The sequence below is a fragment of the Limosilactobacillus reuteri genome, from assembly GCF_034259105.1.
GTDB lineage: Bacteria > Bacillota > Bacilli > Lactobacillales > Lactobacillaceae > Limosilactobacillus > Limosilactobacillus reuteri_G.
This window is the reverse complement of the sequence record NZ_CP139478.1, coordinates 720,001-777,671: the sequence shown is the minus strand read 5'-3', so window position 1 is coordinate 777,671 and position 57,671 is coordinate 720,001. Positions and strand designations below refer to the sequence as shown.

Below are 57,671 nucleotides of genomic sequence, written 5' to 3'. Positions count from 1 at the left end.
GTGCAACGCTATTTTCAGCTGAGGTAGAAGTAGCCTGAACAGTATTAGCTGTAGTAGTTTGAGCAGCATTTGTTGCAGTTACTACGCTATTAGCAACTGAGGAGCCAGTTGCAACCGTAGCTGTGTTATTTGCAAGAGTTGCGTTGCTATTGGCAGCACTTTGACTAGGAACAGTTCCTGCTAGTTGGCTACTAGCCACATCTTGTTGAGGCACAGAAGCAGAGGCAACTGCTGAAGTTTGAACCTGAACTGATGAAGTTGCATCTGTCGATTGAGCAACTGGTTGCTGAGTTGATACGCTCGCATCAGAAACAGGAGCACTTACAACAGGTGCGTTTACAGCAATTGAGATCGCAGGACCCGTTACACTGAGTTGTTGTCCAATGTATAATGAGTCATTAGCGCTTAGGTTATTCCATGCCATTAATTGACTAACCGTTACATTATAACGATCAGCAATAGAGCTAAGTGTGTCGCCAGGCTTAACAGTATAACTACCATCAGCATTCAAATCGGCGCTAGCATCATGTTGAGCAGTAGGCAACGTTAATTGTTGACCAACCGTAATTAAGTCGATGCTATCGTTTATCTTCTTAACCGAAGGATTTGCTTGTTCTAATGCACTAACAGAAAGTCCATGTTGTTTTGCAAGCCCCCAAATAGTGTCACCAGACTTAACAGTAAGCTGTTCAGCATTAACTGCTTGTGTTGTTACTGCTAATAAACTCAAGGCACTAACTGCTCCTGCAAAAACGCCACGAGATCGATGGTTATTTGAATGATGTGTTCTTTTTTTACTCATATAAATAAAACACCCTCCCAATAAGTTCCTAAAAACTAAACAAATAATAATAAATTAGTGAAATACACAATTCTAACTTTACCATTAATTTTTAAATGCGTATAGCAATTATTAGATAGTTCTTAAAAAACGTTACTCTTTCTTAAAATATTAACTATTATAATAATATTTAATCTATCATTTCTTTTTTTACACGATCCATGCGAGTTACTAATAACAATTCAATAATTGTAATAATACTCATTAATAGAACTGAGTAACGACTAGTCGTCATGAAAACAATAATTGCTAAGATACACAAGATCCAATTCAAACGTTTCTCTTGACGAATTACTCGGATAAAATCCTTCGTAACTTTATCTGGTCGTTGACTTGCCAAAAATCCAAGTTGACTATGCAAACGATTTTCCCAAATCACTAATCCTAAAAAGGCAATTGAAATAATAAACGTTATTAGGCTATTCATCATTATCCTCGCTATCATCGGCATGCACCGTCTTATTATTTGCTTGTGATTCATTGTATCGAGCGGATAAAATCTGCTGATACTTTTCCATGATTACTTTATTGATCGGTGTACCATTTAGGATTGGATATTTTTCTTTTATTTTTTCCAAAACATCATCTGAAAAGTCATAAACGGTCTTAACTTCCTTTTCACCATTAAGAAATGCCAACGTCTCATCATAATCCAGAGTTATTAAATCGCGCTGTGTACGGTCAGCATCTGGCTGGTGAAGCACATCCGGATCATCTTTTAGATCTTCCCGAAAACCGTTTTCATCATATTGATATTTATTATCTTCCATTTTTTAAATTCTCCTTGATTATCTTCCAATTCATTATACGGTCTTTATAAGACTAAGCCAAGCCAGTAATTTGCTGTAAAATGTGCGTATCTCGACAAGGCGGTTGGCTAAGCTAAGGCGGAGGCACGGGCTGATTGTCGCTCGGACGCGAACCTTGTGACGACGCGAAGCAGTTCCACATTATCTTACAATTGTTCATGAAAATAGCAGAGGGTGAGAAAAAAGCAAAGTTTTTTCCACCCTCTTTTAATTTCTAATTATTAACACGACTCACTTTAATTAAACGCGCAACGTTTTCTGCTGTTTGAGCAATATCAATAAGTGCATCTGCTAATGCTGTTTTTAATGGTTTAGCCCCTTCAGGAGTTGCAAAAATTGCATCAATGGCCGTGGATGAATATAAATCATTCACACCTTTACCAATATTTCCAGCCAACACAATTACCGGAGCAGTTGGAGCCACCTCTTTAGTTGCCTTAGCGACTCCATATGGCGTTTTACCAAATTTAGTCTGGAAATCAATTCCTCCTTCACCAGTAAAAACATAATCCGCGCCAACTGCCTTTTTTCGTAGTTGAGTTGCTTCAATCACTAATTCTACTCCTCGCTTCATTGTTGCACTGGTAAAAGCTATTAATCCGGCTCCTAAACCACCGGCTGCCCCTGCACCTGCTGTTTGTTCAACGTCAGGCCCACCAGCTGCAACTATTTTTCGTGCATAATGATGAAGATTTTTGTCCAAGATATTCACCATTTCTTCATCAGCACCCTTTTGTGGACCAAATACTGGGGCTGCCCCATTTTTTCCTGTTAATGGGTTGGTAACGTCTGATGCAATTTGAATATCTACATTTTTTAAACGGGGATCTAAACCTCGAAAATCGACTTGATTTAAACTTGCTAACGCACCACCGCCTAAACCAATTTCATGATTATCAACATCCAATAAACGTGCTCCAAGTGCTTGGGCCATTCCTGCACCACCATCAACGGTTGCACTTCCCCCAATTCCAATAATTATTTTTTTAATGTTATGGTCAAGAGCATCCTTAATTAACTCGCCGGTACCATATGTAGTTGTAATAAGCGGGTTCGCAGTCTCCTTATTAACAAATTGAAGCCCACTTGCTGCCGCCATCTCAATCACTGCTGTTTCCCCATCACCTAATATCCCATACTCAGCATTAACTAATTTATTTAATGGATTGTGGACTTTAGCAATCATTTTTTGACCATTAGTCGCATCAACTAAGGATTGAACAGTCCCTTCTCCTCCACCAGCCATTGGAACTAAAGCATACTCGGCATTCGGAAACACTCTTTTGATTCCTTCTGCCATCACATTTGCTGCTTCTTTTGCTGTTAGTCCGCCTTTAAATGAATCTGGAGCAATTACAAATTTCATCACTGATCATCCTTTCATTTATATCATACAAAAAATACTCCCTATATTCAGAGAGTATTTTTTATATGATTCGCCGTTTGTAAAATTAAGTTAGAAAAATAGAAAAGCCATTTGTGGTAGACTTTTAAATACCCCTAAACAAAAGAAAGGAAACCACAAATGACTTACACCCATCTTACCACAAACGAGCTGACAATCATCGCCCATTCTTTCGTGCAAAAGCTTAAAGCGTACCGAGTGGCCCAAATGATCAAACGTTGCGCCGAAACCGTTTATCGCGTTTATCGTTACCTGGAAACCGGTGCCTCAATTGCTGATTATCAAGATCACTATATGCGCAATAAGCAACGTTGTGGCCGAAAACGTACTCAGTTGTCACTGGCTGAACTCACTTATATCAACGACAAAATTGCCCAGGGGTGGACGCCTGATACCATTATTGGGCGCGCTGAGCGCCCAATTAGTTGTAACCGGCGAACTCTTTACCGGATGTTTGAACGTGGCCAGTTCGGCTTCGATGTCCGTTCCTTGCCGATGCGAGGTAAGCGGCACCCGAATGGCTATGTCGAGCGCCGTGGGAAGGCTGGCCAATTGGGGCGAAGTATTCACGAGCGTGCCAAGGACTTTCCGCACTATGCCACTGAATTTGGGCACCTTGAAGCTGATACCGTCCAAGGCAAAAAGCACCAAGGGGCGGTAATGACCCTGACCGAACGCCAATCGAAGGTCGAAATTGTACTCAATGTGCACGAAAAGACGGCTGATGCGATTAACCAACACTTAAGTCAGTGGCTTCGGAAATTCCCGCGGCACTTCTTCAAATCGATTACCTTTGACAACGGAAAAGAATTCGCCGGCTGGCGCGAGATTGCCAATCAATTTGACCTTCACACTTACTTTGCCGAGGTTGGTGCTCCCAATCAACGAGGGCTGAACGAAAACAACAACGGTCTTTTACGCCGGGATGGCTTAACGAAACAGCTAGATTTCCGCAATCTTCCTGATGAATTGGTAACCCAACTGATGAGTAAGCGAAATAACCTGCCCCGTAAATCACTAGGCTATCGAACTCCATATGAAGTATTCATGTCTTACGTCACTGATGAGCAACTATTTTCTTTCTAACTTAAATTGACATTTCGGGATTATAAAATTTTAAACTAACCCATTTGCGACTAAACGTTCTGCATTTTCAACGGTATTCCAAGCAGCCCCTTTAAGGAGATTATCAGCAACAACCCACATATTAAAGGAACCAGGATTTTCTTCATCTGCACGGAGACGACCAACAAAAGTGTCACGCTTGCCAACAGCATTAATTGGTTGAGGATAAACCTGGTGCGCAGGATCATCCTGCAGAACTACCCCGGGAGCGTCCTTTAATACTGCCCGCAATTGGTCAACAGTTACCGTTGGATCGTCAACAGTAAAGTAAATTGATTCTCCATGAGCAATTGGGACAGGTACACGAACACAAGTGGCAGTAACCTTAATATCCTTAGCGTCCATATCGTTTAACATGATCTTCTTTGTTTCGTGGATCATCTTCCATTCTTCATGGGAGTAACCATCATCTTCAAAGACATCGATCTGCGGTAATAAATTAAAAGCTAATGGATAATGCTTCTTGTCACCCTTTGTTGGCAAAATCTTGGCATCCGCTTGCATGTCTTTACCATCAAGGTAGTCTTGAGTTTCTTGTCGCAATTCATTTAAAGCTGATTGACCTGCTCCTGAAGCCGCCTGGTAAGTTGAAACAATAATTTGATTCAATCCAAATGCTTGGCGGATTGGTTCCAATGCTACCACCATTTGAATTGTCGAACAGTTGGGATTAGCAATAATTCCATGATGATTTTTTAATGCCTCTTCATTTACTTCTGGAACTACTAGCGGTACATCAGGTTCCATCCGAAAAGCACTCGTATTATCAACACAAACTGCTCCCCGTTTTACTGCCTCTGGAAGGAACTTTTTTGATACTGATCCACCAGCAGATGAAAGCACAATATCAATCCCATCAAAAGAATCAGGTGTAGTCTCTTCAACAGTAATCGGTTGGCCCTTAAATGATAATTGCTTACCAGCTGACTTAGCAGATGCCAGTAATTTCACATTCTTTACTGGAATTGTTGACTGTTCTAATTGCTGAATCATCCGTGTACCAACTGCACCAGTAGCACCCAAAATTGCGACATTATATTCTTTACTCATCTTAGTTCCTTCTTTCAACCTATCCTAAATTATTCATAAAATTTTGTAACCGTTCAATCGCCGTATCAATAACAGAATCTGCCGCTGCATATGATAAACGAATGTATCCTTCTCCACCAGGACCAAATGCATTCCCGGGAATTACGCCAACTTTAGCTTCGTGGGCTAATTTACGAGCAAAAGTGAGATCATCCTTCCCAAATTGAGCAGGAATTTTAGCAAAAATATAAAATGCGCCATCTGGCAATGCAATTTCAAAGCCCATCTTTCGCATTGCACTCGCAAGTTTATCTCTCCGTTGACGATAGGCCCGCTTAAATACTTGCGGATCATCATCCCCCTTTTCTAACGCTTCAATCGCGGCCGCTTGAGCAGTATCATTTGGGCACGTTACCATAAATGAATGCATCTTTGACATCGTTGAAATAAATTCTCCCGGGCCAGCCACATATCCTAAACGATAACCCGTCATTGCATGTGATTTTGATAAGCCACTAATCAGGATTGTCTGCTCAGGCAAAAGCGTCGCAAGTGAATGGAATGGTTGATCGTACATCAATGAACTATAAATCTCATCAACAATCGCATAAATGTGATGATCTTCAATTACTTTAGCCAGTGCTTTTAGCTCTTCTTCAGTGTATGAACGGCCAGTTGGATTGTTAGGATAATTTAAGAGAACGGCCTTTACCGCAGGACCCTCTTTCGCTAATACCCCTTCTAGTCTTTCAGCAGATAGCAAAAAGCCATCATCAGCAGTGTTAACTTTGATCGGTTCAGCACCAGTTAGGGAAACACTCGGGAAATATAGCGAAAATGCTGGAGTGGGAATAATTACTTTATCTCCCAGATTTAACATTGCAAAAGTTGTCGCGGTTACCGCTTCTGTTGCCCCAATCGTGACTACTATTTCGGTTTCAGGGTCATAGTAAACATGACGACTCTGCTCAAGATATTTACTAATCGCTTTGCGTAATTCAATCTTACCCTTGCTTGGTGAATAGTGAGAATCATCATTTTGAATACTTTCAATTGCCGCTTTTTTGACGTGATCTGGCACAGCAAAGTCCGGTTCACCAAGTGTTAATTTTACTAGTCCAGGAACGGCAGAAATTTCTTCATCAAATGCGCGAATCTGTGCTGGCGGAACAGCTGCCAAATGACTATTTACGGTAGTTGCTAATTCAGCATGAAGTCTTGGCATTTTTTCACCTTCTTATAAAATATTTTCTAAGCCAATTACCAATTTTGATAATCCATCAATTTTCTCCAGAGCAACTTTAACCCCATTCATAAAGGATTGACGGTCAAATGAGTCTTGACGGATAGTCAGGGCCTCGCCATCCCCACCAAAGAGAACTTGTTCGTGAGCAATGTACCCCGGCAGCCGAACAGCATGAATCTTAATTCCATGGTAGTCGCCACCCCGCGCACCGGTTAAACTCTCTGTTTCATCAGGATTTGTCTCATGCGCAGGACGCACTTGATCGATCAACTTTGCGGTACTCAAGGCCGTTCCTGATGGGGCATCTTTTTTATCACCATGATGCATTTCAATAATTTCAACGTCCGGGAAATACTTGGCTGCTTCCTGAGCAAATTTCATAAGAAGAACTGCCGACATCCCAAAATTAGCAGCGATCAATCCACCTACCTGTTTTTCTTCACTGAGGCGCACTAAGTCTGTTTGTTGTTCATCGGTTAAGCCGGTCGTTCCAACAATCGGCCTCATGTCGTGTTCAAGTACAAACTTAACATTCTGATAAACGGCACTTGGCAAGGTAAAATCAATCCAAATATCAGCAACACCATCTTCAATTTCATCCAAAGTTTGATAAGGATGAACAGATGATGCAAGGTGAAAATCAGTCATATTTTCTTTTGTTAAGGTTGGTGCAAGCGCAGCAGTAATTTCAAACCCATCGAGTGAGTTTACTAGGTCAACAGCCTTTTGCCCCATTGCTCCAGTCGCACCAGCAATTAAAACTTTTTTCATGCTTTATTCCCCCAAATTTAATGGTAAGTTCTTAGTAGTCAGTGAATTGGCAGGTAAGGATAAAGCAGCCTCTAATTCGCGCTTTTCTTCTTCATTTAATGGAAGAATTGGTAAGCGACAACCACCAACGTTAAAATCTTGCGCATTCAAAACTGCTTTAACTGGTGATGGTGATGGGAACATAAACAAGGCGGCCATCCGGGGAGTTAACCATCGTTGCAACTTACCAGCAGTTTGATAATCGCCTCGGTATAGTGAGTCATACATTTGGCGCATTTGATCGACATAGGTATGGGAAGCAACCGAGATAACCCCATTTGCTCCTAAAACCCGGGCAGTTAGTGCCTGTGCATCTTCACCCGTGAAAACTGCAAAATCAGGGTCGCGGTGTTCAACAATGTATTCAAGTTCTTCCAAAGATGCGCATTGTTTTACAGCGGCGATATTTTGATGGTGAGACAATTCTACTACGGTTTCCTGAGCCATCTTTACCCCTGTACGACCAGGAATGTTGTAAATGATGATTGGGAGGTCAACATTATCCGCAACTGCTGTGAAATGAGCCACCATTCCCCGTTGGTTAGGTTTGTTATAAGGAGGAACAACAACAAGGGCATAATCGATACCGTTAATTTGTGCAACTTCATTAGTAAACGCAATTGTCTCTTTGGTATTATTGCTTCCAGTTCCAGCAATAACCGGAGCCCGTCCGTTTACAATTTCACCGAAATGTTGGTATAGCTCAATTTTTTCATCATGAGTGAGTTCTGGAGTTTCCCCAGTAGTCCCTCCAATAACAAAACCGTTGCTCCCATGTTCAATTAAGTAATTTGTCAAATACTCTAAACGACCATAATCAATATTTCCCTCATCATCAAAGGGGGTTACAATTGCCGTCATTAAGTCTGCATTTTGTAATAATGTCATATTCTTTCCTCCATTATTTATTCCCTGCTAATTTTGCATTCGATATTCAAGAAAACCAGTAATCGCATCTACTCCCCGTTTAATTGCTTTTTCATTGGGGGTAAGGGTGGCCGAATGTAATTGTGAATCATCTTCAACCCCAAGCCAAAACATGGTTCCCGGAAATTTAGCCAGTAAGTAGCCAAAATCTTCCCCAGTCATTGCTGGTTCTGTTTCGATAAAGTTTACAGTTGGTGTTTCTTCCATATAATGGATAAACCGTTTTGTTAATTCTGGATTATTCTCTACTGGCCAATAGCCACCCTGATTTAATTCAAGGGAAACATCCATGTTAAAACTACGCCCGATTCCTTCACATACATCCTTCAAGCGGTCATCAATAGTTTCAATCATCGTTTGCGTTAGTCCCCGAATCGTTCCTTCAATCCGCGTATGTCCAGCAATAACATTTCGAATCGTCCCGCCGTCAATCTTTCCTAAGGTAATTACACCACTTTGAATAGGATCGATACTCCGCGAAATTACAGTCTGCACTTGAAGAATCAATGATGCTGCCGCAACGACTGTATCATTAGCATTTTGAGGATACGCCGCGTGACCGCCCTTACCATTGAGGTCAATATTAACTTCCGTGGTTCCCGCAAACAAGGTCCCCATCCGACAACCAATTGCTCCTGCTGGCAAATCAGGATTATCATGCAAACCGTAAAACTCATCTGGTTTCCACTTTCCACTAAACAAGCCCAATTCATATGCCCGCTTTCCACCATTTTCGCTTTCTTCGGCTGGTTGGAAGAAAAACAGGATATTATCTTGCGGCTGGTGTTCACTAAAATAATTCAATACACCTAATGCAACCGTCATATGAATGTCATGACCACAGGCGTGCATTATTCCCGGATGAGTTGATGAATATGGCAAGCCTGTTTGTTCCTCAACTGGTAAGGCATCGATGTCTGTTCGGTACCCAATTGTTCGTTGTGGATTCTGCCCATGAACTAACACCATGAGAGCAGTTGGTAATTCCTTAAAAGTACGAACTTCTAAAAATGCTTGGTTAAAACCAGCAACCGTCTCAACTAAGTATTGGTGAGTGTCAAATTCCTGGAGAGCCAGTTCCGGAATTTGGTGGAGATGACGACGAATTTGAATTAATTCTTCTTCTGTTAACATCTTCATCCTCCTATAGCTTCCGTAAATCGTCCTCTAATTCAGTCTTACCAGCAGTTTGGTCATCAACATTCTTAATAAGCTTAGCAGGAACTCCCGCAACCATCGTATGAGGAGCAACATCATGAGTAACAATTGCTCCAGCAGCAATGACAGCTCCTTCTCCTACATGAACCCCTTCAATTACCACCGCATTGGCGCCAATCATTACATTATCATCGATGCGGACTGGTTCAGCTGAAGCCGGTTCAACAACTCCAGCTAATACAGTACCAGCACCAATATGACAGTGGCGCCCAACAATTGCACGGCCACCAAGAACTGCCCCCATATCAATCATCGAATCAGCACCAATTTCAGCACCAATATTAATTGTTGCGCCCATCATAATGACAGCATTGTCACCAATAAGAACTTTATCGCGAATAATTGCTCCTGGCTCAATGCGGGCATTAATATTCTTCAAATCGAGCAAAGGAACCGCTGAATTACGCGCATCATTTTCCACGTGGTAAGATTCAATTGCTGAACTGTATTTCTTTAATAACGGTTCGATAACTGTCCAATCACCGAAAATAACTCCCGTATGCGGTTCAAGAAAGGTTTCTACTTCTGCGGGAAATTCTAAATCACCTAGATTTCCTTTAAGGTAGACCTTTACCGGTGTCTTCTTGGGTGCGTTACTAATGTAGTTAATGATTGTTTGTGCATCTAATTCAGCCATAATTATTACCTCTTTCTTCCTTTATATATGTCAAATTATTGTTGGTATGGTTCATCCAAATGAACTAAATCATCATAGGTTTCTCGTTTAATTACAACCTGGGCTGTGCCTTTTTCTGCAAAGACAACTGCTGGTCGAGGATTCCGATTATAATTTGAAGCCATGGAGTAGCCATAAGCACCAGTATCAAGCATCGCTAAGACATCTCCTGGTTTTGTAGCCGGTAATACCTGATTCTGACTGAGGATATCACCAGACTCGCAATACTTTCCTGCTACCCGAACATGTTCAACCAACTCTGCACGAGGATTATTTGCTAAGACCGTTTCATATTGTGCTTCATAAAGTGCTGGACGAATGTTATCACCCATCCCCCCATCAACTGTTACATATGGCTTCAACCCTGGTACATCTTTACGTGATCCAACAGTATAAAGATTATAACCAGCGGGCCCCGCGATTGAACGTCCGGGTTCTATCCAGATCGCTGGCATAGCAAGATTTGTTTCTTTAATTTCAGCTTTAATTGCCTTAATAATTGCTGCCACAAATTCTTCTGGAGCAAGTGGTGTATCATCTTTTACATAACGAATTCCAAAACCGCCCCCAACATTGATCACAGCAGCTTGATAGTTAAATTTTTCTTGCCAGTGGGCAGCAACTTCAACCAACTTCTTAGCTACCCCTTCAAATCCCGCAAGCTCAAAAATCTGTGAACCAATATGGGCATGCAACCCTTTCATTTGCATCCGGGGATTCTCGAGGACTTTTGCTAACGCCTCATCTGCCTGTCCTGATTGAAGGTCAAACCCAAACTTACTGTCAACCTGACCAGTTTGAATGTACTTATTTGTATGAGCAGAAATTCCAGGAGTAATTCGCAACATTACATCAACATGTGCATCAAGCTTCTCCAAAACGTCTGCTAGCAATTCAATCTCATGGAAGTTATCAATCATGATTGTTCCCACGTGATGGTCAATTGCCATTTCCAATTCTTCCCGTGATTTATTGTTTCCGTGAAAACTAACATCAGCCATTGGAAAGCCGGCTTTGATTGCCGTATATAATTCACCACCAGAAACAACATCAACATGCGCACCTTCTGCAGCAACTACTTGATACATTGCGATTGCTGAAAAAGCTTTACTAGCATAGCTAACCGCATAATCAACATTATTTTCTTCAAAAACCCGCTTAAATGCTCGAATCTGTTGGCGAATCTGTTGAACATCATAAACAACTAACGGGGTACCAAACTGATGAGCTAAGTCAACCGCATCACATCCCCCAATCGTTAGATGACCAGCGGCATTTAATTGTTGATCAGTAATCTGTTCGTTCATTTGTAATTCCTCCATGAGATTTGTAGTAAAGAGGCTATAAAAAATCCACTGTCTGCGCAAACAAACAGTGGAATTCACTTATCCATTCTGATTTGTCGATAGCGCAACGCAGGCTCTTATTGTCCTGCGACAGTCCGTAGCTTATTCAACTACGACCCAGCTACTTAATGTGCCAAACTAAGCGCTTCGGCAACTTCCCTGTTCAACTAACCTCAATGTCTTGGCGGACTAAATTAGTTTACTAGTGTCGGTTGCGCCTCTTCGATTTATACATAGCTTATAAGTCTTTTATGAGAATGTCAATAAAAATAATTAAATTTAAAAAAGTTTTTTAATCCATTAAAAGTTTATTTTACTTACCTTATACAACTTAAAGGCTTGCATGTCTCCGTTAATGTGTTAGAATTCGATTAAATTATTTTAGAGATAAATTAACAACCCTAATTTTCTCAAAGGAGTATTTAAGTATGAAAGTTGTAAAGTTTGGTGGAAGTTCTCTGGCTAATGGAGAAGCCTTTCAAAATGCAATTAATATTATTACCTCTGACCCCCAACGCCGGGTAATTGTCACTTCTGCGCCGGGCAAACGTTTTGCCGATGACATTAAGGTTACTGACTTACTGATTAAATATGCCCAAACAGTAATTGCAGGCCAAAATCCCCAAGAAATCGTTGAACAAATTTTAAATCGATATCAAGAGATTGCTGCTTATTTTGGCTTACCAGCAGATAAATTGATTCCGCTAACCGAACGACTGGAAGGCCTTCCTAACCATACGTATCCAAATGATAACTATCTCTTGGCTGCTTTCAAAGCTCATGGTGAACGCTTAAATGCCCAACTAATGGCCATCCTTTTGCAGCATTTAGGTTATGAAGCACGTTTTGTGACACCAAGTGAAGCTGGTATTATCGTTACTGGAACTCCCAATAATGCTAACGTTATCCCAGAAACATATGCAAACTTGAGTCATTTTACGTTTAATGAGAACGAATTATTAATATTCCCCGGTTTCTATGGTCTCACCCTTGCCGGACACATTGCTACTTTTTCCCGTGGCGGTTCTGATATCACCGGTGCGATTCTTGCGCGCGGTCTTCACGCCTCCACTTATGAAAATTTCACCGATGTTGATGCTATTTACTCAGCCAATCCACAAATTGTCGATCATCCGCAACCAATTACTACCATGACTTACCGGGAAATGCGGGAACTATCTTACGCTGGTTTTTCCGTCTTTCACGATGAAGCACTGATTCCTGCCATTCAAGGAAATATTCCAATTAATGTTCGTAATACTAATGATCCTGAAAAGCCGGGAACAATGATTGCCCCTGATAAAGATTTTCAACCAAGCGACATTGTAACGGGGGTCGTGAGCGGAAAACACTTTGCAGCCCTCTATCTGCACAAATATCTCCTTAACAAGCAAGCAGGTTTTACTCTTCGGATTCTTGAAATTCTCGCAAAGCACAACGTCTCGTACGAACATATGCCTTCCGGAATCGATGATATAACAATTATCCTTGATCGAAATGCAATTAATGACCAATTAATCGATACCATCTGCAATGAAATTCAAGAAGAGATTAATCCTGACCGTTTAGAATGGATTGATAATTATGCAATTACCATGGTTGTTGGTGAAGGTATGCGTAATCGCACGGGGGTAATCGATGATATTTTAATGCCCCTAGCTGAAAAACACATTGCGGTTCCCATGATTAATCAAGGAGCTTCACGAATTGCAATTATGATTGGGACATACAATGAAGATGCAGATGAAGCTGTTCGAGCTATCTACCATCGCTTTTTTGCAAATTAGGAGGAACTATTTATGGTGCAATTATTAAAAGTACACGGATCACAAAATGCCTTTTTTATCCTTGACCAAACACAACTGACCAATCCCCTTACTGATGAAGAATTAGTTTCATTTACCCAGCAAATAACTGATGCACAAAATGGCGTTCTCGGTGGTGCTGATGGCGTTTTAGTTGTTAACCATCCAACTAGACCAGAATCAGCAGCACAAATGCGGGTAATTAATGCAGATGGCAGTGAGGCCTCAATGTGCGGCAATGGTCTAAGAACGGTTGCTCGTTATGTAGCAGAACGTGATAATTTAACCGATTTTAAAGTCGATACAATGAATGCTAGTCTTCGTGTTCGTCAGCATGAAGACCTTGCACCCGGAGTTCCCGCTTTTGCCGTTGAAATTTCACCAGTAAAGTTTGACCGCACTGCTTTGCCATTTGATAATCTTGGTCATGAGCGCCTGTTAGACACCCTTGTTCCTGAATTATATCCTAGTCTCCGTTTTTCAGCCCTTGCTGTTCCTAACCCCCACTTAATTAGTTTTGTTAGTATGGAAGAGCTAAATGGTCCAGCACTTAAAGAATTAGGTACACGGTTAAATAGTGATAATCCTTACTTTAGTGATGGGGTAAATGTTAATTTTGGCCATATTCTCGGTCATAACAAACTCTTTGTAAAAACGTTTGAACGAGGAGTTGGCTTTACAAATGCTTGTGGGACAGGTATGTCTGCCACTAGTCTCGCTTTAGCCCTCACTCATCCAGACGCAGCATCATTTAATGAACCAATTAGTGTTTATAATCCTGGCGGCATGGTCAAGACAATTCTTCACCGTGATGACTACAACTACTGGGTCGAACTAATCGGTAATGCTACGTTTACTCATATTATTACTGTAGATGAATCATCTTTACACGCAGTCGATCTAGCTGACCTTCGTAAAAACGTTGTCGAAAGCAATGAAAATCAAGCTTACCAGACATTCGTTGACTCATTATCATTTTAATTTAATCATTTAATCGAAAAAACCGAGGTTAAGAAGTTTCTTAGCCTCGGCTTTTTATAATTATTCGATGTGACAAACAATAAGTTAATTATTCTTTACGACGCTTTTTACCAAATACCAATAAGCCTGCAACTCCTAAAGCAAGTAAACCTAAGATTCCTTCGTGCTTTAATTGTTCATTGCCAGTTTGCGGTAATTGAGCAGCTTGTTTTTGTGCTACTGGTGTGGTGGCATTAGCGTTTTTTACATCGCTTGTGGTAACTGAACTGCCTGCTGGAGAAGTAGTTTGTCCATTAGTAGGAATATTACTATTTCCAGCTGGTGTTGTAGTTGGCGTCATTGGTTTTGCTGGTGTCTCTGGCTGTGGTGTAGTTGGATTGCCAGTATTACCATTTGGAGTGCCATTTTCACTAGGGGTGGTTGGTCCAACTGGTTTTTCGTTTGGCGTGTAAACTACTGGAGTATTTTCACCCGGATTCTCAGGAGTTACCGTTGAAACATTTGGTGTATATCCTGGAATTTCCGGTACTGGTTCATTCGGCGTCACTTCAGTTGGATTATTCGGGTTCGTTGGGTATTGCGGTTGTGGAACATTTGGCAATGGCTTCCCATCCGGACCGACTGGAATAATATGACCATTTGGCGTATACGTTACCGTAACCGTCTTATTCAAGTCATCAGGGGTAATGGTAGTCCCACCGGCAACTGCCTTATCTGCGTGATAGCCAGAAACAACTGGCGTATCGATATTGCCGAAGGTATGGCTAGCGACGTTCCGTTCCAGCCAGTTTCACTAACAATCTTACCGGTTACCTTATCAACCACGGCACTCTTAGTAAAGGTAAAGTGCTGAACATTGTTAGCCGGCGTCTGGTCACCAGCCCCAACGTAGTGAATGGTCTGGGTTCCAGTTGCCTCCAAGTCATCCTTAGCGGTCCCATCTGGCCACTTTGGACCGTTTGGATCGTTCGGATTGATTGGCTGACCTGGTTGTCCTGGATTTTCTGGTGTTACAGGCACAAGCTGGTGTTCAACATTAATCACAATGTTTTGCGCACCCTTACTGATCGTTGTCGGGATGACAACATCAGGATTAAGGACCTTGTAACCCTTATTTTCTAATTCTTGGATTACCGTGTTCTTATCGTAAGTAAAGGTCGTCCCAACATTTTCTTCACCACTGCTCTTACCGTATTGCGGCAAGTCAACATTATCGGTAGTATCACGCACAGTAACAGTGATTGACCCTTGTTCAACTGGCGTATCTGGGACATACTTCACTGGTACGTTTTCACCTGGTTGACCTGGCACTGGATCGACTGGGTCACCTGGTTTACCAGTTTCTGGGTGATAACCTGGTACATCTGGAACTTGGCCTGGTATCGTTTCACTTGGGTTGTCCGGATTGGTTGGGAACTGTGGTTGGTCGGCACCTGGAATTGGCGTACCATCTGGGCCGACCGGAATAATGTGACCGTTTGACGTGTAGGTTACCGTAATCGTGGCATTCGGGTCAGTCTTGGTGACTGTTGCACCACCTGCAGTAGTTTGGGTAGTAGTGTAACCCTTAATTACTGGCGTATTGATCTTGCCAAAGGTGTGGTCACCTGTTAAGTCCCCAGCTGTTTGAATATCTGGTGCGTGGAGTTCCGTTCCATTCCCGTCAACGAACTTAATCGTTTGCGAACCAGTATAAGTTTCTGGTGTTGGGGTATCTGGCACATACTTAACTGGTACATCTTCACCTGGTTGACCTGGCACTGGATCGACCAGGTCACCTGGCTTACCAGTTTCTGGATGATAACCTGGTACTACTGGAATTTCACTCGGCGTTGTTCCTGTTGGATTATCAGGATTCGTCGGGAATTGTGGTTGGTCGGCACCTGGAATTGGTGTACCGTCTGGACCGACTGGAATTACATGGCCATTTGGTGCATAGGTTACCACAATCGTCTTATTTAAGTCATCAGGAGTGATCGTTGCTCCACCAGCAACGGCCTTATCTGCGTGATAGCCCGCTACTACTGGCGTATCAACATTACCAAAGGTATGACTAGCAACGTTCCAGCCAGTTTCACTGACAATCTTACTAGTTACTTTATCAACAGTAGCACTCTTCATGAATGTAAAGTGTTGAGTATTATCAGCCGGCGTCTTATCGCCAGCACCTTCATAATGAATAGTCTGGGTACCAGTTACTTCCAAATCATTCTTAGCAGTCCCGTCTGGCCACTTTGGACCGTCTGGATCGTTAGGATTAATAGGTTGGCCAGGAATTCCTGGATTCTCTGGTGTTACAGGAACAAGCTGGTGTTCAACATTAATCACAATGTTTTGCGCACCTTTACTAATGGTAGTTGGAATTACTACATCTGGATTAAGAACTTTATAACCCTTGTTTTCAAGGTCTGCAATTACAGTATTCTTATCATAGGTAAATCCAGTCCCCACATCTTGTTCACCACTGCTCTTACCGTATTGCGGCAAGTTAACATTATCTGTTACATCATGAACGGTCACAGTGATTGAACCTTGCTGAATTGGTGTATAGATAACCCGTGTATCTTTTCCAGGATCTTCTGGCGTAACCGTTTGTTCTTGCGGCGTATAACCAGGAATAACAGGAACTGGCTCATCCGGTTTAACTCCGGTTGGATCATTAGGATTGTTCTGATATTGCGGTTGCGGTGCGTTTGGTATTACTTCTCCATTCGGTAACACTGGAATAATTTTTCCTAATGGCAAATATTTTAATTCAATGTTTTGCGTTTGCTCTACATAAGGATTTGGAAAGACATAATTACCATTTTGAATACTCAAAGCTGTTGGGCCAAGTGAGCTTTGACTTGAAGGATAAACAATTCCTTTTAAATTGTTAGGATCATATTGCTGCTGACCATTAATATAAATGTCACATTGCATCAACCCATTTTGTGAAATTTGGTGCCATACCTCTTTTATTAATTGTCCGCTTGCACTTACCCATTCATTTGTGTAGGTTCCTCCATTATGAAATTGTGAAATAATTCCATTAGCACGACTACTATTAATCAAATAATAACCCTTAATAACTATTTGATCGTTTTTTCCAGCCGAATATACCTGTCCTGTGAGTCCCGTTTGTGTGTAAGGTTGTATTCCAGGTATCTCTTCTCCTGTTTTCTCATTTACATATTTAATAGTCTGAGTTACTTTTGCTGGCATTGTATCTCCCCACGCATTAGATACATTATCTGCTGCATAAGGATTAGGGTTCTCTTTAATAAGAGCTTGATACTTTCCATAACCAAATGTAAAAGCTAAGCCATAATTATTATTAAGTTCATTAACACTTATTCCATTTTCCCCAAAATTATAAATATTAATTTTAGAACCCTGATATGGTCCCTCATAGCTTTGCATTTCACCAACATTTATTGTCCCATTACTATACTGTTGTGTGTATTGGTCGTTCGTAATATAGTAATTTAAGATCCCTCCTGGTTCATTACGATTAGTAGCTAAAGTAATTACCATATTTAAGGGCGTATACGCATTATCAGTCAATTGACCATTAGTTAAATGGAATTGATCAAAAATATATTGATTTTGAGGTATTATTCCATTGGTATTAGGGTAATCTGGCGCATCTATAATACTTGCTTGTTGAGTATTTAATGACACTTGGGAGTTACTAGTTAAATTTTGAATAGAGTCACTAGATCCCCTTGCAGTCATCACGGGCGTTGAACTTGGGTTATTACTAGTTAACGCAGCACTTGTTTGAGATGATTGACTGCTAGCAGTTGCTGTTTTAGCTGATGAGGAATTTATTGAGCTAGAATTATTAGAGGTAGCTGTAACTTCCTCACTTACTGTACGCGTCTGATTATTTTGATTAGAACTTGCGCTTACTGGAGTACTAGCACTTTCAACCACGCTAGATTGATTTGACGCATCATTGCTCCCTGGTAAACTTGCCAGATTCGTTGTTTCAGTAACTGCTATACCATTGTTATTAGAAGCATAAGCCGTTTGCGACAACTGAATTCCCATAATAAAAGAACCAAGTAAGACAGAGGCAACCCCGATTGAAAGTTTACGCAACGTAAAACAATCTTGCCTATCATCTATCTTTCGTTGAAGCTCACGATTATTATTTTTTGATAACATCAAAATCCTCCTTTTGACTACTAAACTAACTTTTTATTGTCAGTAATCATTAACTGTTTCTATAAATAGGACTTGTCTATCAATCAAACTTATCCATCGCCCATTATAAATAAAATTATATTTATCATCAATTAAAAAGATTATAGAATTTTCTTGATAAAAATGTATTAAAAAAAGGCCCCATTAGACGAGAACCTTTTAAAATAAAATTATTTACGATTAAACAATGTATCAATTGATTGGTTATTGTGGATACGAACAATTGCTTCTTTTAATAAATCGTCCACTGATAATTGAACCAGCTTAGGGAATTCCTTCTCTTTTGGCAATTGAATTGTATCTGTCACAATCATTTTTTCAAGCGGCGAATTTTGCAACGTATTTACCGCATCAGCTGAGAGTACTGCATGTGTAGCGATTCCATAAACTTTAGCAGCACCAAAGTTCTTTAATGCTTGTGCAGATAAGTTCATGCGGACACCAGTATCAACAATATCGTCAACAATAATCGCTGTTTTTCCCTTTACATCCCCGATTACATATTCAGGCACTTCTTGCTCAGTCCGTTCCCGAACTTCATCGTTACGGTTATCAATAATCGCAATGGAAGCTTTAATTCGTTCAGCATATTTCCGCGCTAAATTAACGCCAGCATGATCAGGGGCAACTACTACAATATCATCACCCAAGTTTTGTTCCCCAATATACTTAGTAAAAAGACTGGTTGCTTGAAGATGATCAACAGGAATATCAAAGAAACCTTGAACTTGAGGAGCATGAAGGTCAATCGTTACTAATCGACTAATTTGATCCATTTCAAGAAGGTTAGCGATCAATTTAGCTGTAATTGGTTCACGGCTTCGTGCTTTTCGATCTTGACGTGCATAACCATAGTAAGGCATTACAACATTAATTTTAGCCGCACTTGCCCGCCGTAGAGCATCAACCATAATTAATAGTTTCATCAAGTTAGTGTTAACTGGATCAGAAACGGACTGAATGACATAAACCTCACAGCCACGAATACTTTCGTCAATTGTAATTTTAATTTCCCCATCAGCAAAATGACTAATGGAAGCTTTACTCAACGGAATCCCCACGCGTTGAGCAATTTGTTCAGCTAGTTTTGGATTTGAATTTAGTGAAAATAAACGCACATTATCGGCATTTTTTATCTGGGTCATTTTTATACTCCTTTAAAGTTCGACAATAATCATAACTATTATGACAACAAATTACTGTTCAAGCAAGTATTATTTGGCTTGATGCAAACTTTGTAAGCTAATATTTTCCATTCCGATTAATGGATCAATTGCCTCTGAATTAATGAGGGCAGCTGTTAGGATATATTGTTGAGCATCATTATTTATCAATTGTTCCGGTTGTCTTTGAGCTGTTTGAGGACTAGAAAGTTCTTTTGTTAATGAATCTGTTTGATGATCTAATTTTGATTTTAATTCACCATGCTTATTCCAAACTTTGCCGAGGCGATCAACCAAAGAAGTTTTCCGGTTAACCGCTTCATTTTTTACACTAGTCACAACCGCATACGGCTCACCGATCAAGACTAACTTTTCTGCGGCACGGGTAATCGCTGTATATAAAAGATTTCGTTGAAGCATTCGGCTAAACTGCTGAACAATCGGTAAAAGAACCATCTTAAACTGACTTCCCTGTGCTTTATGGATCGAAATACAATAAGCTAACCGTAATTGATTCCATTCCATTCGGCTATAACTCACTTCATTACCATCAAAATCGACAGTAATTGATTCATTTTTCTTGCCGACTGTCTTACCGCTTTCAATTGCTGTAATTTGTCCAATATCACCGTTAAAAATATTTTTTTCTGGAACATTAACGAGTTGCAGGACCTTATCTCCAACGCGAAAAGTCAGTCCCCTAAAATCGACTTCTTGTTTTCCATTAGCTGGGGGATTATATGCCTGTTGCGCAAGTTCATTCAACCGGTCGATCCCTGCTTGTCCCCGGTACATTGGTGCCAAGATTTGAATATCATTTGCGGAATAAGCTCGTTTTTTAGAAAGGTCAATAATTTGTTGGACCACACTTGGCACTTGGTTAGCATGACATGAGATAAATGATCGATCTGGCATTTTATTTGTTAGATCTGATGGTAGCTTACCCTCTTTGATAGCATGAGCTAATGGAATGATTGTTGAATCAGCAGCCTGGCGGTGAATATTGGTTAGTTCAACTTTTGGCAGTTCTGCAAAATCAAGAAGATCATGAAAAACTTGTCCAGGACCAACAGATGGTAATTGGTCCTTATCACCTACTAAAACTACATGCATAGAAGTAGGAACGGCTTGAATAAGAGTCTTAAACAAAAGCGTATCAACCATCGACATTTCATCAATAATCAATAACGAGCCTTCTAAATCGCGGGCATTCATATCAGTTGGCATTTCCCGGCCATTAAGCCCTAGTAAGCGGTGAATTGTACTTGCTGGTAAATCAGTAGCTTCACTCATTCGTTTAGCAGCACGGCCTGTAGGAGCAGCTAGTAAAACAGGAAAAGACTTTTCTTTATATTCATTTACGTCTAATGAGAGATCATGAATTTTCGCATAACTTGCTACAATTCCCTTAATAATTGTTGTTTTTCCCGTTCCCGGGCCGCCCGTAAGAAGCATGACTTTACTATTTAAGGCTGTTTTGATAGCCTCTTTTTGAACTTGATCATAGGTTATTCCCGATTGCTCGGCAACCTTCGTAACTGTTTTTTCAATAGTCGTTGCTGGTAATTTTTTCTGGTCAACGGTAAGAAGACGATGCAAGTGATCAGCAATTTGCCATTCCGCGTTATAAAGGGCAGTTGGATAAATTTTTTCATCAGCGTAACTAATTTCTTGATTTTTCTCCAACTCAACAATTTGGTTGGCAATCAAATCTGTAGAAACACGGCCACCACTTCCTTGGGCAAGCAACTGGATAGTTTGCTGCAGAAGAGGTTTTGTTGTAGTAAATGTATCACCGGTTTCCATTGTCAAATCATCAAGCGTCTGGATAATTGCTGCATCAATCCGGCGTGAATCATCCGTGGCAATTCCTAATTTTTGTGCCACCTGATCAGCACGATTAAAACTAATTCCATCTATTTCAGTGACGAGTTGATAGGGATTTTCATTAATAATATGTAGAGTTTCTTCCCCGTACTTGTCAAAAATTGCACTACTAAGGTTAGCGCCAAAGCCGAGATCATTTAGGCCGATAATAATCTCATCCATCCCCTGGTTTGCCCGTAAATTATCAACTAATGAATCCTTAACTGCTTTGCGGAGTTTTAATTCATCTAAAACATGAGGGTCAGCAATAATTTTATTAATTGCATCCGTTCCTAACTTGTCGACAATTTTTTCAGCCGTCTTTTTTCCAATTCCGGTAAATTGTTTTCCAGACAAGAAATCAACTAACCCATCCTTGCTTGTAGGACGGTTAACATGGTAAGAAGTAGCTTGAAATTGTTGTCCATATCGTGGATGCTCAACAATTTTTCCCTCAAAGCGGTAAGTTTGATCATCACTAAGATCACCAAAACTTCCGGTTACAGTAATTTCCGGCTCGTGCCAATCAAAATTCGCTTCTTCAACCGAGACAATTAAAACTTTAAAAAACGAATCTGGACTAGTAAAAATCTCAGATTGTACCTGACCAATAAAAAAAGACGGCTCCGTTGGCGTCTTAAATAGGTCGATTTCTTCAGCCATAGAAGTCATCCTTTCATGTTGCTAATCTTTCTTTTGCGTTGCCTGAAGCGTTTTTTCAATATCATTAAGTCGTTGCTCACTCTTATGGTAGTAGTTAGGATCTAACTGCTTAGCTTGCGCAAGGTAGTCTTTATATGGCTCACCAAGAACCATTGCTACAATTCCGCGATTAAATTGCGTATCAGCACGGCCCGGATGATACTTTAGAATTGCATCATAGTAAGCCTTAGCCTGTTTAAATTCACCTAATGCTAATAATGAATCACCAATTACCTGATTAATTTCAGGATCGTCTGGACGTAATTCAAGGGCAGTTAATCCATAAGCAACTGCTTGCTTGTATTGTCCCTTTTTCATATAGCTTTGGGCTAACATAAGATAAGAATCAGCTTTGAGTTTAGGATCATCAATCTTATTGTAAAGCTTAATTGCCTCATTAACTTTGCCAATCTCATAGTAAAGGTTACCAAGACCGTAGTTTAAGAGGTTCATAGCATCCTTGTTGCCCTTTGCCTCAAAAATCCCCAAAGCCTTCATAAAGAGTTCTTCTGCTTGTTGATAGTCATTTAACCGGGTTAGCAAAGAACCTAAATCATAATAATTTTTTACTTTATCTGGGTGCTCATCAATTGCTTCAACTAGTTTATGAACTAATTTTTCTGTTTCCTTTTTCTTAGGATCACGAAAATCTTTTTTCTCTGTCATTAATATCACCTCTTAAATCGTATCAGTCGGGTCAACCTTGCTCTTGTGAAGGTAAGATGTATCATTCCACTTTTCAAGTTCAAAATGACGACCATCATTAGTAGTAAGAATCGTCGTTGATGTATTGCTTAGTCCACCACGATCTTTCAAGTGAGCAAGAGGTGTTCCAATCAATGCATTAATGGCAGCATTCAAGGCAGCTCCGTGGGAAATCACGAGAATATTACCATTAGGATACTGGCGACAATACTCTTCAATTGCTGCACGGAAACGAGCGATTACTTCTAGAAAACTTTCTCCTTCTACTAATGATTCATCATATTTATCAGGATGATGACGAAAGTTTTTTAAAACTTCTGGCCATTTTGTCGCAACATCTTCAAAACGCATTCCTTCCATTTTGCCTAAATTAAATTCTTTTAACCGGCTATCAATTGTTAATGGGATTTCTGGATTCAAATGGTTCAATAATGCCTGAGCTGTTACGCGCGCACGCTTTAAAGGACTAGTATAAGCGTGTTCAAACGGAATCCTTTGTAAAGAACTTGCTAATAATTCAATTTCGCGATAACTATCCTTTAATAACGGTGAATCGCCATTGGCACCTTGATAACGGGATTCTAAATTCCATTGCGTTTTTCCGTGCCGGATTAAATAAACTTTTGTCATCTCTGTCGTTACCCCTTTTACTTACTATCTTACCAGAGTTTGCGGCAATTGTTTATCACAGAGTTATTACTTTATGTATATTTAAGAAGGCAAAAGCGAAATTACCTCTGCCTTCTTTAAGGTCTAAAAAATATGAATTAAACGTATTGAAGCTGCCGGTCATGACTGTAAGCACGATCAATAATCGCACTCCCAAGGCATTCCTCTCCATCGTAAAAGACAACCGCTTGACCTGGAGTGATGGCCCGTGCAGGATCATCAAATTCAACTGTTACCATTTGATCATCATCTGACAAATGAACAGTAACGCCAACATCTGTCTGACGGTAGCGGAACTTGGCCGTACAATGAAAATCACGCCCATAACGACTTACAACATCATCAACCCAGTGAATATCACTCGCTTCAAGATGAGTAGCATAAAGATGGCTGTTTTCGTATCCTTGACCAACGTAAAGAACGTTCTTCTTCATATCCTTACCGATTACAAACCATGGCTCATTACTTTCCTTATTACCACCAAGGCCAAGCCCCCGACGCTGACCAATGGTGTAATACATTAAGCCCATATGCTGACCAACGACCTTGCCATCAAGGGTCTCCATATTTCCTGGTTGTGCTGGAATATATTGACTCAAGAATTCACGAAAATGACCATCCTCACCGATAAAGCAAATTCCAACAGAATCCTTCTTATCAGCAGTAGCAAGCCCTGCTTCTTCAGCAATCTTTCTGATTTCTGGCTTAGTGTAGCCAGCTAATGGAAACATTACCTTATCCAACTGCTTATAATCAAGTTGACTTAAGAAGTAAGTTTGATCCTTGTGTTGGTCTTTAGCGCGCATTAAGTGCATTCGGCCGTTCTCATCACGCTTTACATCAGCATAGTGTCCAGTCGCAACGTAATCAGCACCTAATTGGTTAGCATATTCAATAAAAGCCTTGAACTTGATCTCTTTATTACAAATAACATCAGGATTTGGTGTACGACCTTTCTTGTACTCAGCAATGAAATACTTGAAAACCCGATCCCAGTATTCCTTCTCAAAGTTAACAGAATAGTATGGGATCCCAATCTTAGAAGCAACTTTTGCTACATCTTTGTAGTCTTCAGTAGCAGTACAAACACCATTTTCATCAGTGTCGTCCCAGTTTTTCATGAAGACACCAACAACATCGTATCCTTGGCGCTTTAAGAGAAGAGCCGTCACTGAAGAGTCGACTCCTCCACTCATTCCTACCACCACACGTGTATGACTATTATCAGCCATTAATTATCACCATCATTTCGTATAGATTCTGGAATAATCTACGATTGAAGGTCGCATGCATCCAGTGATAACCATTGTACCAGAGTATTTCAATCCCTGCACAGTTTTTATTTAGTGAATATTTGCCGGGCAACCATTTCATCTAAAATATAGTGATATTGTTGAATAAATTCAGCTGCGCGTTGGTGATTAAAAATATTAATCTTTCTTAAACCATTTCCCGAAAGAGTCTCCATTTTAAAACCGTCTAAATCACTGTTAATTAAAATCCGCAGACGGGCAACAGGTTTAAATGGGTTATCAGTATCGAGACTTCCTAAATATTCAAAGTTTCCCCGGTTAGTCTGTTCAAATCCTAAATCAAGCAAAGCATATTTTTTTATCTCTGGGCTAATTGTGTATTTATCCTTATCACCAGAAATTTGTACTGTTTTTGTAAATTCCATTTTAATTGTCCCCATTAATTTTCTTTAGGTTTTCAACGGTTTTAACAATCGTAGCAATTAACTGATCAATATCTTCTTCCGTATTTAACCCACCAAAACTAATTCGAATTGATTCACTAATTCGGGGGCTATCAGCGCTAAACATCGCTGTTAAAACGTGAGAAGGCTCAATACTACCCGCTGTACATGCAGAACCACCAGAGACTGCGATGCCAGCAAGGTCTAAATCTGTCTGGATAACATAAGTTGAAATTCCTTTAAACCATAAGTTAAGCACGTGGGTTTTGTTGATTTGTCCATTAATTTCAAAATCAACATTATTTTCCTTTAGCGCGTTAACGATCTTTTGCTTAAAGGTATAATAACGCTCACGCCGTTCTTCTTTTACTTCCGGCGTGTTTAATTCTACCGCTTTAGCAAAACCAGCAATTCCAGGTACATTTTCAGTCCCTGCACGGCGTTTAGTTTCTTGGTCTCCACCCTTAATAAAGCTTGGAAAACTAATGCCATCACGACGATACAAAAATCCTATCATCTTTGGACCATTAATCTTATGGGCCGATGTTGAAAGCATATCAATGTGGTCAGCTTTAACATCAATTGGCAACAGTCCATATGCTTGAACTGCATCCGTATGGAACCATGCTTGATGGTCTTTCAAAATTTCCCCAATCTCATGGATAGGCATTTGACTACCCACTTCATTGTTTTCCATCATAATGGTTACTAAAATCGTATCATCACGAAGAGCGGCCTTAAAATCATCAATTGAGATATTACCATTTTCATCAACTGGTAAATAGGTTACCTCAAAGCCATGTTCTTCTAAAAAATAGAGGGGTTTTAAGACTGCCTCATGCTCAATGGTAGTTGTAATAATATGCTTACCAAGATTCTGCCGTTTAAAAGCAGTTTGGATAATAGCAGTATTATCACTTTCAGTCCCCCCACTGGTAAAAATAATCTCATTATCATTAGCATTAATGCTTTGGGCAAGAATGTGACGACTATCTTCCATTACAAGTTTGGCATGACGCCCATAAGAGTAACCAGTTGAGGCATTCCCCCATGATTCTTGCATTTGTTTAGTCACTTCCGCAATCACTTCTGGGGTCATTGGGGTTGTTGCTGCATTATCCAAATAAATCTCACTCACGAGTTTTTCATCCTTCCATTTACTTATCTAAATCTGCAAAGAGCTGAAGAAGCATGTTTGCAGAGCGTTTTCCGGCATCAATAATAAAGTCGTCAAAACTAACGCCGGCATCTTCATCACCTATATCAGACATTGCCCGAACTACCACATATGGAATTTGGTGGTCAGTGGCAACTTGTCCAACCGCTGCCCCTTCCATTTCACTAGAAAGTGCATCAGGGAAATTATTCAAAATCTCTTTAATTGCTTCTGAACTTGCAATAAATTGATCACCAGAAACAATTAATCCTCGTTTTACATTTAAGCCAGTCTTTTCGCCGGCTTTTTCTAAGGCTTCTCCCCATTGGTCAGAAGCCTTAAAGCGTGGTTCTTTTCCTGGGAGTTGGCCATAACGGTAATTAAATGCAGTTGCATCAACATCATGGTAGGCCGTTTCAGTTGAAATTACAATATCACCAACATGTAACCCTTCACCAATTCCACCAGCTGATCCAGAATTAATTACAACATCTGCCCCACAATCGGTAATTAAATGTTCAGTAGTAATCCCAGCTTCCACTTTACCAATTCCAGATTCTACTAATACAACATCTTGATTATTGATTTTACCGAAAAGGTAGGATTTACCACCAATTTTCTTTTCTTGTTTATCGGATAACTTTGCAGTTAATTCTTTAATTTCTTCAGGCATTGCACAGATAATTCCAAATCGCATATTTTTCTCCTTTTTCTATCCAAGATAAAATAGTATTAAGTAAACAATAATAATTGCTACAATCAAAGCAATGATTGCAATATTTAAGCGACGTTTCAAGCGCGCCGTTTTTTCTGCCACTGTTTCGTCATGACGTTGACTAGCAACTGCTTCGCGACTATAAGGTTGATCAGTTGTATTTTCTGTTGCTTCATTAATAGGTTGTTGTTCAGTCTGACGTTGCTGTTGACGATATTGACTACGTGACATACGTGATTGTTGCTCATCTTGTTGTTTATTATCCACGGTTGTTCATTCCTTGCCAGTAATAGATTGCCATGATTGTCTTAGCATCTTCAATTTCGCCTTGATCAATCATTTCAAGCGCTTGTGGTAAAGTTACTTCTTTTAACATCAATTGTTCATCTTGATCTTGCGGCAGCTCATTGCTAACCCGTTTTAATCCCGTGGCCAAATAAAGAGTCATGTATTCATCCATACAACCAACAGAAGTATAAAATGAAGAAATCTTTTTTAAACTTGTTGCTTCATACCTTGTTTCTTCATTTAATTCACGTTTAGCCGCATGAAGAGCATTATCAGCATCCCGTTGGTCGAGCTTCCCCGCAGGAATTTCAAGGGTTGTTTTCGCAATTGGTGCGCGCCATTGTTTTTCAAGAATCATTTTATTATCAGCCGTCAAAGCCAAAATCGCAATTGCTGGTGCATGGTGGACGATTTCTCGTTGTGTTTTATTACCATGTGGGGTGATAACTTGCTGTACTTCAACATCGATTAAATGGCCGTGAAAAACTGTTTTACTACTTATTGGTCGCTCTTCAAATTCCATTAGAACCCATCCTTATCTTAAAACACGAACATGTGCTGCTTGCGGTCCCTTTTGTCCTTGAACAATTACTAATGAGACCTCTTCATCAGGGTGAAGGATGCGACGACGCGTTCCTTCGATTCCACTATAATGAACAAAAATTTCTCCTTCATGAGGAACTGTAATAAAGCCCCATCCTTTTTGTTCGTCAAAACTTTTTACTTTTCCTTTGAGCATTTTTTACCAACTCCATAATAAAATACCAAGCAACAAGTGTCACTTGGTATTTTACACCGCTTAAAAATAATTGTCATTTACCGGATAACGAAAACCCGTTTTTTTAGAGATTATTATTCTTCTAAACCATCTTCTGCTGTTTCAGGGAAGTTTTCCCGAACAATCGCAGCACAGCGAGCACATAATTCAGGATATGCTGGATCACTGCCAACATCTTCCTTAACCATGCGACAACGAGCACAAGTTTCACCATTAGCAGTTATAACCTTAACTGCTACCCCATCGTTGTATTGGTCAGCATCAGAAGGCGCTTCATCAGCTGGATGTACATGAAGAGCAGAAACCCCTAGCAATAATTGAATGTTTTCATTAAGACTATCAAGTAATTGCTTTTGGTCATCGGTTAAGTAAAGATCAACTTGAGCTTCAAGTGATTTACCGATTAGCTTAGCATTCCGTGCCTCTTCAAGACTCTTCAGAACATGTGAACGTACTCCCATAAAGTCATCCCACTTGCTCAATAGTTCTTCTTCACCAGCGAATGTCCGTGGATCTGGAATTTCAGTTAATTGAACAAAATCTTCCAGTTCATTCATGTAGCTCCATACTTCTTCTGTAGTGTGAGGAAGGATTGGTGTAAGAAGCTTAACAAGTGTCAAAAGGATATCATAGAAGACAGTTTGCATTGACCGCCGAACTTCTGAATTTTCAGCCTCAATATAGAGCACATCTTTAGCAATGTTCATGTAGAAAGCTGAAAGATCATTGTTTACAAAATTGATCAATACCTTATAAGCATCAAGAAAGTCATAGTTATCAAAATCTTCCCGCATTGTCTTCAAGAAGTGGTTAAGTTTAACCAACATGTACTTGTCTACCGATTGTAATTTCTCATAAGAAACAGTATTTTCTTCAGGATTGAAGTCACTAGTATTAGCAAGTAAGAAGCGGAACGTATTTCTCAACTTACGATATGCTTCAGAAATCTGTTGGAATGTTCCCATCGATACACGAACATCAGCTGAAGTATCAGCACTCATTACCCATAACCGGATAATTTCCGCACCCATTTGTTGAACAACCTTATTTGGATCGATAACGTTACCTTGAGATTTACTCATCTTGTTACCGCGCTTATCAAGTGTGAACCCTTGAGAAACGATTTCCTTATATGGCGCATGTCCTGAACATACAACACTGGTAATCAAACTAGAGTTAAACCAACCACGGTATTGGTCAGATCCTTCAAGGTAAAGGTCCGCTGGGTATGTTAAATAATCACGTTCAGCTAATACCCCTTGGTGTGATGAACCAGAATCAAACCATACGTCCATAATGTCAGTTTCCTTAGTGAACTTACCATTAGGAGAATGTTCATTAGTGTATCCTTCTGGCAAAAGATCTTTTGCTTTACGTTCAAACCAAACATTAGAACCATACTTAGCAAATAATTCTGCTACATGGTTGATTGTTTCTTCTTCCATGATTGGTGTGCCATCTTCAGCATAGAAGATTGGTAGAGGTACACCCCAAACACGTTGACGAGAAATTACCCAATCACCACGGTCTTTGATCATATTGCGAAGACGAACCTTTCCCCATTCTGGGTGGTACTTAACGTCTTCTAAGGCATCTAAAATATTTTGACGCATCTTTTCAATTGATACAAACCATTGATCAGTTGCCCGGAAGATGATTGGTTGCTTTGTCCGCCAATCAAATGGGTAACTGTGTTGTAATGGCTCTTGAAGAAGTAAAGCATTGTTTTCTTCTAGCTTTTGAAGAGATACATCATCAGCATCTTGGTAGAATACCCCTTCAAAGCCTTCACCGTTTTCCTTGGTTAAAACACCTTGATCATTGATTGGGGCAAAAATTGGCAAGTCATACTTTTTACCAAAGTTGTAATCATCATCCCCATATCCAGGAGCAGTGTGAACAAGGCCAGTACCAGCATCAGCAGTAACATAATCTGCTAAACCAACAAGAAGATCACGATCAAGGTATGGGTGTTGAGTAGTCATCCCTTCAAATTCTTGACCCATTAAATGATCAACAACTTCATAATCTTCCCAGCCAAGTTTTTCCGCTAATTTCTCAAGCAGATCTGTTGCAACAACAAATTTCCGGTCATCATTTGCTGGCTTTACAACAGAGTAATCAAACTTTGGATTAACTGCAACTGCCTCAGAAGCAGGAACAGTCCATGGTGTTGTCGTCCATACAACTAAATATGTATCATTATCTAAACGGCCTTTGCCATCTTTAATTTGCTCTACAAAGAAGGCTGTTTTGGCAACAACATCATGATATTCAACTTCGGCTTCTGCTAAGGCTGATTCTGAAGACCATGACCAGTAAACTGGCTTCTTAGCTTGGTATAATAGGCCTTTCTTAGCGAATTCACCGAATACCCGAATTTGAGCAGCTTCAAATTCTTTATCAAGGGTAAGGTATGGATGATCCCATTCACCACTTACACCTAACCGCTTAAAGTCAGTCCGTTGCTTATCAACTTGCTTAAGGGCATATTCCCGACAAAGATCACGGAATTCAGTTAAGCTCATCTTCTTACGGTCGTAACCGGACTTAGTCAATTGGTGTTCAATTGGCAATCCGTGAGTATCCCAACCAGGAACATAAGGTGCCCGGTAGCCAGACATTGACTTATAGCGCACAATAAAATCTTTAGAAATCTTGTTCATAGCGTGGCCAATGTGAATATTACCGTTAGCATATGGAGGCCCATCATGTAAAACAAAAGTAGGCTTTCCTTCATTTAATTTTTGTCGTAGTTCATAAACTTTATTTTCTTCCCATAGCTGTTCCCGTTGTGCCTCAGTTACAGGTAACTTTCCGCGCATTGGAAATTTAGTACGGCCAAGGTTTAACGTATCTTTAACACGCATTGTAACTACCCCTTTCATTAATTCTTGTATTTTAATAATAAAAAAGCTTCCTCCCATTACTGGGACGAAGCTTCTTCGCGGTACCACCCGGATTTAAAACTTTAAAATTAAAGTTTCCTCATGTCATTAGATAACGATAATGAACCGCCTCATCCTAACTAACTCAAATGAGGTACTCCGAGATGATCAGGAATAGTTAAACATTATCAACCTCTCACCAATTGTTGACTCGCTTTAATGTTATGACAATTATTCCAATTCTCTTCAACGATTTTATTAAAATACGATCCTAGTGATTTACTTGTTATTATCAGGGAAGACGACAACAGTTTCAGGTGCATCTGACCCTTTGTCATCGTTAACAGCTGTTGGTTGTGCAGGTGCACTCTCTTCTGATTGTTCAGCAGAAGCAACTGGCTGTTCTGATTCAACAGGTTGTTCTTCACTAATAGTTGTTGCAGTTGATTCTACACTGGTTGCTGAACTGCTGTCAAGACGACTACCTAAAATTTTTTCAATTTCGTCATATTTACTCAAGTCATCATTTTCTAAAAGCTTGTCCCATTCATTACTCTTAATGACTTCTAATTGAGATTCAAGCATGACTTGAAGCCGTTGACGGAAGATCCGAGTCTGTTTACGAAGATCATTAGTTTCACTTGTTAACTTCTTAGTAGAATTAGCAGCATCTTCAATTACTTGGTTTGACTTATCATTAGCTTCCGAAACAATATCAGTTGCTTGCTTTTGCGCTTCACGAATCATAATATCTGCTTCACGCTTAGCATTATTTTTAACCTTATCAGCGGCCTCTTGAGCAACTAAAATTGACTTATTTAAAGAGTCTTTCAAGTCAGCAAAGTACTTAATCTTGCTATCATTAGCCCGTACTTGCTCTTGTAAATTATTATTTTCAGTTATTAATTGTTGGACTGTTTGTGAAACTTCCTGAATAAATTCTTGAACTTCTTCAGGATTATAACCCCGCATCTTAGTATTAAATTGCTTATTGTTAATTTGATCAACCGTCAAACTCATGAGTAAATTCCTCCATTCAAATTACGCATTTACAACTGAAATGGTAATTCTTTCTTTATCTTTTTTTGTTTTCCCATTAGTCATATCGATTCTGAGGCGACCACCATGACGTACAGATATCAAATCATGAACCACAATTTGATAATCTGGACGATCAATCTCTTCCCAGTTTAATCGAACTTGACCATGCTCTATTAATTGCTTTGCCCGGTTTCGTGAATAATTAAAGCCTGCAGCGATCACAACATCTAACCGTAGTGATGAAACCGTTGTAACTATCGGTACCCATTCCTCTTTAGGTGTTACCACTGCTTCTGTTGCGATCGGAATCCATTTAACCTTAATTCGACCAACGTGCTCAACGTTTTTCCGTAAATACTCTGCCATTGGTTTCGTTACGATCACTTGCCAATGCGCCCCATCAGTTAAAATATCACCAAATGCATTCCGCTCCATCCCTTCACCAATCAATGTTCCCATAATTTGCCGATGATGAAGTTCTGAAAACTTAACAGGATAGTTTATCTCTAAAGCCTGTAAAGCAAAGTCTTCGATAGAGGGTTCATAATAAGGCGGATAAATTAGAACTCGTTGCATTTCTGCTCCTTGCCAACCACCATACATTGTTATTTTAACATTGTTATTTCGATTAACAATCGTTTGGACAATAAAACGTTCACGTGGATTTAAAAAAGGAGTGAGGACAGGGCGATATTGACCTTCTGCAGTGGCTACCCAGTCATTTGCTTGGTCAATAAGGGTAGCTTCATCCGGACGAAAATGCTGTTTAATATTATCTTCGCTCAAATTTACTTCCTCTTAGTATTAATTAAATGATTGCTGCTATATGTGCTAATCCTGCCTGAACAAAATATAGTACAAGGATAGCGATCATCGGCGCAAAACTTATCCCACCGATTGGAGGAATAAAATCAAACCAATGCATATAAGGTTCTACCAACCGATTGATAACATCACCGAGTCGTGAATTACGTGCATTAGGGAACCATGACATAATGCACCACACAACTATCACTAAAATATAAGCATCAACTAATTGATTAAGAGCCCATAATAAAAATGCGATCATATTAACTCCTTTTAGTAATTAAAATTTATCACCATCATTTTTTAGATTACTCGTTAAACTACCTGAGATTTCATAGTTTTTAGGGGTGCAGAGGAAAATTTCCTTTCCGATCCGTTTCATTTCACCATCAATTGCAAAAACGGTGCCATTTAAGAAGTCTACTAACCGTGCTGCAACATTTGTATCCATTTGAGTGAAATTAACGATCACCGCATGTCCTTCTAATAATTGGGATGCGATCTGCTTTACATCTGCATAAAGACGGGGTTCGTATAAGGAAATCTGGCTCATTTGGTTAAGCCGCCCGCTATTAATTGAAACTACTTTGTTGCTTGTGTTTGCTGGCGTTGAAACTTGCTCACTTGTTTCATAGAGACCATCTTGTTCATCAATGTCTTCTTCACCAAATAGGCTTTTTAAAAAATTTGCTGCCATTGTATTACCCTCCTTAATAGGTCTAAACAGAAAAAGGCGGATTAAAAAATCCACCTTTTTGCTAAATTATTTACTTACGACGATTCTTGAAGAACGGTGGAGTCGATAAGTTAGTATCATCATTGTCATCCGTATTAGCCGCATCATCGTTAAATACGTTAAATTCTGGCTTAGTAACGTGAGAAAATTCGTTATCAGAATTTCTTGATTGGTTACTTGTATCGGCTGTTGGATCATTCCAACCATCAAAAGGATCTCGTTGCTTTGGTTGTTCAACGGGTTGTTCTTCTTGTGGAATAGACCGAGTTACTCGTGGTGCTTCTTTTTCCGCTGGCTTTTGTTGTTGAATTTTCTTTTTCTTATCAATTCCAGTAGCAATTACAGTAACGCGAACTTCATCGCCCATTGATTCATTTAAGGACATACCAAATGAAATATCAACGTTAGTTCCAGCAGCTTGTTTAATCACATCAGATGCTTCTTGAGCTTCAAACATTGATAAGTCTTTACCACCAGTAATATCCATCAAGACATGTTGAGCACCATCAATTGACACTTCAAGTAATGGAGAAGAAATAGCCTTCTTAGTTGCTTCAGTAGCACGGTTTTCACCAGTAGAAGCACCAACCCCCATTAAGGCAGAACCTTGATTAGACATCAATGTCTTAATATCAGCAAAGTCAAGGTTGATGTAACCTGGAGTAACAATTAAGTCTGAAATACCTTGCACACCTTGACGAAGAACATTATCGGCTTCTTTAAATGCTTCCATCATTGGTGTCTTCTTATCAATCATCTCCAATAAGCGATTATTAGCAACGATAATTAAAGTATCAACATTTGACTTTAACTTTTCAAGTCCTTCTGCAGCATAGCGTGCTCGACGCGGTCCTTCAAATGAGAACGGACGAGTCACAACACCAACAGTTAATGCTCCACTATCTTTAGCAAGCTTAGCTACAACTGGAGCTGCTCCGGTACCAGTTCCACCACCCATTCCGGCTGTAATGAAGACCATATCTGCGCCTTCAAGAGCTTTTTTAATTTGTTCTTCACTTTCTTGGGCAGCTTTTTCTCCTACTTCTGGATTTGAACCAGCACCTAATCCTTTTGTCAATTTAGGTCCTAAGCGGATCTTAGTTGTTGCTTGAGAATTATTTAATGCTTGTAGGTCGGTGTTAGCAACAATAAAGTCAACACCTTGTACTTTTTCAGTGATCATTCGGTTGACGGCATTACCGCCAGCTCCACCAACACCAATTACTTTGATTTGCGCTTCCGCAAATTGGTTGTCGTTAGCGAACGTTTCGTTATCCATAGCAGTATTCCTCCAAATTAGTCAAATAAATTATTAAAAATGTTTTTAAACCGATTACTTAGGCCGTTTTGCTTTTTCTTCTTTGGCGCTGGCTCTTCAGTAACTGGTTGCTGCTGTGCTTCTAGCTGTGAACGTTGTAATTTATCAGATTTTTCAGTCCATTGTTGACGTGGCTGATTAACAGCTTGTCTTTTTTCTTCATGGGGACTCTTAATTGTATCAATTCGTTGAACGGTTTGCTTAATTAATCGATCAATATCTGATAACTGATTTTCATACATCCCCAAAGCTAAACTAACTGCATAGCGAGGGTGACGAATGCCCATTTGTTCTGGAACATTCACCTTAATATTACCAGTAAAGTACTGTTCAGCAAGTTCCTTAACTCCTGGCAGAGCAGCCACTCCACCAATCAAGACTACTCCTCCCGGTAATTCAGGGGCATGAATAGCCTTAAGTTTATCCTGAATACGATCAAAAATTTGCCGTACTCGTGCTTCAATTATTTCTGATAAATACTGCTCTGAATATTGGACAGGATCATTTTGGCCAACAACATTAACGTCAACTTGGACATCTTCATCGGCTAAGGATGCCATAGCATATCCATGATTTAGCTTAAGTTGTTCAGCGTTTTTTAATGATGTATTCATGACCGTAGAAATATCTTTAGTAATGTATTTCCCACCTTCAGGATCAACATAAGTATACTTTAATTGATGATCATGAATAATACTGGTCGTTGTTTGACCACCACCTAAATCAATAACAACAGTACCAAAATCTTGCTCCCCATCATTAAGGAGGTTAAAGTCTGTTGCGATCGGCGTAATAACAAAATCTTTAATGTCATATCCTGCCTGTTGAACTGCCTTTTTTGTATTATGAATAATGGTCTTAGGTCCTGTATACAAGGTGGCCTTCATTTCTAAACGGACACCAACCATTCCACGGGGGTCCTTAATACCAGAAAAGCCATCAACAGTAAATTCTGTTGGAATTAAATCAATTATTTCCCGCTCGGGGGGAATACTTTGCGTCAATGCTTCACGAGCAACGTCAATTACGTCTTGGTTAACAATCTCTCTTGATTGTCCTCTTGTTGCAATCGTTATCATACCGTGTACTCGTTGCATTTGTAAGTAATTTGCCGGTAAGCCAACTACAACACTTTGAATCTCTACGTTGGACTTTTCCTCGGCCTGTGCTACCGCCGCCAAAATTGCCTGGGCGGTTTTATCAATGTCGACAATAACTCCTCGGTTTAATCCTGCCGATCGTTCTACACCAACACCAATAACTTTCAACTGACCCTTAACACTTTCACACACCAGTGCCTTGATCGAGGTGGTTCCAATATCTAATCCAACGTATACTTCTGAATTATTCATTCTAAAAGGAACCCTCCTAAGACTATCATTAATTAAATTAATTGTATTTTTAACCTATATAAGAATTTTACCACAGATAAACAATGACAAAAAAGGGAATTATCAAGGTTTTTCACAAAATCATTTATCCTTAGATCCATAGTCATAAGAATAAGCTCCGACTTGAAGATCTATAATCCCCTTATTTTTCATACTTGCTGCAATTGCAGGGTAATATCCCATTTTATCCCCGATAGTATTTAAGTCGCCATAAACTGTATTACCATCACGCATATAAATAATAACGCGATCTGGATACTCTTTAGTAGGTTGATAACTCACGCTTGAAATACCATTTCTTATTGCCGGTTTCAACTTCCCTAGCTGAGCGGCCGTTGTAGCAAGAACATTTTTATGACCATCAAAACGTTTATAAGCAATACCATTATCAGCATTTTTTGTTCGCTGTAATTGGCCGTCAGCTAAAACAGCGTATGTATCATTATTCATCACCGCTGTTCCTAAAAGCGCATTTTCTTTTACAGATATTTGCAGAGACTGGGGACCGGTTACCTTGATCCTTAAATCTTTTATTTGAGGATTTTTGCGAATAGCTTGTTTAGTGAGTTGATGACGAGCAAGATAAACGCCCCAAATAAACCGTCCTGGATAAATATTTGTGTTTTTTTCTACTTGTTCTTTAGTTAAATCATGATTACCAGTTACATGAACCGTGGTAATTTTGCTCAAGGGAGAAATAATATAAAGCATAAAGAGGAGAATAACACTGAATAATACAACTAATTTTAAGACCCGCTCGCCATTAGAAACATAGCGCTTAATCTTAATCCCACGAATCTTATTACCAACATGAGTTTTCGAGGGCTTTCTTTGCTGTTGTCGCTGTTGAGCAGCAGCACTTCGCTTTTCTAATTCAGTTAGCCGCTGTGAATATTTATGATGCTCAATTGCTGATCTATCATCCAACATCTTTTCTCCCCCTTCCTAATCTATACTTTATTTTTCGTGTTCGTCAATTGCCTTATGCAAGATCTTAATTAGTCTATCAGCAGCATCTGGCCGTCCCATCTTTTCAGCAGCATGAGCCATTTCTTTACGTACTTCTTCATCTTCCATAATCTTATCTGCTTGAGTCAGTAATGCCCGGGCATCTAATTTGTCTTCAGTAATCATTAGACCGGCATTGTTCTTAACTAAAGCTTGAGCATTCTTTACTTGGTGGTTAGCGGTAACATACGGACTAGGAATTAGAATTGTAGGAACTCCGAGTGCTGTTACCTCAGCAATGGTGGTTGCTCCTGCTCGCGATACCAAAGCCGCTACCCGAGGCATTTTAGCCGGCATATCTTTAATGTAAGGAACAACTTTAACATTATCAGCCGGTTTAATATTACTTTCTGCTAGTTGCTTCTTTACATCATCGTACCGTTTTTGACCAGTTGCAAAGATAACCTGATAAGGACGCTTATTGAACTCTGGAATAGCGTCAACAACTGTCTTATTGATTTTCGGTGCTCCTTGGCTTCCTCCAAAAATCATTAAAGTTGGAACATCATCTTTCAAGTCATAACTGGTCCATGAAAAGTCACTATCTTTTTTAGCTGCTACCTGTTGAGCACGAGGATTACCTGCCATTGTAACTTTATCAGCAGGAAATTGACTGCGTGCAGCTTCAAATGCAATTGCAATTTGATCAACATAGCGACTTAAAAACTTGTTTGTTACGCCAACAACGCTATTCTGTTCATGAATTACGGTTGGGATATGTTTCTTTGCGGCAGCATATAGGACAGCTCCACTTACATATCCTCCCGTCCCTAAAACAACATCAGGCTTAAACTCACTAATAATTTTTTTAGCATGATGGACAGAGTTTAAGAAAAGATAGATTGTCTTAAAATTTTCAAGAGAAAGAGAACGCTTAAAGCCCTGTATATGCATTGTTTCAAGCTCAATTCCGGCATCCGGTACAATTTTATTCTCAAGGCCACGAGTTGTTCCAACATATAACACTTCAGTATCTGGCTCAACCTGCTTTAAGCGTTCGATTAATGCTAATGCCGGGTAGATATGACCACCAGTTCCACCACCTGATACCAATAACCGCATCTTATTGTTCCTTCTTTCCTGTTAATTCTTCAATTGCTTCAATAAATTTATCACCACGAACTTCAAAGCTCGGGAACTGGTCCCAACTAGCATTAGCAGGCGAGAGGAGAATGACATCTCCTGGTTCACTCAACTTCCATGCTTCTGGTACCGCAGTAATTGCATTTTCACTTTCAATTACTGGAACCCCAGCTTGATTTCCCGCATCCTTCATTTTATCTTTACATTCACCAAAAACAATCATTGCCTTGACGTGCTTCTTAAAGTACGGAACCAACCGTTCAAAGGTATAACCACGATCAAGACCACCCGCCAAAAGAATTACTGGACGATCAAAACCTTGCAAGGCGACTTCCGTGGCTTCAATATCAGTTGATTTTGAATCATTGTAGAAAAGTCGTTCTTGGTATTCCATCACATATTGTAAACGGTGACGGACTCCACTAAATGTTGTTAAAACTTTCTTTATTGCATCATTTGTAACACCGCTTAATTTTGCCGCTGCAATTGCTGCCAACGCATTCTCTACATTTTGGGGACCGATCAATCGAATATCTTTGGTTGGCATAACTTCTTGCCCACGCCAGTAAATCATTCCATCTTCTACATAAGATCCTTCATGACTCTTATTGAGACGAGAAAATGGCACAATGGTAGCTTGACTACGCTGGGCAATCTTTTGCCATTCATCACGATCCCAGTTAATAACTAAGAAATCATCCTTGGTTTGGTTCCGGGTAATATTAAGCTTTGCATTAATATAGTTTTCTCGTGTCTTATGATAGTCTAAATGGTTAGAAAAAATGTTAGTAATAATTGCAATATGCGGATGAATTGTTGGTGCTCCTAATAATTGGAAACTAGATAATTCCGTGACCAATGTATCGTCTGGCCCTAAACCCTCAGCAATTTTACTAAAGGAAATTCCAATATTACCTGCATATTTTACTTGATATTTTGCATTTTCAGCAATCATTAGTTGGGTTAAAGTCGTTGTGGTAGTCTTCCCATTACTTCCAGTTACACTTACAAGGTGACCATCAAAAATTTGCCATCCTAGTTCTGCTTCCGTAATAATAGGTGTCCCTTGCTTAACAAATGCAGCCACTAATGGATTATCATAAGGAATTCCAGGATTTTTTACTACAACATCGAAACCTTCATTAGCTAATGAAATGGGATTATCACCAGTAATTACCTTGATTCCATCAGCTTCTAAATCATCAACAATATCGTTATTTTTAGGAGTTGCTTTATCATTAGCGGTAACATTTGCACCAAGTTTTTCCAATAAGTGGGCCGCATTAATTCCGCTAATTCCGAAACCCATTACAAGAACTTTTTTACCTTGATATTCATCAATTTTTTTCATTTCTCTTTGCTCCTAACCAACTAATAAGATTGTTGTAACAGCAATAATTGCAGCCACTAACCCTACAAGCCAAAACACAATATCAATTTTCCATTCGCTCCACCCGCTCATTTCAAAATGATGGTGGATTGGAGTCATCTTAAAAATTCGTTTACCAGTTGTTTTGAATGAAGCCACTTGAAGAATAACACTAGCAGTTTCACAAACATAAACGATTCCAATTACTAATAAAGACCATTCGTGATGTAATAACAATGAAACAGCGGCTAAAGATGCCCCAATTGCTAAAGATCCCATATCACCCATGAAAATCTTAGCGGGCTTATGATTATAAGGGAAGAAACCTAGTAAAGTTCCGATCATTGCTAAACAGAAAAGAGCAATTTCCGGATAACCTGGTTGATTGAGATTTACCAACGCAATAATTAAATAAGCCGCAAAAGAAATAATGGAAAGGCCGCTTACTAAGCCATCAAGTCCATCAGTTAAATTAACGGCATTGGAAAAGCCGACGATCCAAAAAATAATAAACAAACCGTAAAGCCAACCAATTTGCGTTGTTCCAAAGCCCATTTGAAAACCTTCATGCTGGTAAATAACAGTAAAGACCATTGCTGCTAATACCTGGCATAGCGCCTTTTGCCATGGCTTAAAGCCTTCATTTTGATGATGAAAGATTTTAATACTATCATCCCACATCCCAATTAGGCCATAAACAACCAGGACAAAGAGGAGTGCCCACAGCGTATTCGTAATTAATCCTTGCCAAGCAGCAACCCACAAAATTGTTACTACTGCAGAGAAGATGAATAATAATCCTCCCATTGTTGGCGTCCCAGCCTTTTTAGCATGCCAGGTAGGACCTTCTTTACGAATCTGCTGACCTTCTTTTTTTGCCCGAAAATATTTAATTAACGAGGGCATTAATAAAAACGTAATTAAGAATGAACTAAGAATAGTCAAAACTGCACTTAAGAAATTCATATTTACCTCCAATTAGTTTCTCTGCTAGTTTTTAGCTTCATATTGAACGGTTAAAGTCGTTCCATGTTTAATAGTTGTATCAGGTGAAATACTTTGCTGAGTAACATAACCGTTTCCGTTTTCTTTTACTTTTAGCTTAAGAACCTTAGCTAATTGTTGAACATCCGCAGAACTCCATCCAGAAATATCTGGCATTTTATACTCGCCACCAGTGTCAAGAATAACATGTTGATCTGTTAGCACTTGTTCGTCTGGAACTGCTGATTGTTGTTTAACTTTCTTGCCAGAGCCAACAACAATTACCTGCATTCCTTTATCTGATAGTTTCTTATTAGCGTCATCACTTGACTGACCAACAACATTAGGCATTGTAATAACCTTTTTTTTGGCTTTTTCCGCAACTTTTTGTTGGCTCAATAACATTTTCATTGTCGGATTAAAGACACTGGCAATTTGTTTGGTTACTGGTTTTTTAAGGTTTTGCGGTTGGCGAAGAGTGACATACATAATATACTTTGGATTTTTAGCTGGTGCCATCCCGGCAAAAGAGTAAAGGTAGTTTGTATCACCAGTTGAATAACCATGAGCTCCACCAATTTGTGCAGTCGCGGTCTTCCCGGCAACTCTGTAACCCTTAATTTGGTAATCATGACCAAGTCCCTTTTGATCGTAAACAACGCCTTGCATGTAACCAAGAACTTTCTTAGCTGTCGATGCCTTTATTGGGTGGCCAACAACTTTAGGTTTGACCTTTTGGATTGTCTTCCCGCTATTGCCATCTACAACTTTGCTAACAATATAAGGCTTCATCATTTTACCATTATTACCAATAGCACTAAACGCTTGCATCATCTGCATAACATTTACAGTAATTCCCTGTCCAAAAGCAGTATTTGCCTGAGCAAGAATCCCTTTAAATGAAGTGTAACCATTAACCTCGTTACCCATTCCGATAACATTGACTTTTTTTAACAGGCCAAACCGTTTAATATACTTCATCCATGTCTCTGCTCCCATGTCCTGTTCCACATGAGCAAAACCAACATTACTAGACATATCAAAAGCATCTTTATAGGAAATTGTTCCCCAACCAGAACTTGACCAATCAGTGATTTTTCCACCACCCATGGCCCATGTTCCAGAATTAAAGGTCGCATTAGGATTAAAATGTCCGGTATCGATAGCCGCAGCTAATGCCAAGATCTTCATTACTGATCCTGGTTCATAAGCATCTTGAACTAGCATATTCCGCCAAACCGGATTATTTTCTGCGTGAAGCGTTGGTCGTTGAGTAGCGGCAATAATTTTACCTGTTTTGGCTTCCATTACAACTGCAGTCATCGAATTGGCATTAGAACTTTTGTAAACCTTATTAACTTTATTTTCGAGAAAATGTTGTGTTTGTGAATCAAGGGTAGTATAGATATTATCACCGTTGATGGCTTTTTTAGTTACCTGCTTTGAATTAGCAATCTGGTATCCATAGACGTCCTGTTTATCCTTTCTCAACCCATTTATTCCCGTCAATTGTTTATTAAAGTAGCCTTCTAAGCCCAATTGTCCCACTAAATTGGTCTCTTCAGTTCCATTATCATTTTTAACTTTAGGAGTTGCCATCCCAATTATTTGAGAAGCAAATTCGCCTTCTGGATATTGACGTGCTGGAGTCGCAATAAAATTAATTCCTGGCAAGTGCCGATTCTTGATCTTCTGCATCGTTGAAACAGAAAGGTTGCTTCCAGCATTTCCAAATTCAACTTGGTAGGCTTGCCCCTTTGGTTTAAGGATCTTTTCAATTTGCTTTGGTGTCAGGTCAATATACTGTGATAGTACCTTGGCAGTTTTTTTCCGATCTTTTACATATAATGGTTTACCATCAGAAGACTTTTGGGTTCGATCTAAGACAGCATAGAGGGTATATTTACTTGTATCAGTTGCCAAGGGGTTTCCTTCTGAATCATAAATATCACCCCGTCGTGCTTGAATAATTCGCTGCTGGGTATAAATTTGCTCCGCTTGTGACCGTAAGTTAACATGTTGAACATCTTTATTTATTGCGATATACGCAAAACGAACGATAAATAAGGTAAACAATCCAACCGTGATTAGAAAGAGCCATTTGCCAAAGGTCCCTCGGTTTTCTCTATGTCCCCTATTTTTCGTTCGTTGTGGCTTCTTATTCATTATTTATTAACGTTCCTTACATTTGAATTTTTATCTGATAATCCATATTTATGTGCTGCTGATTTCAAATGCGATTGAGTCGTCAATTCAGCAATTTCCTGCTGCAAACTTGTATTACTACTTTTTGCCTTAGTAATTTGGGTTTGAGTATCCTGTAAGCGCCGTTGCTGATTATTAATACTAATTTTCGTAGAAAGTAAGCTAATCATCAAGCACAGTGTGATTAAACTTCCTACTGCTACTAAAGATCTTTCAAATTTTGACCATCTAACCGGACTTGGAGAAGTCTTTGGTTGTTGATAAGTCTTTTTTCTTGGTGCTTGCTGCGGTTGTTGCTCTCCCGCCAGTTGCCTTGCCGCATTTGAAACCATAATTCTGTCACTTTCCTTCTCTAATTTTCTCGATTATCCTCAACTTGGCACTATGCGCACGATGATTTGCCGCTAATTCTTCATCACTAGCTACAATCGGCTTTTTATTAATTAATTTGAAGTTTGGTTCCATTCCCGCTGGTATTACTGGTAATCCCTGCGGTACATCCCCGCTTAATGAAGTCTTTTCACGAAACATTGTCTTTACTAACCGATCTTCTAGGGATTGGAAGGTAATAACACTTATTCGTCCCCCAACATCCAACAAGTCTAATGCTTGTTCTAACGATTCCTCTAAAGCACCTAATTCGTCGTTAACTGCTATCCGAATAGCTTGAAAACTCTTTTTCGCTGGATGACCACCATGACGGCGAGCTGCTGCTGGAATTCCCTCTTTAATCACATCAACTAATTCAAATGTCGTCTTTATTGGTGCTATCTTTCGGCGTTGTTCAATCTTTCTAGCAATTGACTTGGCAAATTTTTCTTCTCCATATCGGTAAAGAATCTTAACGAGCCGTTCATATGACCATTCGTTAACAACTTCCATTGCCGACAATTTTTGTTCCTGATTCATCCGCATGTCTAAAGGAGCGTCATGCTGATAGCTAAAACCTCTTTTAGCATCATCGAACTGTGGGGAAGAAACACCTAAATCATATAAAACTCCATTAACATGTTTTACATTATAGCTATTCAATTCCGTTTTTATGTTACGGAAATTATCTTCAACTAATGTTAATTTTTGCTGTTCTATTGCAGTTTTCAAGTGTTCTTTATTGTAATCAATTGCCGTCTGATCCTGATCAAATGAATATAGGTGGCCATCGACGAGCTGTTGTAAAATAGCTTGCGTATGACCACCACCACCTAATGTTGCATCAACGTAGGTACCTGTTGGTTGCACATTTAATCCTGCTACGGCCTCCTTTAAAAGTACCGTTACATGTTTAAATTCTGCCATCAACTAAAACCTCCATTAAAAATCAATATTAAGATCTTCAGCAATCTCATCAAAATTATCAGCTGTTTCGCTTGTAAATTTATTCCACCGTTCAGCGCTCCAGATTTCTAAACGATTAGACACACCAACGATTACACACTTCTTTTCAAGTGAAGCATGAGTTCGTAATGTTATCGGAATATTAATCCGTCCTTGCTTATCAATTTCGCAATCTGTCGCAGCGGAATATAAAAAGCGTACAAATGCACGTGCATCACGCTTTGTTAATGGGAGCGCCTTTAGCTTTTGTTCTAAAATTGCCCATTCATTTAATGGATATCCAAACAAACATCCATCTAACCCCCGAGTAACAATGAAGTGTGCCCCCAATTGTTCTCGAAATTTGGCAGGAATAATTAGTCGGCCTTTGGAATCAATAGTGTGTGTAAATTCTCCCATTAACACGACTAATGTCCTCCTTTACCACGTTATAGGTCAAGTCTACCACAATCCCCCACTTCTCACCACGTAATTTTGTGAATTTTACCAAAAAGTAATAGACAATCGAGTAGGAGATAATTGATTAGTTCAATTATCGACCTCTCACACCACCGTACGTACGGTTCCGTATACGGCGGTTCGACAACTTAATCACATTGAATTGACTGGAGCGTCTTGGACATATTCATAAGTCCGAGTTGTTCCAGTTTTCTATTAGTTAGAGAATAGCTCAAGGTCTTACTATGTGCAGTTCGCCAGTAGCCCTTTCGGGTACTAGCGAAGACATATGCATCATGCTGGGGCAGCCCCAACTTCTGTAAGTTAGTTACCTTAGTTTTAAACTTTTTCCATTGCTTCCAAATATACTGCCTTATTCGGACCCTCAACCACTTGTCAAGGCGTTGAATAAAGTTAGTTAGTTTCCCAATTGAGTAGTACTGAAGCCACCCACGCATTTTTCGATGAATTTCTTCAAACATTCTTGTCAGAGATATTCCACGATTACGTTTAGTTAATAACTTCAGTGCTTTCTTTACTCGTTGTTGCGATTGTTTAGCTGGACGGGCGTAGGCCCCATTGTGGTCTACACCCAACGAAAAGCCAAGAAACTTCAACCGTAGCGGGCTACCGACTTTGGTTTTATCTGGGTTCACTTTAACTTTCAAGCGCTTTTCTAGAAACTGGGTAATGCTTCGCATTACTCGTTCTCCGGCTCGTTGACTTTTAACATAGATGTTACAATCATCCACATAGCGCACAAAGTGGTGACCACGTCTAGTCAACTCTTCGTCCAACTCATTTAGATAGATGTTCGCCAGTAGTGGTGACAATGGCCCTCCTTGTGGGGTTCCTTTTTCACTCTTAGCGAAAAGCCCATGGTCTAAGACTCTGCTAGTTAGAAACTTACGAATGAGTCTTAGTGTCCATGGGTCATCAATATATTGTTGGAGATACTTAATCATCAAGTCATGATTAACGTTATCAAAATAGGCTTTTAGGTCTAAGTCGACAACTCTTCGATAACCTTGATTATAAAGATCTACTACTTTTGAAATAGCGTCATGGGCCCCACGGTGGGGACGGAAGCCAAAGCTATTATCAGAGAAAATACGCTCAAAGATAGGCGTAAGAATTTGGGCTACAGCTTGTTGAACCATTCGGTCCACCACCGTTGGTATTCCAAGTCTTCTTACTCCACCATTAGGCTTCGGAATTTCTACCCGTTTGACTGGAGCTGGTTTATACTTGCCCTCACGCAAACTAGCGATCAGTTCCGTCTTATTTTCTCTGAGATATGGCAGAAGGTCATTGACTGTCATATCGTCAACGCCTGCTGCTCCTTTATTTCTCTTAACTCGCAAATAAGCCTGATTAAGGTTATTGCGATCCAAGACCAGGTCTTGGATAGTGACACTCATACCTTTACCTTCACCATAACCGGTACTACGCGCCCTTGTGTACTTTCGGTTTTCCAAACCTATCCTCGACAAGCGGTCAGCTTGTTGTTCTGTTTTCTGCGATTGTCGCACCTGATTACACCTCCGATATAAGTTACAAGTTATTGTCGTTCAGTCCTTCATCTGATTATTCAAACTACTATGACCTCGGCTGACTTCTGGCTTACTCAACACTGCATCACTGCACCGCTTGTTTCTGTGGAAATTAAACTTATTCCTCTTGTCGGAAACGTGTAGGCCAGATCTCCCCGGGTAAGAATATTAGCTTTCGTACCATGTCATCGTTAGCTTTACTGAGACCAACTTCGAGTAGTATTGGACTTCAACTTGTCTAGCAGCCTTATCCAGTTAATTTCAGCCTTATAGCTACTTCTTGTTCATCGATGCAGTACTTTGCCTTAGACTTCCTTCAGATTCCACCTCACGGTGGACACCCTTGTCCTCAGCTCATGGTTCCGACTACTACGGCCCATAGCGGACTTTCACCACCTAGCTAATACCCATGCCGGGCGCACTAAAAAAAGTGAGCGGAAAATTAATTTTCCAACTCACTTAATATTTTTATATCAACGGTAACCATGGTGAAATAATTAAGCTACCAATATATATAATTAAAGCATAATATGCCGAATACCGCCAAAATACTGGCCAGTAACGGCGATAAATGAATTCATGATTGTGAATAATTTGTAAAGCAATTAATAACAGAGCTAGAATCATCCATAAGGCAATAGGATAAGCTGGCCAATAGAATCCAATATTAAAGATTATCAGAGTCCATAAAATAATTGTCCATCCCCACCATAAATGCTTTGTTTTTTTAGGATGATGAAATATTCGTACTAATAATCGTTCTACTACCCCAATCACTAATAATAAAATAATCTCTAAAATTATAACTTGAATACTAACCATCAACCTTTTCAGTCCCCTTCTCTTCAAATAAGTAATTTAAGTTTAACATAAACTAAAACTAGATTTGAAAAAGGCATTAAAGATGCGTTACACTACTATTATTGATAAAAATGGAAGGATGGTTAATAATGCAGCGAAAAAAGAAAACTCGTTTCCAAAAAATTACCATGGTTGCTATTTGGCTCATGTTAATTGCAATGCTTGGTTCTTTAATCTTTGGAGCAGTTGCATCCTTAAACTTAATTTAGCCTATTAAACATCCATGTAGTCGGAATAAAAAAGATCGGAGAAAAATCTCTCCGGTCTTTTTTATTCCTCACTTTTTTGCTTATAAACTTCCCGTGGTTTTGAGCCATTAGCTGGCCCAATAAAACCGCGCTGTTCCATATCGTCAATAATTCTTGCGGCACGATTATAACCAATTCTAAACCGCCGCTGAATTAGCGAAGTTGATGCTTTTTGTTGATCAACTACAAACTCTAATGCTTCGGGGAATAATTCATCTTCCTCCTCAGCTTGCTCTTCTTGCTCAATTTCATTGTCAGTTACAACCATACTATCGTCATACTCAGCTGCTCGCTCGTTTTTTATAAAGTCTACTACCGATTCAACATCATGATCGGATATAAATGCACCTTGAATCCGGACTGGTTTATTTTGATCGATTGGTTCAAATAACATATCACCGCGACCAAGAAGCTTTTCTGCCCCATTAGTATCGATAATAGTTCGCGAATCAACCCCACTAGAAACTGCAAAGGCAATTCGGGAAGGAACGTTAGCCTTAATAAGCCCGGTAATAACATCAACAGAAGGACGCTGAGTTGCCAAAATCATGTGAATACCAGCAGCCCGCCCCATCTGTGCAATCCGGACAATTGCATCTTCAACATCATGAGAAACAGTCATCATCAAGTCTGCTAATTCATCAACAATAACTAAAATTAACGGTAGATTAGCTTGAACTTCATCAGGATGGTCATCATTTTGTTGTTTAACCAATTTATTATACCCATCCAAGTTACGAACACCGAATTTTGCAAATAATTCATAACGGCGCTCCATTTCTGCAACAACTTTTCCTAATGCCCGAGCTGCCTTTTTGGGTTCAGAAACTACCGGACTAAGCAGATGGGGAATACCATTATAAACACTTAATTCAACTTTTTTAGGGTCAATCATTAACATCTTTACTTGATGCGGTTTAGCCTTTAATAGAATGCTTGTAATGATAACGTTGATTGCAACAGACTTACCACTACCCGTTGCCCCAGCGATAAGAAGGTGTGGCATCTTAGTTAGATCAGCCATTTTGATATCCCCAGTTACACTGCGACCAAGCGGAACTTCCATGGGATTATCATTACTAGGAGCATTTTCGACCATATCGCGAAAACCAACTGTTGCAATTTGCTGGTTTGGAACTTCAATCCCAATTAATGATTTCCCTGGGATCGGCGCTTCAATCCGGATATCTTTAGCCGCAAGTGCAAGTGCTAAATCATCAGCCAAATGGGTTATTCGACTAACCTTTACTCCTACTGCTGGGCGTAACTCATATTTGGTAACGGAAGGACCTAAATTAACATTTTCAACTGTTGCATCCACACCAAAAGATTTTAGGGTTTGTTGGAGCGTTTTGGTGTTCTTTTTGATATTATTCAAATCTTCCTGCTGATCTGTTGCTTTTACTTGACTTAGCAGGCTGACTGGCGGTAATTGATAATCATTATCTTCTTTAGCGTCAATTCCTGCAAGTTTAATTTCCGCATCATCATGTTGGTTCGAGTCCTGATCATCCTTGCGCCCACTCTGAGTTTCTTCCACCTGACTTTCACTTGCGACCCTAATAGTTGGTTCAACAGGATCTTGAACAGGCATCGCTGGAGAAACTGGCGGCGTTGACGTTGGCTCTGCTGATTCTTGGTCAGCAAAAAAATCTTTAACCTGCCTTGATGCTTTAGCAAGGGGCACGCTAATTGATGGTACCGTAGTTGTCTTAATTGCTCGCTCCGTTCTCTTTTTCATTAATTGATCGTGAGCATTAGCCATTGCTGCTCCAGATTTTTTTATGCCAATCCCACATTTTACTAGAAATTCGCGCCATGGTAATGCAAAAAAGACAATAATCCCGATAATCATTAACAACCATGACAATACCGCTGTTCCAACTTCTGAAATTAAAATATTACTTCCATTATATAGGTAAGCACCAATCATCCCTCCACCAACCGGAACAGTTGAATCACCGTTAAAAATGACCTTACTAAGACTATTCCAAGTAGTTTCGATTACCTTTGCATGAAGATTCAGACGCTGAAACATTACTGTCTGAAGCCACATTAATAAACCAATATAGGCAATAATAGTTCCTGCAATCCAACGTTTTTTGAAATGCGGACGATGCCCATACAATGCAAAACATAATCCATAAAGAAAAACAATAATCATTGCAATTGGAAAGGATGACCCTACAAAAATCTTAAAACAGTTATCGAGAAAGGTTCCTAATGCTCCTAAATTAAATAAGCCAACTAACATTAAGAGGCAAACAATTATTCCTAATAGATTATCCATTAATCGATACTGTTGTTTTTTTCCTCTTGTCCGGCGGGATGATGCCTTTTTCCTTCTCGCCATCGCATTATTGCCTCCTTAAGGTTACTTTAATTTATCGAATTCATATTTATGAACTCGGGCTAAATTAGGAAAACTCTGTTGCCGCAATGCCTCATAAATAATAATCGCTGCACTATTCGATAAATTCAAGGCCCGAATATTATTATCATTTTGTGGAATCCGGATAGCATTTTCTGGATATTTTTGCATAAAACGTTCGGGCAAGCCAGTTGTTTCTTTTCCAAATAGGAAATAATGATCTCCTTCACCCGTATAATCAACATCACTATAATCATGGGTAGCAAACTTAGAAACAATATATAAACGGTTAATATCAGGAATAGTCTTCATAAATGAAGGCAAATCCTCATGATACGTGATCTTTACTTTATCCCAGTAATCTAACCCAGCCCGTTTCATATGCTTATCATCAGTTGAAAATCCTAATGGCTTAATTAAATGTAATTCAGTATTGGTCCCCGCACAAGTTCGTGCAATATTTCCTGTATTCGCTGGAAATAATGGTTCAAACAAGACAATATGGTTTGTCATAATAAAATCTCCTTAATAAAATAAAAAAAGCAGGGTCTCGGTGTGGGCACGGCGAAACGCTGCTTTAATGAAGTACTCCTTGATAATTACCAACGAAATACTTATATTCGATGTCAATTATCAAACGATTTCTTATAATAATTTAGCACTAATTTAGTAATGTTGCAATAATTAATTAGCTTTTTTCGCAATTAATAAGCTGACATCCACCGTAATTGTTTTTAATTGGGTTAATTCTTCTTTAGATAATCTTTTAGCGTTTGCTCCCCAGTGTAAAGGTGTCATTTCCAGCATTGCCTGTTGTAAACCGTCTGGAATTCTAAATTGGTAGGTTACCGTTTCAACTTTACTATGAGGATAATGTTGGTTAAATAACTCGATTACTCGTGAATTATCATAGTGGTAATTACGTTCTCCTGTTTCATATAAGAGATGCCGTAATTCGACTAAGTAGTTAGCATTAGGAATTACTTTAATAAGGGTCCCATCTTTCGTTAGCACCCGTTTAAACTCTTGATAATCAGATGGAGAAAACAACTCTAATATACAATCAAAACTCTCATCATTAAAAGGTAATTTACGTAAATCAGCTACACAAAAAAATGCCCTTAACGGTAACTGAGTAGCAAGTGTTATCCCTGGTTTCGAAATATCAAAGCCAATCATCGTATCATTATAATTAGCACGGATTGTTTCTAATTGCAATAATGGAGTTCCTTCTCCAGTTCCTACATCTAAGATCTTTAAAGGTTTTGAAGGTAATAATTTACTGACATTTTCAATAATTGGCTTAAAGAGTCCTGCATTTAATAACTGGCGACGAGATTCAAACATTGATCGATCATATTCAGTATTAGCAGCCCCATTGAGAAAGTGAAGATAACCATGCCGATTAAAGTCAAATCGGTGGTTATTTCCGCAAATAATACTGTTTCCTTCAACTTTCTCCATTGGCTGTTCACAAACAGGACATTGAAAAAGGGCAAGATTATTTTTTACCATTTCTCGTTGACGTTCAACTTTTTTCAACTTTTCTCCTCCATTAAGAACTAAAAATTACTAATAACAGTGTATCACAGCTAGAATTACGATGGGCAAATTGCTATTATATAGGTAAGCATTTTCAAAAAGGAGGAAATTGCCTTGATTGAACAATTTCTAATTGGAACATATACCAAAAAAACAAGTAAAGGGATCTACAAAGTTACCCTCGATACTGATCAAGAAAAAATAACGAATGTTGAATTAGCAATTCCATCTCAAAAGCCAGCTTACTTACAAGTTGGTCAAGATGGTCGTATTTACGCAATTAAACAAGTAGATGATAAAGGAGGAGTTGCTTCTTACTCATTAAGTGACGATAACGCTAAGATGCTAAGCGATGTCTTAGCTGCCGGTGCTCCTCCTGCATATGTAGGCGTTGATGACAAACGGCATTTATTATTCAGTGCTAATTATCATACAGCAAAAATAGATGTTTTTAAGATCAACGAAGATGGAACGTTGACACAAACCGATTCGGTCCTTCATGAAGGAGCAACTGGTCCCGAGCCTGAACAAGAGGCTCCACATGTTCATTATGCCGACCTAACTCCTGATAATCGTCTAGTTGTATGTGACTTAGGAATGGACCTTGTTGTGGTTTACAACGTCTCTGATGATGGTAAATTAACTGCTGTCTCTCGCTATAAGTGTGAAGATGGCTTTGGTACCCGTCATATAGCTTTCCATCCAAATGGCAATTATGCTTATCTTTTAGGTGAACTAAGCAGTAAACTGGAAGTACTAAAGTATAATAGTAAGGATGCATCGTTTAAGCACCTTCAAACCATCAAGACAATTCCTGCAGACTGGACAGCTCACAATGGAGCAGCGGCTATTCGGATCTCAAATGATGGTAAATTTGTCTATACTTCAAATCGTGGTGAAAACACTATTGCCGTCTTTGAAATCCAACCAGATTTTACCGTTAAACATATCCAATCAATTTCAACTGAAGGAGATTTTCCACGCGATTTCAATCTAAATCAAGATGAAAATTATCTTTTAGCTTCAAATCAGAACTCTAATAACCTTACGCTTTATAAACGAAATCCATCAACTGGTAAGTTAACCCTTCTTCAAAAGGATGTCAGTTGTCCAGAACCAGTATGTGTAATGAAGTGGAAATAAATTAAATACCGACAGTGGGAGTGAGCCAGGAAGCACCCGTTACTTCGTTTTTCGACGCGAAAGTTAGCTTCTGAGAGCCCCCGCAAGTAACAATGGGGCTGTGACATAAGTCCCTAATAATAAACGGAGTTGGATGAAATTTTTGGATTTCATTCAGCTCCGTTTTCCTTTAAAATATAGATATATTGATAAAAGAAAAAAGACATCGACTGACCCTCGATGCCTTCAATACCCTCAAAAGGATATACATATAATGCAAAGTAATTATAACATTAATCAACTTAGTTTGGCTATAGCAACTGACTATCAACCTGAAGAAAATCATCCAGCTTATTACATCCATCAACTGATCGAAAGCTTGGCAATTTCTAAACCTAATATTATGGGACGACCACGTGAATATGATCCGAGAATGCTTTTGAAATTAGTCCTACAGTCCAAAAATGTCGGTTTCCATATTTGTATTTTAAGTTTGCATGTCGATCAAACATCATTAATGCACTTTTCCCTTTTAAGTATCCCCCTAAACTGCGATACACTTAGCTTCAGCGGAATACTTACTACCAAGTGCACATGATCTGGCATCATATGACCTTCAATTATTTCTACTCCCTTATATTTGTACAACAAACGAATATAATCTCTTAGGTCTCTTCGGTATTGATTAAAAATCGCTTTACGCCTATACTTTGGTATGAGTACGATGTGATACTTACATAACCACTTCGTATGGGCTAAGCTATTTAATTTATTAGCCATATTTATATAATCTCTTTTCCCTTATTGATTTTGGCTTGAACACCTATATCTTAAGGCAAAAGAGGCCTTTTTTATATAATTTTTATCGCCCACCCGCATAGCAGGTGTTTTTTTGTTTCGTGCATTCGCTCTGCTCACGCACTCAACTAGGTCTAAAGACATTAATCAAAAAAGAGTAAGCAGTCAATAACAGTACGGATTGAAAAAAACAGGGTCATGAGCTACCGAAAGTGGTAATCCATGACCCTGTTTTTATTTATGGCATTCTGTTTGGACTTCTTTTGACCATGGTAAATAAGCCTCAAGTCCTTCGTCCTTGCGGTTTGGTAAGTGATCAAAAAGATACTTAAAGTATTTGTAGATATTTAAATGGTTCTGGTTTGCAGTTGCCACCAAAGTATAGAAAATGGCATTTGCCTGAGCTCCGGCAGTACTTTTCGCAAATAAGCTATTCTTTCGAATAAGAGTTGATGGACGAATCGCTCGTTCAACAGGATTATTTGTTAATGGTACTCGGCCATCTTCAAAAATTCGATACACTCGTGTTTTTAACTTTAAAGCATTGTTAATGGCGGCTCTTAAACGTCCTTGAGGAAAGTTAATGTTTTCTAAATAGGCATAGAACTTATCCATCAAGGGTTTTACGTGCAACCGACGTTGCACTAGCTTTTCCTTATGAGTGTGATATGCTAATTGTTTCTCTTCGTGAAAAACTGGTCGCATTAGTTGTAAAACTTGGTATGCTTTGGAATTCTTCAATTGTTCCTTTTTCAATAAACATGTAATGCGGTAAAATTCACGTCGAATATGAACTAAACATGACCCGAACTTTGCTTGAGGATATAATCGATCACTATATCCGCCATAGCCATCACACATAATAACTCCACTATATTGCTGACCAAGAATTTGTCCAACAGTTTTGCCAGCTCGGGTATTATAGTAATGAAACATGGTAATTTGATGTTTACTGAATTCTTTCGTTGATCGCGTTACCCAAAAATAGCCATTTCCATTAGATTCAGCAATTACTTTAAATGGTGTTTCATCCATATGAATTACCGGTTCTTTTTTGACTAATCTTTCCCGAAATGTCAATTTAAGTTAGAAAGAAAATAGTTGCTCATCAGTGACGTAAGACATGAATACTTCATATGGAGTTCGATAGCCTAGTGATTTACGGGGCAGGTTATTTCGCTTACTCATCAGTTGGGTTACCAATTCATCAGGAAGATTGCGGAAATCTAGCTGTTTCGTTAAGCCATCCCGGCGTAAAAGACCGTTGTTGTTTTCGTTCAGCCCTCGTTGATTGGGAGCACCAACCTCGGCAAAGTAAGTGTGAAGGTCAAATTGATTGGCAATCTCGCGCCAGCCGGCGAATTCTTTTCCGTTGTCAAAGGTAATCGATTTGAAGAAGTGCCGCGGGAATTTCCGAAGCCACTGACTTAAGTGTTGGTTAATCGCATCAGCCGTCTTTTCGTGCACATTGAGTACAATTTCGACCTTCGATTGGCGTTCGGTCAGGGTCATTACCGCCCCTTGGTGCTTTTTGCCTTGGACGGTATCAGCTTCAAGGTGCCCAAATTCAGTGGCATAGTGCGGAAAGTCCTTGGCACGCTCGTGAATACTTCGCCCCAATTGGCCAGCCTTCCCACGGCGCTCGACATAGCCATTCGGGTGCCGCTTACCTCGCATCGGCAAGGAACGGACATCGAAGCCGAACTGGCCACGTTCAAACATCCGGTAAAGAGTTCGCCGGTTACAACTAATTGGGCGCTCAGCGCGCCCAATAATGGTATCAGGCGTCCACCCCTGGGCAATTTTGTCGTTGATATAAGTGAGTTCAGCCAGTGACAACTGAGTACGTTTTCGGCCACAACGTTGCTTATTGCGCATATAGTGATCTTGATAATCAGCAATTGAGGCACCGGTTTCCAGGTAACGATAAACGCAATAAACGGTTTCGGCGCAACGTTTGATCATTTGGGCCACTCGGTACGCTTTAAGCTTTTGCACGAAAGAATGGGCGATGATTGTCAGCTCGTTTGTGGTAAGATGGGTGTAAGTCATTTGTGGTTTCCTTTCTTTTGTTTAGGGGTATTCAAAAGTCTACCACAAATGGCTTTTCTATTTTTCTAACTTAATTTTACAAACGGCGATACATGAAAATCGCTCCTCTTTGTTTGTTTTTAGGGGTAATTACATTATATCAGGAACGATTTCCTGTGTACATAAAAATCCGTACAATGAATCTTTGTAGAATTCATTGTACGGATTTTTATTTTCAACTAGGAGTTTTTTCCCGGCCTCTTCTTTTAAATAGAGGTAACTCAATAAAAACTTCCCGGTCGAACAGCTTGAATTTTACGAATTGGTAATGGGTTCAGTCCTTGCAATAACCAGTCGAGCTGTTGAGCAGATAATTCTTTGGCTTCATTACTGTTTCTCGGCCAACTAAGGTGGCCATTTTCAAACCGTTTATAGAGCATAATAAAGCCCTCGCCATCCCAAAACAATCCTTTAAAGCGATCATTCCGTCCACCGCAAAATAAGAAAAGCGAATTGCTATATAATTCTAATCCATAGTTTTCGGCAATCACCATTACGAGCCCATCAATGCCCTTTCGCATGTCGGTTTTTCCGCAGACTAAATAGATATGATCTGGATCATGCCAATTAACGAGCATAACGAATAACCACTTTAGCGATATCTGAGGCCAAAATAGAATTAGTTCCCTTAAAAATAGTTAATTCGACTTCATTTACATTGATTTTTACGGCAGGGCGTGCCGTAAAAACGTGCTTCTTAAAATCACTTGCTTTATTTTTGAAGACCGGGGTAATAATTTCATTTTGTTCTGTCATACATAAAAATCTCCTTACTGATGATAGTCTCAGTATAGGAGATCCGGGGTAGCTAGAGCTAGACGTGTTGTTATTGACTGCTTACCATTGTTGTACTGTTACTGCCTAGCTAAATTCATACCAGACATAATCGAGTAGGAGATAATTGATTAGTTCAATTATCGACCTCTCACACCACCGTACGTACGGTTCCGTATACGGCGGTTCGACAACTTAATCACATTGAATTGACTGGAGCGTCTTGGACATATTCATAAGTCCGAGTTGTTCCAGTTTTCTATTAGTTAGAGAATAGCTCAAGGTCTTACTATGTGCAGTTCGCCAGTAGCCCTTTCGGGTACTAGCGAAGACATATGCATCATGCTGGGGCAGCCCCAACTTCTGTAAGTTAGTTACCTTAGTTTTAAACTTTTTCCATTGCTTCCAAATATACTGCCTTATTCGGACCCTCAACCACTTGTCAAGGCGTTGAATAAAGTTAGTTAGTTTCCCAATTGAGTAGTACTGAAGCCACCCACGCATTTTTCAATGAATTTCTTCAAACATTCTTGTCAGAGATATTCCACGATTACGTTTAGTTAATAACTTCAGTGCTTTCTTTACTCGTTGTTGCGATTGTTTAGCTGGACGGGCGTAGGCCCCATTGTGGTCTACACCCAACGAAAAGCCAAGAAACTTCAACCGTAGCGGGCTACCGACTTTGGTTTTATCTGGGTTCACTTTAACTTTCAAGCGCTTTTCTAGAAACTGGGTAATGCTTCGCATTACTCGTTCTCCGGCTCGTTGACTTTTAACATAGATGTTACAATCATCCGCATAGCGCACAAAGTGGTGACCACGTCTAGTCAACTCTTCGTCCAACTCATTTAGATAGATGTTCGCCAGTAGTGGTGACAATGGCCCTCCTTGTGGGGTTCCTTTTTCACTCTTAGCGAAAAGCCCATGGTCTAAGACTCCGCTAGTTAGAAACTTACGAATGAGTCTTAGTGTCCATGGGTCATCAATATATTGTTGGAGATACTTAATCATCAAGTCATGATTAACGTTATCAAAATAGGCTTTTAGGTCTAAGTCGACAACTCTTCGATAACCTTGATTATAAAGATCTACTACTTTTGAAATAGCGTCATGGGCCCCACGGTGGGGACGGAAGCCAAAGCTATTATCAGAGAAAATACGCTCAAAGATAGGCGTAAGAATTTGGGCTACAGCTTGTTGAACCATTCGGTCCACCACCGTTGGTATTCCAAGTCTTCTTACTCCACCATTAGGCTTCGGAATTTCTACCCGTTTGACTGGAGCTGGTTTATACTTGCCCTCACGCAAACTAGCGATCAGTTCCGTCTTATTTTCTCTGAGATATGGCAGAAGGTCATTGACTGTCATATCGTCAACGCCTGCTGCTCCTTTATTTCTCTTAACTCGCAAATAAGCCTGATTAAGGTTATTGCGATCCAAGACCAGGTCTTGGATAGTGACACTCATACCTTTACCTTCACCATAACCGGTACTACGCGCCCTTGTGTACTTTCGGTTTTCCAAACCTATCCTCGACAAGCGGTCAGCTTGTTGTTCTGTT

Annotated in this window: 51 protein-coding genes, 4 pseudogenes, 1 riboswitch and 1 other annotated feature (2 of these 57 only partly in view); of the genes and pseudogenes, 5 read left to right on the top strand and 50 right to left on the bottom strand. The window is 39.6% G+C overall.

The window, feature by feature from the left end; genetic code table 11:
- The 4 genes from SH603_RS04730 to SH603_RS04715 all read right to left on the bottom strand — a co-directional run.
- Window positions 1-802 carry the 5' portion of a C40 family peptidase gene (locus SH603_RS04730; RefSeq protein WP_321534152.1) on the bottom strand. The gene continues 641 nt to the left of window position 1, outside the view, so 802 of the gene's 1,443 nt are visible here — the first part of the coding sequence; it begins with the start codon at window positions 800-802; the stop codon falls past the left edge of the window.
- A 169-nt stretch (window positions 803-971) separates the two neighbouring features.
- Window positions 972-1,271, bottom strand: coding sequence for a hypothetical protein (locus SH603_RS04725; RefSeq protein WP_169472479.1), 300 nt, complete (start codon window positions 1,269-1,271; stop codon window positions 972-974).
- A complete protein-coding gene (locus SH603_RS04720) occupies window positions 1,261-1,611 on the bottom strand; it encodes a hypothetical protein (protein ID WP_169472480.1) in 351 nt (116 codons plus the stop codon). Before SH603_RS04720 ends, SH603_RS04725 begins: the two co-directional genes overlap by 11 nt.
- A gap of 253 nt (window positions 1,612-1,864) precedes the next feature.
- Window positions 1,865-3,016, bottom strand: a complete 1,152-nt coding sequence (locus SH603_RS04715; RefSeq protein WP_321534151.1) for a glycerate kinase — start codon at window positions 3,014-3,016, stop codon at window positions 1,865-1,867.
- 159 nt (window positions 3,017-3,175) lie between these two features.
- Here SH603_RS04715 and SH603_RS04710 point away from each other — a divergent pair, with 159 nt between their 5' ends.
- Entirely contained in the window at window positions 3,176-4,141 is a 966-nt protein-coding gene (locus tag SH603_RS04710) for an IS30 family transposase (RefSeq protein WP_321533671.1), read from the top strand.
- Window positions 4,142-4,171: 30 nt separating this feature from the next.
- Here the strand turns inward: SH603_RS04710 and SH603_RS04705 are convergent, their stop codons facing one another.
- The 7 genes from SH603_RS04705 to lysA are packed head-to-tail and all read right to left on the bottom strand — an operon-like array spanning window position 4,172 to window position 11,393.
- Window positions 4,172-5,230, bottom strand: a complete 1,059-nt coding sequence (locus SH603_RS04705) for an aspartate-semialdehyde dehydrogenase (RefSeq protein WP_169472481.1) — start codon at window positions 5,228-5,230, stop codon at window positions 4,172-4,174.
- Between the two features lie 19 nt (window positions 5,231-5,249).
- On the bottom strand, window positions 5,250-6,434 hold the full coding sequence (locus SH603_RS04700) for an aminotransferase class I/II-fold pyridoxal phosphate-dependent enzyme (protein ID WP_169471027.1): 1,185 nt from the start codon (window positions 6,432-6,434) through the stop codon (window positions 5,250-5,252).
- Window positions 6,435-6,446: 12 nt separating this feature from the next.
- On the bottom strand, window positions 6,447-7,226 hold the full coding sequence (gene dapB, locus SH603_RS04695) for a 4-hydroxy-tetrahydrodipicolinate reductase (RefSeq protein ID WP_169472482.1): 780 nt from the start codon (window positions 7,224-7,226) through the stop codon (window positions 6,447-6,449).
- A gap of 3 nt (window positions 7,227-7,229) precedes the next feature.
- The gene (gene dapA / locus SH603_RS04690) at window positions 7,230-8,153 is read right to left on the bottom strand and encodes a 4-hydroxy-tetrahydrodipicolinate synthase (protein ID WP_169477994.1); all 924 of its coding nucleotides are present in this window, start codon (window positions 8,151-8,153) and stop codon (window positions 7,230-7,232) included.
- A 27-nt stretch (window positions 8,154-8,180) separates the two neighbouring features.
- Window positions 8,181-9,332, bottom strand: a complete 1,152-nt coding sequence (locus SH603_RS04685) for an N-acetyldiaminopimelate deacetylase (RefSeq protein ID WP_169477993.1) — start codon at window positions 9,330-9,332, stop codon at window positions 8,181-8,183.
- Between the two features lie 4 nt (window positions 9,333-9,336).
- Window positions 9,337-10,047: a 2,3,4,5-tetrahydropyridine-2,6-dicarboxylate N-acetyltransferase gene (gene dapD, locus SH603_RS04680; RefSeq protein ID WP_169472485.1), complete on the bottom strand. Its 711-nt coding sequence runs from the start codon at window positions 10,045-10,047 to the stop codon at window positions 9,337-9,339.
- Window positions 10,048-10,082: 35 nt separating this feature from the next.
- Window positions 10,083-11,393 carry a diaminopimelate decarboxylase gene (gene lysA / locus SH603_RS04675; protein WP_035160147.1) on the bottom strand — a complete coding sequence of 437 codons (1,311 nt, stop codon included), beginning with the start codon at window positions 11,391-11,393 and terminating at the stop codon, window positions 10,083-10,085.
- Window positions 11,394-11,484: 91 nt separating this feature from the next.
- Window positions 11,485-11,663: riboswitch (Lysine riboswitch) on the bottom strand.
- Between the two features lie 197 nt (window positions 11,664-11,860).
- On the opposite strand from lysA, the gene SH603_RS04670 reads away from it, so the two are divergent.
- Window positions 11,861-13,219, top strand: coding sequence for an aspartate kinase (locus SH603_RS04670; RefSeq protein ID WP_169472487.1), 1,359 nt, complete (start codon window positions 11,861-11,863; stop codon window positions 13,217-13,219).
- Window positions 13,220-13,231: 12 nt separating this feature from the next.
- Complete coding sequence (gene dapF, locus SH603_RS04665; RefSeq protein WP_169471020.1) at window positions 13,232-14,218, top strand: diaminopimelate epimerase; 987 nt, start codon at window positions 13,232-13,234, stop codon at window positions 14,216-14,218.
- Between the two features lie 88 nt (window positions 14,219-14,306).
- Here dapF and SH603_RS04660 read toward each other — a convergent pair whose 3' ends face one another.
- From SH603_RS04660 to SH603_RS04515, 30 genes and pseudogenes are all read right to left on the bottom strand, one after another.
- Window positions 14,307-14,891, bottom strand: a complete 585-nt coding sequence (locus tag SH603_RS04660; RefSeq protein WP_169472489.1) for an LPXTG cell wall anchor domain-containing protein — start codon at window positions 14,889-14,891, stop codon at window positions 14,307-14,309.
- A 24-nt stretch (window positions 14,892-14,915) separates the two neighbouring features.
- Window positions 14,916-18,370 (bottom strand): annotated as a pseudogene (locus SH603_RS04655) (mucin-binding protein); the annotation flags it as partial.
- A 209-nt stretch (window positions 18,371-18,579) separates the two neighbouring features.
- Window positions 18,580-19,554 (bottom strand): ribose-phosphate diphosphokinase, encoded by a 975-nt coding sequence (locus SH603_RS04650; protein ID WP_169473196.1) that lies wholly within the window; start codon window positions 19,552-19,554, stop codon window positions 18,580-18,582.
- 69 nt (window positions 19,555-19,623) lie between these two features.
- Window positions 19,624-22,101: an ATP-dependent RecD-like DNA helicase gene (locus tag SH603_RS04645; protein ID WP_169473198.1), complete on the bottom strand. Its 2,478-nt coding sequence runs from the start codon at window positions 22,099-22,101 to the stop codon at window positions 19,624-19,626.
- A 21-nt stretch (window positions 22,102-22,122) separates the two neighbouring features.
- Window positions 22,123-22,806: a tetratricopeptide repeat protein gene (locus tag SH603_RS04640; RefSeq protein ID WP_169471834.1), complete on the bottom strand. Its 684-nt coding sequence runs from the start codon at window positions 22,804-22,806 to the stop codon at window positions 22,123-22,125.
- A 12-nt stretch (window positions 22,807-22,818) separates the two neighbouring features.
- Entirely contained in the window at window positions 22,819-23,475 is a 657-nt protein-coding gene (locus SH603_RS04635; RefSeq protein ID WP_153701101.1) for a histidine phosphatase family protein, read from the bottom strand.
- A 137-nt stretch (window positions 23,476-23,612) separates the two neighbouring features.
- Entirely contained in the window at window positions 23,613-24,746 is a 1,134-nt protein-coding gene (mnmA, locus tag SH603_RS04630; RefSeq protein ID WP_003668307.1) for a tRNA 2-thiouridine(34) synthase MnmA, read from the bottom strand.
- 107 nt (window positions 24,747-24,853) lie between these two features.
- Window positions 24,854-25,192, bottom strand: coding sequence for a DUF1831 domain-containing protein (locus SH603_RS04625; RefSeq protein ID WP_011953428.1), 339 nt, complete (start codon window positions 25,190-25,192; stop codon window positions 24,854-24,856).
- A gap of 1 nt (window position 25,193) precedes the next feature.
- Window positions 25,194-26,348, bottom strand: coding sequence for a cysteine desulfurase family protein (locus SH603_RS04620; protein ID WP_321534149.1), 1,155 nt, complete (start codon window positions 26,346-26,348; stop codon window positions 25,194-25,196).
- A gap of 19 nt (window positions 26,349-26,367) precedes the next feature.
- Window positions 26,368-27,063, bottom strand: coding sequence for a 5'-methylthioadenosine/adenosylhomocysteine nucleosidase (locus SH603_RS04615; protein WP_169477990.1), 696 nt, complete (start codon window positions 27,061-27,063; stop codon window positions 26,368-26,370).
- Window positions 27,064-27,078: 15 nt separating this feature from the next.
- On the bottom strand, window positions 27,079-27,348 hold the full coding sequence (locus SH603_RS04610) for a hypothetical protein (protein WP_169471837.1): 270 nt from the start codon (window positions 27,346-27,348) through the stop codon (window positions 27,079-27,081).
- Window positions 27,341-27,892 (bottom strand): NUDIX hydrolase, encoded by a 552-nt coding sequence (locus tag SH603_RS04605; protein WP_003666776.1) that lies wholly within the window; start codon window positions 27,890-27,892, stop codon window positions 27,341-27,343. The genes SH603_RS04610 and SH603_RS04605 overlap by 8 nt, the downstream gene beginning before the upstream one ends.
- 12 nt (window positions 27,893-27,904) lie before the next feature.
- Window positions 27,905-28,108 carry a cold-shock protein gene (locus SH603_RS04600; RefSeq protein ID WP_003666775.1) on the bottom strand — a complete coding sequence of 68 codons (204 nt, stop codon included), beginning with the start codon at window positions 28,106-28,108 and terminating at the stop codon, window positions 27,905-27,907.
- 113 nt (window positions 28,109-28,221) lie between these two features.
- Window positions 28,222-31,017 (bottom strand): isoleucine--tRNA ligase, encoded by a 2,796-nt coding sequence (ileS, locus tag SH603_RS04595; protein ID WP_321534148.1) that lies wholly within the window; start codon window positions 31,015-31,017, stop codon window positions 28,222-28,224.
- A gap of 57 nt (window positions 31,018-31,074) precedes the next feature.
- Window positions 31,075-31,294: a binding site (T-box leader), on the bottom strand.
- 20 nt (window positions 31,295-31,314) lie between these two features.
- Window positions 31,315-32,055: a DivIVA domain-containing protein gene (locus SH603_RS04590; protein ID WP_321534147.1), complete on the bottom strand. Its 741-nt coding sequence runs from the start codon at window positions 32,053-32,055 to the stop codon at window positions 31,315-31,317.
- 21 nt (window positions 32,056-32,076) lie between these two features.
- Entirely contained in the window at window positions 32,077-32,862 is a 786-nt protein-coding gene (locus tag SH603_RS04585) for an RNA-binding protein (protein WP_169471840.1), read from the bottom strand.
- 22 nt (window positions 32,863-32,884) lie between these two features.
- Entirely contained in the window at window positions 32,885-33,145 is a 261-nt protein-coding gene (locus tag SH603_RS04580; RefSeq protein WP_003674426.1) for a YggT family protein, read from the bottom strand.
- A gap of 18 nt (window positions 33,146-33,163) precedes the next feature.
- The gene (locus SH603_RS04575; RefSeq protein ID WP_003666769.1) at window positions 33,164-33,580 is read right to left on the bottom strand and encodes a cell division protein SepF; all 417 of its coding nucleotides are present in this window, start codon (window positions 33,578-33,580) and stop codon (window positions 33,164-33,166) included.
- A 70-nt stretch (window positions 33,581-33,650) separates the two neighbouring features.
- A complete protein-coding gene (gene ftsZ / locus SH603_RS04570) occupies window positions 33,651-34,898 on the bottom strand; it encodes a cell division protein FtsZ (RefSeq protein WP_003666768.1) in 1,248 nt (415 codons plus the stop codon).
- A 17-nt stretch (window positions 34,899-34,915) separates the two neighbouring features.
- Entirely contained in the window at window positions 34,916-36,289 is a 1,374-nt protein-coding gene (gene ftsA / locus SH603_RS04565) for a cell division protein FtsA (RefSeq protein ID WP_321534146.1), read from the bottom strand.
- Between the two features lie 120 nt (window positions 36,290-36,409).
- Window positions 36,410-37,258 carry a cell division protein FtsQ/DivIB gene (locus tag SH603_RS04560; protein ID WP_113896599.1) on the bottom strand — a complete coding sequence of 283 codons (849 nt, stop codon included), beginning with the start codon at window positions 37,256-37,258 and terminating at the stop codon, window positions 36,410-36,412.
- A gap of 27 nt (window positions 37,259-37,285) precedes the next feature.
- Window positions 37,286-38,398 carry an undecaprenyldiphospho-muramoylpentapeptide beta-N-acetylglucosaminyltransferase gene (gene murG, locus SH603_RS04555; RefSeq protein ID WP_169473023.1) on the bottom strand — a complete coding sequence of 371 codons (1,113 nt, stop codon included), beginning with the start codon at window positions 38,396-38,398 and terminating at the stop codon, window positions 37,286-37,288.
- 1 nt (window position 38,399) lies between these two features.
- Window positions 38,400-39,770, bottom strand: coding sequence for a UDP-N-acetylmuramoyl-L-alanine--D-glutamate ligase (gene murD, locus SH603_RS04550; RefSeq protein ID WP_169473024.1), 1,371 nt, complete (start codon window positions 39,768-39,770; stop codon window positions 38,400-38,402).
- A gap of 12 nt (window positions 39,771-39,782) precedes the next feature.
- Window positions 39,783-40,754, bottom strand: coding sequence for a phospho-N-acetylmuramoyl-pentapeptide-transferase (mraY, locus tag SH603_RS04545; RefSeq protein ID WP_003666758.1), 972 nt, complete (start codon window positions 40,752-40,754; stop codon window positions 39,783-39,785).
- Window positions 40,755-40,778: 24 nt separating this feature from the next.
- Window positions 40,779-42,938, bottom strand: coding sequence for a penicillin-binding protein (locus tag SH603_RS04540; RefSeq protein WP_321534145.1), 2,160 nt, complete (start codon window positions 42,936-42,938; stop codon window positions 40,779-40,781).
- Window positions 42,938-43,309, bottom strand: coding sequence for a cell division protein FtsL (gene ftsL, locus SH603_RS04535; RefSeq protein ID WP_113896602.1), 372 nt, complete (start codon window positions 43,307-43,309; stop codon window positions 42,938-42,940). The genes SH603_RS04540 and ftsL overlap by 1 nt, the downstream gene beginning before the upstream one ends.
- 7 nt (window positions 43,310-43,316) lie before the next feature.
- The gene (gene rsmH, locus SH603_RS04530) at window positions 43,317-44,273 is read right to left on the bottom strand and encodes a 16S rRNA (cytosine(1402)-N(4))-methyltransferase RsmH (RefSeq protein ID WP_169473026.1); all 957 of its coding nucleotides are present in this window, start codon (window positions 44,271-44,273) and stop codon (window positions 43,317-43,319) included.
- A gap of 15 nt (window positions 44,274-44,288) precedes the next feature.
- Entirely contained in the window at window positions 44,289-44,717 is a 429-nt protein-coding gene (mraZ, locus tag SH603_RS04525) for a division/cell wall cluster transcriptional repressor MraZ (protein WP_003666752.1), read from the bottom strand.
- A gap of 182 nt (window positions 44,718-44,899) precedes the next feature.
- Entirely contained in the window at window positions 44,900-46,282 is a 1,383-nt protein-coding gene (gene ltrA, locus SH603_RS04520; protein ID WP_321534144.1) for a group II intron reverse transcriptase/maturase, read from the bottom strand.
- A gap of 489 nt (window positions 46,283-46,771) precedes the next feature.
- Window positions 46,772-47,125 (bottom strand): hypothetical protein, encoded by a 354-nt coding sequence (locus tag SH603_RS04515; protein ID WP_113896604.1) that lies wholly within the window; start codon window positions 47,123-47,125, stop codon window positions 46,772-46,774.
- A gap of 128 nt (window positions 47,126-47,253) precedes the next feature.
- Between SH603_RS04515 and SH603_RS04510 the strand changes: the two genes are divergently transcribed.
- Window positions 47,254-47,373, top strand: a complete 120-nt coding sequence (locus SH603_RS04510) for a DUF4044 domain-containing protein (RefSeq protein ID WP_003666746.1) — start codon at window positions 47,254-47,256, stop codon at window positions 47,371-47,373.
- A gap of 61 nt (window positions 47,374-47,434) precedes the next feature.
- On the opposite strand, the gene SH603_RS04505 is transcribed toward SH603_RS04510, so the two are convergent.
- The 3 genes from SH603_RS04505 to SH603_RS04495 form a co-directional block, all read right to left on the bottom strand.
- Window positions 47,435-49,765 carry a DNA translocase FtsK gene (locus SH603_RS04505; RefSeq protein WP_169472959.1) on the bottom strand — a complete coding sequence of 777 codons (2,331 nt, stop codon included), beginning with the start codon at window positions 49,763-49,765 and terminating at the stop codon, window positions 47,435-47,437.
- Window positions 49,766-49,786: 21 nt separating this feature from the next.
- Window positions 49,787-50,296 carry a tRNA (uridine(34)/cytosine(34)/5-carboxymethylaminomethyluridine(34)-2'-O)-methyltransferase TrmL gene (gene trmL, locus SH603_RS04500; RefSeq protein ID WP_169470876.1) on the bottom strand — a complete coding sequence of 170 codons (510 nt, stop codon included), beginning with the start codon at window positions 50,294-50,296 and terminating at the stop codon, window positions 49,787-49,789.
- A gap of 171 nt (window positions 50,297-50,467) precedes the next feature.
- Entirely contained in the window at window positions 50,468-51,325 is an 858-nt protein-coding gene (locus SH603_RS04495; protein WP_169472958.1) for a methyltransferase domain-containing protein, read from the bottom strand.
- A gap of 114 nt (window positions 51,326-51,439) precedes the next feature.
- On the opposite strand from SH603_RS04495, the gene SH603_RS04490 reads away from it, so the two are divergent.
- Window positions 51,440-52,468 carry a lactonase family protein gene (locus tag SH603_RS04490; protein ID WP_321534143.1) on the top strand — a complete coding sequence of 343 codons (1,029 nt, stop codon included), beginning with the start codon at window positions 51,440-51,442 and terminating at the stop codon, window positions 52,466-52,468.
- 428 nt (window positions 52,469-52,896) lie between these two features.
- Here the strand turns inward: SH603_RS04490 and tnpA are convergent.
- The 6 genes and pseudogenes from tnpA to ltrA (SH603_RS04460) all read right to left on the bottom strand — a co-directional run.
- Window positions 52,897-53,227: pseudogene (gene tnpA, locus SH603_RS04485) on the bottom strand (IS200/IS605 family transposase); the annotation flags it as partial.
- Between the two features lie 252 nt (window positions 53,228-53,479).
- Window positions 53,480-54,307 (bottom strand): annotated as a pseudogene (gene tnpC / locus SH603_RS04480) (IS66 family transposase); the annotation flags it as partial.
- Window positions 54,308-54,331: 24 nt separating this feature from the next.
- Window positions 54,332-55,297 carry an IS30 family transposase gene (locus tag SH603_RS04475; protein ID WP_321534142.1) on the bottom strand — a complete coding sequence of 322 codons (966 nt, stop codon included), beginning with the start codon at window positions 55,295-55,297 and terminating at the stop codon, window positions 54,332-54,334.
- A 260-nt stretch (window positions 55,298-55,557) separates the two neighbouring features.
- The gene (gene tnpB, locus SH603_RS04470) at window positions 55,558-55,914 is read right to left on the bottom strand and encodes an IS66 family insertion sequence element accessory protein TnpB (protein ID WP_134989077.1); all 357 of its coding nucleotides are present in this window, start codon (window positions 55,912-55,914) and stop codon (window positions 55,558-55,560) included.
- Window positions 55,904-56,092, bottom strand: a complete 189-nt coding sequence (locus SH603_RS04465; RefSeq protein ID WP_003667696.1) for a hypothetical protein — start codon at window positions 56,090-56,092, stop codon at window positions 55,904-55,906. The genes tnpB and SH603_RS04465 overlap by 11 nt, the downstream gene beginning before the upstream one ends.
- 213 nt (window positions 56,093-56,305) lie before the next feature.
- Window positions 56,306-57,671, bottom strand: a pseudogene (ltrA, locus tag SH603_RS04460) (group II intron reverse transcriptase/maturase) (it continues 17 nt past the right edge of the window).

Bases quoted from the DNA above. Each gene is read 5' to 3' on its own strand.
- SH603_RS04725 (WP_169472479.1), bottom strand. From the start codon at position 1,271: ATGATGAATAGCCTAATAACGTTTATTATTTCAATTGCCTTTTTAGGA.
- SH603_RS04720 (WP_169472480.1), bottom strand. From the start codon at position 1,611: ATGGAAGATAATAAATATCAATATGATGAAAACGGTTTTCGGGAAGAT.
- SH603_RS04715 (WP_321534151.1), bottom strand. From the start codon at position 3,016: ATGAAATTTGTAATTGCTCCAGATTCATTTAAAGGCGGACTAACAGCA.
- SH603_RS04710 (WP_321533671.1), top strand. From the start codon at position 3,176: ATGACTTACACCCATCTTACCACAAACGAGCTGACAATCATCGCCCAT.
- SH603_RS04705 (WP_169472481.1), bottom strand. From the start codon at position 5,230: ATGAGTAAAGAATATAATGTCGCAATTTTGGGTGCTACTGGTGCAGTT.
- SH603_RS04700 (WP_169471027.1), bottom strand. From the start codon at position 6,434: ATGCCAAGACTTCATGCTGAATTAGCAACTACCGTAAATAGTCATTTG.
- dapB (WP_169472482.1), bottom strand. From the start codon at position 7,226: ATGAAAAAAGTTTTAATTGCTGGTGCGACTGGAGCAATGGGGCAAAAG.
- dapA (WP_169477994.1), bottom strand. From the start codon at position 8,153: ATGACATTATTACAAAATGCAGACTTAATGACGGCAATTGTAACCCCC.
- SH603_RS04685 (WP_169477993.1), bottom strand. From the start codon at position 9,332: ATGAAGATGTTAACAGAAGAAGAATTAATTCAAATTCGTCGTCATCTC.
- dapD (WP_169472485.1), bottom strand. From the start codon at position 10,047: ATGGCTGAATTAGATGCACAAACAATCATTAACTACATTAGTAACGCA.
- lysA (WP_035160147.1), bottom strand. From the start codon at position 11,393: ATGAACGAACAGATTACTGATCAACAATTAAATGCCGCTGGTCATCTA.
- SH603_RS04670 (WP_169472487.1), top strand. From the start codon at position 11,861: ATGAAAGTTGTAAAGTTTGGTGGAAGTTCTCTGGCTAATGGAGAAGCC.
- dapF (WP_169471020.1), top strand. From the start codon at position 13,232: ATGGTGCAATTATTAAAAGTACACGGATCACAAAATGCCTTTTTTATC.
- SH603_RS04650 (WP_169473196.1), bottom strand. From the start codon at position 19,554: ATGACCCAGATAAAAAATGCCGATAATGTGCGTTTATTTTCACTAAAT.
- SH603_RS04645 (WP_169473198.1), bottom strand. From the start codon at position 22,101: ATGGCTGAAGAAATCGACCTATTTAAGACGCCAACGGAGCCGTCTTTT.
- SH603_RS04640 (WP_169471834.1), bottom strand. From the start codon at position 22,806: ATGACAGAGAAAAAAGATTTTCGTGATCCTAAGAAAAAGGAAACAGAA.
- SH603_RS04635 (WP_153701101.1), bottom strand. From the start codon at position 23,475: ATGACAAAAGTTTATTTAATCCGGCACGGAAAAACGCAATGGAATTTA.
- mnmA (WP_003668307.1), bottom strand. From the start codon at position 24,746: ATGGCTGATAATAGTCATACACGTGTGGTGGTAGGAATGAGTGGAGGA.
- SH603_RS04625 (WP_011953428.1), bottom strand. From the start codon at position 25,192: ATGGAATTTACAAAAACAGTACAAATTTCTGGTGATAAGGATAAATAC.
- SH603_RS04615 (WP_169477990.1), bottom strand. From the start codon at position 27,063: ATGCGATTTGGAATTATCTGTGCAATGCCTGAAGAAATTAAAGAATTA.
- SH603_RS04605 (WP_003666776.1), bottom strand. From the start codon at position 27,892: ATGGAATTTGAAGAGCGACCAATAAGTAGTAAAACAGTTTTTCACGGC.
- SH603_RS04600 (WP_003666775.1), bottom strand. From the start codon at position 28,108: ATGCTCAAAGGAAAAGTAAAAAGTTTTGACGAACAAAAAGGATGGGGC.
- ileS (WP_321534148.1), bottom strand. From the start codon at position 31,017: ATGCGTGTTAAAGATACGTTAAACCTTGGCCGTACTAAATTTCCAATG.
- SH603_RS04590 (WP_321534147.1), bottom strand. From the start codon at position 32,055: ATGAGTTTGACGGTTGATCAAATTAACAATAAGCAATTTAATACTAAG.
- SH603_RS04580 (WP_003674426.1), bottom strand. From the start codon at position 33,145: ATGATCGCATTTTTATTATGGGCTCTTAATCAATTAGTTGATGCTTAT.
- SH603_RS04575 (WP_003666769.1), bottom strand. From the start codon at position 33,580: ATGGCAGCAAATTTTTTAAAAAGCCTATTTGGTGAAGAAGACATTGAT.
- ftsZ (WP_003666768.1), bottom strand. From the start codon at position 34,898: ATGGATAACGAAACGTTCGCTAACGACAACCAATTTGCGGAAGCGCAA.
- ftsA (WP_321534146.1), bottom strand. From the start codon at position 36,289: ATGAATAATTCAGAAGTATACGTTGGATTAGATATTGGAACCACCTCG.
- SH603_RS04560 (WP_113896599.1), bottom strand. From the start codon at position 37,258: ATGTTGGATGATAGATCAGCAATTGAGCATCATAAATATTCACAGCGG.
- murG (WP_169473023.1), bottom strand. From the start codon at position 38,398: ATGCGGTTATTGGTATCAGGTGGTGGAACTGGTGGTCATATCTACCCG.
- murD (WP_169473024.1), bottom strand. From the start codon at position 39,770: ATGAAAAAAATTGATGAATATCAAGGTAAAAAAGTTCTTGTAATGGGT.
- mraY (WP_003666758.1), bottom strand. From the start codon at position 40,754: ATGAATTTCTTAAGTGCAGTTTTGACTATTCTTAGTTCATTCTTAATT.
- SH603_RS04540 (WP_321534145.1), bottom strand. From the start codon at position 42,938: ATGAATAAGAAGCCACAACGAACGAAAAATAGGGGACATAGAGAAAAC.
- ftsL (WP_113896602.1), bottom strand. From the start codon at position 43,309: ATGGTTTCAAATGCGGCAAGGCAACTGGCGGGAGAGCAACAACCGCAG.
- rsmH (WP_169473026.1), bottom strand. From the start codon at position 44,273: ATGGCAGAATTTAAACATGTAACGGTACTTTTAAAGGAGGCCGTAGCA.
- SH603_RS04515 (WP_113896604.1), bottom strand. From the start codon at position 47,125: ATGGTTAGTATTCAAGTTATAATTTTAGAGATTATTTTATTATTAGTG.
- SH603_RS04510 (WP_003666746.1), top strand. From the start codon at position 47,254: ATGCAGCGAAAAAAGAAAACTCGTTTCCAAAAAATTACCATGGTTGCT.
- SH603_RS04505 (WP_169472959.1), bottom strand. From the start codon at position 49,765: ATGGCGAGAAGGAAAAAGGCATCATCCCGCCGGACAAGAGGAAAAAAA.
- trmL (WP_169470876.1), bottom strand. From the start codon at position 50,296: ATGACAAACCATATTGTCTTGTTTGAACCATTATTTCCAGCGAATACA.
- SH603_RS04475 (WP_321534142.1), bottom strand. From the start codon at position 55,297: ATGACTTACACCCATCTTACCACAAACGAGCTGACAATCATCGCCCAT.
- tnpB (WP_134989077.1), bottom strand. From the start codon at position 55,914: ATGCTCGTTAATTGGCATGATCCAGATCATATCTATTTAGTCTGCGGA.
- SH603_RS04465 (WP_003667696.1), bottom strand. From the start codon at position 56,092: ATGACAGAACAAAATGAAATTATTACCCCGGTCTTCAAAAATAAAGCA.